Source organism: Pseudomonas sp. Z4-20 (genome assembly GCF_051131955.1).
In the GTDB taxonomy this organism is placed as follows: domain Bacteria; phylum Pseudomonadota; class Gammaproteobacteria; order Pseudomonadales; family Pseudomonadaceae; genus Aquipseudomonas; species Aquipseudomonas marvdashtae.
Map to the genome: position 1 here is coordinate 504,019 of NZ_CP071641.1, position 57,262 is coordinate 561,280.

A 57,262-nucleotide genomic window follows, 5' to 3' on the forward strand; every position below is an offset into this window, starting at 1 on the left:
ATCTGCGACATTCTCGACAACCTCGGCGACGCCGATGTCGAGGCCAATGTCGCGCAGCAAGTGGCGGCCCTGTGCGCGGACTTCCCGGTTTATCGCTGAGTCGGTTTTGGAGTAATCACTATGCAACGCTATTCGGGCTTCGGCCTCTTCAAACACTCTCTCAGCCATCACGAGAACTGGCAGCGGATGTGGCGCACGCCGACTCCGAAAAAGGTCTACGACGTGGTCATCGTCGGCGGTGGCGGGCATGGCCTGGCGACCGCCTACTACCTGGCCAAGGAACACGGTATCACCAACGTGGCCGTGGTCGAGAAGGGCTGGCTGGGTGGCGGTAACACCGCACGCAACACCACCATCGTGCGCTCCAACTACCTGTGGGACGAATCGGCCCACCTGTACGAACACGCGATGAAACTCTGGGAAGGCCTGTCCCAGGACCTGAACTACAACGTGATGTTTTCCCAGCGTGGCGTCTACAACCTGTGCCACACCCTGCAGGACATCCGTGATTCCGAGCGTCGCGTCAGCGCCAACCGCCTCAATGGCGTGGACGGCGAGCTGCTCAACGCCAAGCAAGTGGCCGACGAGATCCCGTACCTGGATTGCTCGAAAAATACCCGCTACCCGGTGATGGGCGCGACCGTCCAGCGTCGCGGCGGCGTGGCCCGTCACGATGCCGTGGCCTGGGGCTTTGCCCGGGCGGCGGACGCCTTGGGCGTGGATCTGATCCAGCAGACCGAAGTCATCGGTTTCCGCAAGGAAAACGGCGTGTGCATCGGCGTGGAAACCAACAAAGGCTTCATCGGTGCCAAGCGCGTCGGCGTCGTCACCGCCGGTAACTCCGGGCACATGGCCAAGCTCGCGGGCTTCCGCCTGCCGATCGAATCCCACCCGCTGCAAGCGTTGGTGTCCGAGCCGATCAAGCCCATCATCGACAGCGTGATCATGTCCAACGCCGTGCACGGCTACATCAGCCAGTCCGACAAGGGCGACCTGGTGATCGGCGCCGGTATCGACGGCTACAACGGCTACGGCCAGCGTGGCTCGTACCCGGTGATCGAGCACACCGTCCAGGCCATCGTCGAGATGTTCCCGGTGTTGTCCCGCGTACGCATGAACCGTCAGTGGGGCGGCATCGTCGACACCACGCCGGACGCCTGCCCGATCATCTCCAAGACCCCGGTGCCGAACATGTTCTTCAACTGCGGTTGGGGCACCGGCGGCTTCAAGGCCACCCCGGGTTCGGGCAACGTCTTCGCTGCAAGCCTGGCCAAGGGTGAAATGCACCCGCTGGCCGCGCCGTTTTCCATCGACCGTTTCCACAACGGCGCACTGATCGACGAACACGGCGCTGCTGCCGTCGCCCACTAACAGGAGAAATCCCTATGTTGCACATCTTCTGTCCTCACTGCGGCGAACTGCGCTCCGAAGAGGAATTCCATGCATCTGGCCAGGCGCACATCCCGCGTCCGCTGGATCCGAACGCCTGCACCGATGAGGAGTGGGGCGACTACATGTTCTTCCGTGACAACCCACGCGGGTTGCACCATGAGCTGTGGGACCACGTCGCCGGTTGCCGCCAGTACTTCAACGTGACCCGCGACACCGTGACCTACGAGATTCTCGAAACCTACAAGATCGGCCAAAAGCCGCAGTTCACCGACAAGGCTGACAGTCCGAAAGCGGCTGCACAGGCTCTGGGAGAGAAGGTATGAGCCAGATCAATCGCCTGTCCAACGGCGGACGGATCGACCGCAACAAAGCGCTGAGCTTCACTTTCAACGGCCAGACCTACAAAGGCTTCGAGGGCGATTCCCTGGCCGCCGCGCTGCTGGCCAACGGTGTCGACATCATCGGTCGCAGCTTCAAGTATTCCCGGCCGCGCGGTATTTATGCCGCCGGCGCGGAAGAGCCGAACGCGGTGCTGCAGATCGGTGCCACCGAAGCCACGCAGATTCCGAACGTGCGCGCCACGCAACAGGCGCTGTACCAGGGTTTGGTCGCCACCAGCACCAACGGCTGGCCGAACGTGAACAACGACATGATGGGGATTCTCGGCAAGGTCGGCGGCAAGCTGATGCCGCCGGGCTTCTACTACAAAACCTTCATGTACCCGCAATCGTTCTGGATGACTTACGAGAAGTACATCCGCAAGGCCGCAGGGCTGGGTCGCTCACCGACCGAGAACGATCCGGATACCTACGACTACATGAACCGTCACTGCGACGTGCTGATCGTCGGGGCCGGCCCTGCCGGCCTGGCCGCCGCGTTGGCCGCGGCTCGCAGCGGTGCACGCGTCATCCTGGCGGATGAGCAGGAAGAGTTCGGCGGCAGCCTGCTCGACTCCCGCGAAAGCCTGGACGGCAAGCCGGCGACCGAATGGGTCGCTGCCGTAGTGGCTGAACTGCAGTCGATGCCGGAAGTGGTGTTGCTGCCTCGTGCCACGGTGAACGGCTACCACGACCATAACTTCCTGACCATCCATGAGCGCCTCACCGACCACCTCGGCGACCGCGCACCGATCGGCCAGGTCCGCCAGCGCATCAACCGCGTTCGCGCCAAGCGCGTGGTGCTGGCGACTGGTGCTTGCGAGCGCCCGCTGGTCTACGGCAACAACGACGTGCCGGGCAACATGCTGGCCGGTGCGGTGTCCACCTACGTGCGTCGCTACGGCGTGGCACCGGGCAAGAAACTGCTGCTGAGCACCAACAACGACCACGCCTATCGCGTCGCCCTGGACTGGTTCGACGCCGGCCTGCAAGTGGTTGCCGTCGCCGACGCCCGCAGTAACCCGCGTGGTGCGCTGGTGGAAGAAGCCCGTGCCAAGGGCATCCGCATCCTCACCGGCAGCGCCGTGATCGAGGCCCGTGGCAGCAAGCGCGTCACCGGGGCACGTGTTGCCGCGATCGACGTTCGCGCCCACAAAGTCACCAGTCCAGGCGAATGGCTGGACTGCGACCTGGTGGCCAGTTCCGGCGGCTACAGTCCGGTGGTCCACCTGGCTTCGCACCTGGGCGGCAAGCCGATCTGGCGTGAAGACATCCTCGGTTTCGTGCCGGGCGAAGCACCGCAAAAGCGCGTGTGCGTCGGTGGTGTGAACGGCGTCTACAGCCTCGGGGATAGCTTGGCCGACGGTTTTGAAGGCGGCGTGCGCGCGGCCAGCGAAGCCGGCTTCAAGGCCGTGGAGGGCGTGTTGCCAAAGGCCCTGAGCCGTCACGAAGAGCCGACCCTGGCGCTGTTCCAGGTGCCTCACGAAAAATCCACTGCACGGGGGCCGAAGCAATTCGTCGACCTGCAGAACGACGTCACCGCCGCCGCCATCGAACTTGCCACCCGCGAAGGCTTCGAATCGGTTGAACACGTCAAGCGCTACACCGCACTGGGCTTCGGCACTGACCAGGGCAAGCTGGGCAACGTTAACGGCCTGGCCATCGCGGCCCGTTCGCTGAACGTAAGCATCCCGCAGATGGGCACCACCATGTTCCGTCCGAACTACACGCCCGTGACCTTCGGCGCGGTGGCGGGCCGGCACTGTGGGCACATCTTCGAGCCGGTGCGTTACACCGCGCTGCAGGCCTGGCATGTGAAAAACGGTGCCGAGTTTGAAGACGTCGGCCAGTGGAAGCGCCCTTGGTACTTCCCGAAGAACGGCGAAGACCTGCATGCCGCGGTCAAGCGCGAATGCAAGGCCGTGCGTGACAGCGTCGGCCTGCTCGACGCCTCGACCCTGGGCAAGATCGACATCCAGGGCCCGGATGCCCGCGAGTTCCTCAACCGCGTCTACACCAACGCCTGGACCAAGCTCGACGTGGGCAAGGCCCGCTACGGCCTGATGTGCAAGGAAGACGGCATGGTCTTCGACGACGGCGTAACGGCCTGTCTGGCGGACAACCACTTCCTCATGACCACCACCACCGGCGGCGCGGCACGCGTGCTGCAATGGCTGGAGATCTATCACCAGACCGAATGGCCGGACCTGAAGGTGTACTTCACCTCGGTCACCGACCACTGGGCGACCATGACCCTGTCGGGGCCCAACAGCCGCAAGCTGCTGGGCGACGTCACCGACATCGACCTGGACAAGGACGCATTCCCGTTCATGACCTGGAAGGAAGGCCTGGTGGGCGGCGTGCCGGCACGGGTGTTCCGGATCTCGTTCACCGGTGAACTGTCGTACGAAATCAACGTGCAGGCCGACTACGCCATGGGCGTGCTCGAGCAGATCGCCGAGGCCGGGAAGAAGTACAACCTGACCCCGTACGGCACCGAGACCATGCACGTACTGCGGGCCGAGAAGGGCTTCATCATCGTCGGTCAGGACACGGACAGCTCAATGACCCCGGACGACCTGAACATGGGCTGGTGTGTCGGCCGGACCAAACCGTTCTCGTGGATCGGCTGGCGCGGCATGAATCGCGAAGATTGCGTGCGTGAAGAGCGCAAGCAATTGGTAGGCCTCAAGCCGATCGACCCGAATGTCTGGCTGCCGGAAGGCGCGCAACTGGTGTTCAACACCAAGCAGGCGATCCCGATGACCATGGTGGGCCACGTGACCTCCAGCTATGCCCACAACTCCCTGGGTTATTCATTTGCCATGGGTGTGGTCAAGGGCGGCCTCAAGCGGATGGGCGAGCGGGTGTTCGCGCCATTGGCCGATGGCCGGGTGATCGAGGCAGAGATCGTTTCTTCGGTGTTCTTCGATCCGAAGGGCGATCGGCAGAATATTTGATACCTGACCGTTCCCACGCAGAGCGTGGGGACGATCAATCTACGAGACAGGTGCTCCATATGACCGCAGTCAACGTGTACCAACAACGCCCAACCACCGGGGCCAAGGCCGAGTCGTCGCTGCACCATGCCGACCTCGCAAGCCTGGTGGGCAAAGGCCGCAAGAACGCCGGTGTGACCGTGCGCGAGAAAAAACTCCTCGGCCACCTGACTATTCGTGGCGACGGCCACGACCCGGCGTTCGCCGCTGGTGTGCATAAAGCCCTGGGCCTGGAATTGCCAGGTGCGCTGGCCGTCATCGTCAAGGGTGAAACCAGCCTGCAATGGCTGGGCCCGGATGAGTGGCTGCTGGTGGTGCCGAGCGGTGAGGAATTCGCCGCCGAGAAGAACCTGCGTGAAGCCCTCGGCGACCTGCACATCCAGATCGTCAACGTCAGCGGCGGCCAGCAGATCCTCGAACTGTCCGGCCCGAACGTGCGCGACGTGCTGATGAAATCCACCAGCTACGATGTACACCCAAGCAACTTCCCGGTGGGCAAGGCCGTGGGCACGGTGTTCGCCAAGTCGCAACTGGTGATTCGCCACACCGCCGAAGACACCTGGGAACTGGTGATCCGCCGCAGCTTCTCCGATTACTGGTGGCTGTGGTTGCAGGATGCGGCGGCTGAGTATGGGTTGAGCGTGCAGGCTTGATTCTTGGCCTTGGAATGCTGTTGTGGCGAGGGAGCTTGCTCCCGCTGGGGCGCGTAGCGGCCCTCGCTTTTTGGCGGTTGCTACGCAACCGAGCGGGAGCAAGCTCCCTCGCCACGGGTTTTGTGTCGCTTCGTTAAATTCGAACAGGAGTCACCGCAATGAGCCGCGCCCCGGATACATGGATCTTGACTGCCGATTGCCCCAGCGTGCTCGGCACGGTGGACGCGGTGACCCGCTTTCTGTTCGAGCAGGGCTGCTATGTCACCGAACACCATTCCTTCGACGACCGGCTCTCGGCGCGTTTCTTCATTCGCGTGGAGTTTCGCCAGCCTGACGGTTTCGACGAGCAGAGCTTTCGTGCGGGATTAGCGGAGCGGGCGCAAGCCTTCGGCATGGTCTTCGAACTGACGCCGCCCAACTACCGGCCCAAAGTGGTGATCATGGTCTCCAAGGCCGATCACTGCCTCAACGACTTGCTCTACCGCCAGCGCATCGGCCAGTTGTCCATGGATGTGGTAGCCGTGGTATCCAACCATCCCGACCTCAAGCCGCTGGCCGACTGGCACCAGATTCCCTACTACCATTTCCCCTTGGACCCGAACGACAAGCCCTCCCAGGAGCGACAGGTGTGGCAGGTGATCGAAGACACCGGCGCCGAGCTGGTGATCCTTGCCCGCTACATGCAAGTGCTGTCGCCGGAGCTGTGCCGCAAGCTCGACGGCAAGGCGATCAACATTCATCACTCGTTGCTGCCGGGCTTCAAGGGCGCGAAGCCGTATCACCAGGCCTACAACAAAGGCGTGAAACTGGTGGGCGCTACGGCGCACTACATCAACAACGACCTGGACGAAGGTCCGATCATCGCCCAGGGCGTCGAAGTGGTGGACCACAGTCATTATCCCGAAGACCTGATCGCCAAGGGCCGGGACATCGAAGGGCTGACGTTGGCCCGGGCCGTGGGGTATCACATCGAGCGAAGAGTGTTCCTGAACGCCAATAGGACGGTGGTGCTTTAGCTTCAAGCTACAAGCTTCAAGCCGCAAGAAAAGGCGGTATGCGTGCTTCTTGCGGCTTGTAGCTTGTCGCTTGAAGCTAAATTCACTTTCTTTACAACAACAAATACAGAGGTGACTGACATGTCTGGTAATCGTGGTGTCGTGTATCTCGGCAACGGCAAGGTCGAAGTACAGAAAATCGACTATCCAAAAATGCAGGACCCGCGCGGCAGGAAGATCGAGCACGGCGTCATCCTGCGCGTGGTCTCCACCAACATCTGCGGCTCCGATCAACACATGGTGCGCGGTCGTACCACTGCCCAGACCGGCCTGGTCCTGGGCCACGAGATCACCGGTGAAGTGATCGAGAAGGGCAGCGACGTCGAGAACCTGAAAATCGGTGACCTGGTGTCGGTGCCGTTCAACGTGGCTTGCGGACGCTGCCGTTCCTGCAAGGAGCAACACACTGGTGTCTGCCTGACCGTCAACCCGGCCCGTGCCGGCGGTGCCTACGGTTACGTGGACATGGGCGACTGGACCGGCGGCCAGGCCGAATACGTGCTGGTGCCGTACGCCGATTTCAACTTGCTGAAACTGCCGGACCGCGACAAGGCCATGGAGAAAATCCGTGACCTGACCTGCCTGTCCGATATCCTGCCGACCGGCTACCACGGCGCCGTCACCGCCGGTGTTGGCCCTGGCAGCTCGGTCTACATCGCCGGTGCCGGCCCGGTTGGCCTGGCGGCCGCCGCTTCCGCGCGCCTGTTGGGCGCGGCGGTGGTGATCATCGGCGACGTCAACCCGGTTCGCCTGGCTCACGCCAAGGCCCAGGGTTTCGAAATTGCCGACCTGTCCACCGACACGCCGTTGCACGAACAGATCGCCGCATTGCTGGGCGAGCCGGAAGTGGACTGCGCCGTCGATGCGGTAGGCTTCGAAGCCCGCGGCCACGGCCACGACGGCGTCAAGCACGAAGCCCCGGCTACCGTGCTCAACTCGTTGATGGGCGTGGTCCGCGTCGCCGGCAAGATCGGCATCCCCGGCCTCTACGTCACCGAAGACCCGGGCGCTGTCGATGCAGCGGCCAAGATGGGCAGCCTGAGCATCCGCTTCGGCCTGGGCTGGGCCAAATCCCACAGCTTCCACACCGGCCAGACCCCGGTGATGAAGTACAACCGCCAACTGATGCAGGCGATCATGTGGGACCGTATCAACATTGCTGAAATCGTTGGCGTGCAAGTGATCAGCCTGGATGACGCGCCGAAGGGCTATGGCGAGTTCGATGCGGGCGTGCCGAAGAAGTTTGTGATTGACCCGCACAAATTGTTCAGTGCGGCGTAAGCAGTAGAAGGGCAAGACGGGGAAAGGGCGACTTCGGTCGCCTTTTTCCGCTGTGCTTGTTCCCTAGCTCCGATCTCGTGAACATGGAAGGGGTTTTTATTCCGGCATCACTCTCGAGGCTTGCATGCCTTTGTCCCCCTTCTCGGCTTCAAACGAAACGGTCTGCTTCTGTTTCAACGTTTTATAACCCTCGCCATCTATCGCCGAGTAATGAACGAACAACTCATCGCTTCCTTTGCCGCAAGTGATGAGGCCATAGCCCTTCGCATCGTTGAACCACTTCACGGTTCCTTTGACTCGGTCGCTCATTTTTTATTCTTCCTGCTTGCCCGAATGAAGAAAGGCACAGGGACTGTGGTTCGCCCAGAGCCTTGTTTTCGTTGTCACGGCTGAGCTTAGGGACCGTATGAACAGTTGCCTACTGTCAACGTTGACAGTAGGCAATACCGAGAGGAAATAACGGTTTGCGCGTTGATAGTCGGATGACTGGCGCCGCAGTCATGCGGCTACTGCTGGGCAGTTGCGGTCCCGACCCGTTCGCAGAACTCAGGGTAGAAACCTTTGGCGCTAGGGCCTTGGCAATAGGCTTGCGCCTGGACCAGGGCGTCACCGCTGGATTTCAGGCTGCGGGGCATGCCGGCAAAGGTTTCGTAGCCGCCTTGTTGAGTCTTGATGGCGTCAAACCCCGGCATGTCATAGACCAGTTCCACATCATCATCGGCAAGGATCCGCGCCTTGACCGTCACTTGCGTGTACTGCTTGCCCCCCGGCGCATTGTTGAGCGCCGCCAGGCCGTGGCCGACAACCCGCAGCATGTGTGCAACCCAGGGCTCGCAGTCATCCGCGCAAGCGCCCGGACGGTAAAGTACGGTCAGCGTATGCTGGTCCCGGGTCACGTCTGTCAGGGTCGGGTCGGAGCGTTTGATGCGGTGTTCGATGGTCAGCCAGGCCTTTTGCTCTTCGCTGATGTTGTCCGCTAGCTCGGGGTTCAAGGGCCCACGCTGGCATTCGTTGACGCCCAGGACGATGAGCATGCCTGTCAGGATGACGGCAAGGGTGGCTCCGCCGATTTTTACGTTCATGGACAAACTCTGTTGGGAGACACGGCACTGTACGGTAAAGGAGTCTTGAAGGGCAGGGGCGAAAGGTTGGGCGCTCGATGAGTTACGCTACTCAAAGTTGACTTGGAAATAATCCGCGTTAATTAACTCGCAGCTATGGACGTCCGGGCTTTCACAGCGGTTGTTTGCCCATGGCGAGAATGACGGAACCTGCATCTGGATATCCTTCAGGATTAAATTTATCTCGCCGTATTTGCAGGTAAAGGTAGTACGTGCGATGAGTGGTTGATCGTCGTTTTCGTGGACGACGTACTCGGCTCCGTTGAATAACAATAAAGCAGGATTGACTACATTCACCAGGCTTTGGCTTTGCCAGTCGAGGTCGTTCGGTTCATCGACAAAGAAGACATCTTCTAATGCCTCAATATTTCGCTGTATATCGGCGACGGCAGGGCATGTTATTTGGTCGGCGTAAACTTGGCTGGTCATTCCAACTAATAATCCTGCGCCCAGCGCCCATTTATTTAACATCTACGCGCCTCCTGGCTCGGTCATGCTCGATATTTACAGCTCTGTCCGGGCCGGACCACTGTCGGAGTAGACAGTCCTTTATGTCAATTCTGAATTATGTGGGGATATTTATCGGTGCGCTGTTATAGCGAAGAATATTAAGCGGGAGAGCTGAAATTTCAGATATGGTTGTAGGGCGATTCTTAACTTGATGTGGGAATAGATATAAACGCCACGACGGAACAATCGCTATTTGCCTCAGTCCAACGCCGTGCTTTTGCGCCGCTTCTTACGAAGCGGCTTTTTCGCGGTGATCGAGGATGTCGCATGAAAGTTTCAAGCGGTTTTGTACTGTCCTGCCTGCTGTCATTGGCAGCCAGCCCGGCGTTCGCGCAGTTCAACCTGGGTGACGCGGCCAACGTCTTGTCCGCCATGCAAAGCGACGAGCAGGAGGGTGCCGTGGCCGCTGCGCCGAAAGCCGCCGGGTTGCTTAACACCTTGGGCTCGGAGCTGAAGATCACACCGGAACAGGCCGTGGGCGGCGCCGGGGCGATGTTGGGGCTGGCAAAGAATCGGCTCAGCGAGCCGCAGTTTTCCGAACTGAGCAAAAGCGTGCCGGGCCTGGATCAGATCGCCGGCAACAGCGCCATCGGCGGGCTCAACGGCCTGGGCGGTTTGCTCGGCGGCGGATCGGACAAGAGCGCCTTGCTCGACGGCCTGCTGGGTAACGTCAAGGACACCGGCGACCTGAACAATGCCTTCAGCGCGCTGGGCATGGACAGCGGCATGATTGGCCAATTTGCCCCGATCATCCTGCAATACCTCGGCCAACAGGGCGTGGCCAGCTCGCTGCTGCAAAACCTCGGCGGTATCTGGGGCACTGGCGCTGGTATCTGATCAGTTGCGTTCGTTGCGCAACGCGGCGATGCGCCGGTCCTTTTCGGCCCAGAGTTGGTTGACCCATTGCTGGACGAATTGGCGAAACACCGGGTCGTTTTCGTAGTCGCCCTGCCACAGCGCAGGATCCAGCTCGCGGGTCTGGATGTCGATGATGACCTTTGGCACGGCGCCGCTGATCAAATCCCAAAACCCAGGTATCCGCTGTTGCGGATACACCACCGTCACGTCCAGCACCGCGTCCAGTTGTTCGCCCATTGCCGCCAGCACGAACGCCACGCCACCGGCCTTGGGCTTGAGCAGGTGGGCGAAGGGCGACTGTTGCTGTTGGCTTTTGGCGGCCGTGAAGCGGGTGCCTTCGAGGTAGTTGACCACGGTGACCGGTTGGCGCTTGAACAGCTCACAGGCTTGCCGGGTGATTTCCAGGTCTTTGCCGGCCATCTCCGGGTTCTTTGCCAGGAACGCCTTGGTGTAGCGCTTCATGAACGGGTAATCCAACGCCCACCAGGCCAGTCCCAGGAACGGCACCCAGATCAGCTCCTTTTTCAGGAAGAACTTGAAGAACGGCGTGCGTCGGTTGAGGGCCTGGACCAGGGCAGGAATGTCCACCCACGACTGGTGATTGCTGATCACCAGGTAAGAAGTGTCGCCGCGCAAGCCTCCACCGCCGCGGATGTCCCATTGAGTGGCAATGCACAGGGCAAAGATCAGCTTGTCGATTTCGGCCCAGGTCTCGGCGATCCACATCACTGCCCACGAGGCATAGTCGCGAAAGCGTCCGGGCAGGATCAGCTTGAGCAATGCAAACACCATGAGCGGCCCGAACAGCACCAGGGTGTTGAGCAACAGCAACAGGATGACGAAACAGCCGGTGAGCAGGCGGCGCATAAATGACTCTTGCAAACGGTTGGGCGGGCCATGATAAGCAAGCTTCGGGCGGCAGGCCAAATTGGCTCGGACGCAAGTTTCACTTCGGCTTGGTTAGACTGGGCTGTCTCCCTCGCCCACAGGTGTGCGATCAACCGAACGAATTCGTCGGCCACGGTCTAAAATCCCACTCCCACAACGGAAGCTCTTACATGAAATCCATGCTAGCCCTGCTTTCCCTGGTGGCCCTTCCCGTGCTCGCCGCCGAGCCCACCCTGTACGGGCGCTACGAATACATCGCGCTACCGGAAATCGGCGGCGAAGTGCTCAAGGCCAAGATGGACACCGGTGCGTTGACCGCCTCGCTGTCGGCCAAGGACATCGAGACATTTACCCGGGATGGCGATGACTGGGTGCGGTTTCGCCTGGCGACCAAGGACGCGAGCAACAAAATCTACGAGCACAAGGTCGCGCGCATCAGCAAGATCAAGACCCGTTCCGAAGAGGACGAGGACGACGATGAAAAAATCGCACCCAGCAAACGTCCGGTGGTGGAACTGGAAATGTGCCTGGGCAACGTCAAGCGCACCGTCGAGGTCAATTTGACTGACCGCAGCAGCTTCAACTACCCGCTGCTGATCGGCGCCAAAGCCCTGCGCGAATTCAAAGCGGCGGTCAACCCGGCGCGGCGGTTTACCGCGGATAAACCCAACTGTTGATTTCCCCGATTGACGTGCTCCTGGGCTTGGGGCACCGTTCCGGCAACTTTACTGTCGGGCTCGGACGCCATGCCTCATATTCTGATTGTCGAAGACGAAGCTGCTATCGCCGATACGCTGGTGTTTGCCCTGCAGGGCGAGGGCTTCGACACCACTTGGTTGAGCCTTGGCGCAGCGGCCCTTGAGCACCAGAAAAACACCCCGGCGGACCTGATTATTCTCGACGTGGGCCTGCCGGATATTAGCGGTTTCGAGACGTGTAAAAATCTCAGACGTTTCAGCGACGTTCCGGTAATTTTTCTTACGGCTCGGGATGGCGAGATCGACCGGGTGGTGGGATTGGAGATCGGCGCCGATGATTACGTGGTCAAGCCCTTCAGTCCTCGTGAAGTGGCCGCCAGGGTCCGTGCCATCCTCAAGCGAGTGGCGCCAAGGCCTGTCGCGGAAACGGGTTCGGCATTGTTCCAGGTGGACAACGATCGAGTGCAAATCAGCTATCGCGGCAAACCGTTGAACCTCACTCGCCATGAGTTTCGCCTGTTGCACTGCCTGTTGGAGCAACCCGAACGGGTCTTCAGCCGCGAACAGTTGCTCGATGCCCTGGGCGTGGCCAGCGATGCCGGCTACGAGCGCAGTATCGACAGCCACATCAAGAGCCTGCGCGCCAAGTTGCGCCTGGTCCGGGCCGAGGCCGAGCCGATCCAGACCCACCGGGGCCTGGGCTACAGCTACAGCCCGGGACACAGCTGATGCCGCTGGGCATTCGGATTTTCCTGGCCTACGTGCTGTTTATCGGCTTGGCCGGTTACTTCGTACTCAACACGGTGATGGAGGAAATCCGCCCCGGCGTGCGCCAGTCAACCGAAGAGACGCTGGTGGACACGGCCAACCTGATGGCCGAGATCCTGCGGGACGACTTCAAGGCTGGGACGCTCAGCCAGAATCGCTGGCCGCAATTGCTCAAATCCTACGGTGAGCGCCAGCCGGCGGCGACGATCTGGGGGCTGCCAAAAAACCAGGTCAGCCATCGTATCTACGTCACTGATGCCGACGGCATTGTGGTGCTCGATTCTAGCGGTGTAGCGGTGGGCCAGGATTATTCACGCTGGAATGACGTCTACCTGACCCTGCGCGGCCACTACGGCGCCCGTTCGACGCGCAGTGATCCGGATGATCCGGCGTCCTCGGTGATGCACGTCGGGGCACCGATCCGCGACAACGGCCGGATCATCGGCGTGGTCACCGTCGCCAAGCCTAACAGTTCGCTGCAACCTTATATCGATCGCACGGAACGGCGTCTGCTGCTCTATGGCGCCGGGCTGATCGGCCTGGGCCTGTTGCTGGGCGCGGCGTTGTCGTGGTGGCTCAGCGCGGCACTTCGCCGTTTGACGAGCTACGCCCAGGCGGTCAGCCAAGGACGTCGGGTGGAGGTGCCGCATTATCGCGGCGGTGAGTTCGAGCAACTGGCGGGCGCCGTTGAACACATGCGCACCCAACTCGAAGGCAAGGCTTACGTCGAGCGTTATGTCCACACCTTGACCCACGAACTCAAGAGCCCGCTGGCCGCAATTCGCGGCGCCGCCGAGCTGCTCCAGAGCGACATGCCCGCGGCCCAGCACCAACGTTTTGTCAGCAATATCGACAGCGAAAGCGTGCGCATGCAGCAATTGATCGAACGCCTGCTGAACCTGGCCCAAGTCGAGCAGCGCCAGGGGCTAGAGGACATCGTCGAGGTGCCGTTGGCGGCGCTCGTGGATGAGCTGCTCGAAGCCCGCGGTGGCTGGATCGAAAACCGTCAGTTGCGCATAGAGCGGCACATAGCCGCCGACCTGACGCTGACTGGGGAAGCGTTCTTGTTGCGTCAGGCCTTGGGCAACTTGCTGGAAAATGCCTTGGACTTCACCCCGGTCGAAGGGCTGTTGCGCATCAGCGCCGAGCGCCTCGGCAAGCGCGTCGAGCTCCGGTTGTTCAATCAGGCCGAGCCGATTCCCGACTACGCGCTGCCGCGCCTGAGCGAACGGTTCTATTCCTTGCCGCGCCCAGGTACCGGTCGCAAGAGCACAGGGCTGGGCTTGAACTTCGTCGAGGAAGTGGTGCAGTTGCACGGTGGCGAATTCGCCATCGGCAATGTCGAGGGTGGAGTTGAGGTGGTGCTCCGTTTGCCCTGAACCCACAGGCTTCACGTTGATCAGGTGAATGCAGTCTCCACACAATTTCCACATTCCCCTCATAAACTTTCCACAAGGCGCCGCCAGACTCTCCCCAATTGAACAGGGAGAGCCCTACATGAACCGCAGTCTCGCCATAAAACTGGGCATGATCGCCCTATTGATTCTTTTGCTGATGATCCCGCTGTTGATGATCAACGGCCTGATTGACGAGCGTCAGGAGCTGCGTGATGGAGTGCTGCAGGACATCGCCCGCAGCTCCAGCCACAGCCAGCAGTTGATCGGGCCGATGATCGTGGTGCCGTTTCGCAAGGACGTGAAAGTCTGGAACACCAATGAGAAGACCGGCGTGCGGTTCCTGGAAACCGTCGAGCAAACGGGTGAGATGTATTTTCTGCCGGAGCAATTCGAACTCGACGGCCAGATCCGCACCGAAACCCGGGCCCGGGGTATCTACGAAGCGCGATTATTCCATGCCGACAATCGGATCGATGGGCGCTTCAAAGTGCCGGAACGCTATGGCATCGCCCCGAAGGATTTTGCCGACTATCGCTTCGACGAGCCGTACCTGAGTGTCGGGATCAGCGACATCCGCGGCATCGAGAATGCGTTGACCCTGACGCTGAACCAGCAGGCGGTGGACTTCCTTCCCGGCTCGCGGCTCGGCTGGCTAGGGCAGGGCGTCCATGTGCCGCTGCCGATGATCACCGCCCAGGGCAGCCCTGAGTTGACGTTCGGTTTCGACCTGCGCCTGCAAGGCACCGGCGAGTTGCAAATCCTGCCGGTGGGCAAGTCCACCAAGGTTCATCTAGCCGCCGACTGGCCGCACCCCAGCTTCATCGGCAACTATTTGCCGGTCAAACGCGAAATCAATGAGCAGGGTTTCAGCGCTGATTGGCAGACCTCGTTCTTCTCCACCAACCTCTTGGAAACACTGCAAGCCTGTGACCCAAGCGACGGCTGCGAGGCGTTCCGCAGCCGGGCCTTTGGCGTGAGTTTCGTCGACCCGGTGGATCAGTATCTGAAAAGCGACCGGGCGATCAAATATGCGCTGCTGTTCATCGCGCTTACCTTCGCCGGGTTCTTCCTCTTCGAAGTGCTCAAGAGCCTGGCGGTGCATCCTGTCCAGTACGCGTTGGTCGGTGTGGCGCTGGCATTCTTCTACCTGTTGCTGCTGTCGCTGTCGGAACACATCGGCTTCACCTTGGCGTACCTTGTATCGGCCAGTGCTTGCGTGGTGCTGATCGGGTTCTATGTCTGCCATGTGTTGCGCAGCGTGAGTCACGGCCTGGGTTTTTCGGCGGGCCTGGCGGGGTTGTACGGTTTGCTCTACGGCCTGCTGAGCGCTGAGGACTATGCGCTGTTGATGGGCTCGCTGCTGCTGTTCGGCCTGCTCGGGGTGTTCATGGTGCTGACGCGCAAGCTGGACTGGTACGGGGTCGGGGCGAAGCCCGCAGCTGCGATGAGCTTCGATCTGGGGGAGATGAAATGAGCCGGTCGTTGGGTTTGCGGGACGATCAGCGTGAGGGGATGAGGTTGGTGGCGCTGATTACCGGTTTGTTTGCGGCTCAACCGTGTTGGCCGGTTCACGAGCAATCCCGCTCCCACAAGCAACAGGCAAGACACGCGGGAAGGGGCTTGCTCGCAAAAAGGCCTGTAGAGCCGAGGCAGATTTAAACCTTGGGCACCGTTTCGATCATCGAAGGCCGCAAACTGACTTCGGCAAACCACTGCGCCAGCTGGGGATTGGCCTTGCGCCACTCAAGGTCCGGGTGGCGCAAGTCCAGGTAACCCACGGCGCACGCCACGCTGATGGAGGCGACGTCGAAATGGCTGGCCAGTTCGGCAATCGCTTCGGCTTCAAGGGTGGCCACGGCGCGGCGAATCTTGTCGCGTTGCGCGTCGAGCCATTCGTCCCAATGTTTTTCCGCGGGGCGCAGCGCGGTTTCGTAACGGATCATCACCGCTGCATCCATGATCCCGTCGGCCAGCGAGGCCAGGGTCAGGCGCCGCCAGCGGGCCGCGCCATCCCGGGGAATCAATGGGTTGCCGACGTGCTGGTGGTCGAGGTAGTCGAGGATGACGCGGCTGTCGTGGATCACGTTCCCGTTGGCCAGGCGCAAGGCCGGGATCTTGCTCAGCGGGTTGTCGCCGATCAGCGCTCGGTCGGGCTTGACCGGCGTGAGTTGGCTGAGCTGCAAGGCCACGCGGTCCTGCTGGCCGGTTTCGTGCAGCAGCACCAGGACCTTGCGGACGAAGGGCGAAGCAGGGTTATGGAACAGGGTCATGCTGGGGGTGGACATGCAGACATCCTCGGTTGACGGGCTAGGCGTAGCCTAGACAGTTAGGCAGCGGCTGGCGAGCGGCCAGTTGAGTCCCGCTGTGCTCGGCGAGTCATCCTCGTTTAATTAACCCCCAAGTCCCTAGAACGGTTGGGATTCCCAATCCAACCCAGCTCACCGCATCCCACGCCCCATCGCCTAGCAGCGCTGAAAACAGTCCTGCCGCGCTAAGCGCGCCGATCGCCACCGGGATACCAAACACTTTCCAGAAACTCGACTGCCGAGGCCTCACGGGGCAACCTCCGCGCCGACCGTTGCGCGCTTGGCGGCTTTACGCCGTACCAGCCACAGGTAAACACCACTGCCCAGGACGATAATCGTCAGCACGTCCAGGGTCGCCCAGAAAATCTGCATCGGCCGGCCGCCGTAGTCGCCGAAATGCAACGGCAGGGACAGGCTCATCACGTCCATGTACCACGGCCGCTCGGCCACGGCGGTAACGTCCAGGGTGGTCGCATCGATCAACACAGGCGTCAGCAGATGCGAGGTCAGGTGGGTGTCGCCCTTCATGAAGACGCTGTAATGGTGCTCGCTGGAAAACAGCGTGCCGGGGAAGGCGATGAAACTCGGCTCCATGCCCGGCGCGACGTCCTTGGCGATGTCCAGCAATCGGGTGGCTGGGGCCAATTGTGTCAGCGGTGGGGCGTTGCGATAGGGTTCGACCATGGCGCTGAGGCTGTCGTTGCGCCACGCGGCGATGATCAAGTCGGCGCAGGCTGCGATCACGCCGGTCACGCCGACAGTCAGCGCCCAGACCAGAGTGACCACGCCGATCAGGTTGTGCAGGTCTAGCCAGCGCAGGCGCGTGGATTTGTCCTGGCGCACCGTGGCGAACTTCAACCGCCGCATGAACGGCAGGTACAACACCACCCCGGAAATAATGGCGATCACAAACAAAAAGCCCATGAATGCCAGCAGCAATTTGCCCGGCAGCCCGGCGAACATATCCACGTGCAGGCGCAGCATGACCATCATGAAGCCGCCGTTCGCCGAGGGCATTTCCAGGGCTTCGCCGGTGCGCGCGTCGAGCATGAAGGTGTGGGAGGAGTTGGGTTCGGTGCCCGGCGTCGGCGCCATGATGGTAATGACGCCGTTGGGGTCGTCTTCGTCCCAGCCAAAATATTGGACCACTTCACCCGGACGATGAGCCTTGGCTTTTTCCACCAGTTGCGCAAGATCCAATGGCGGCGTGCCTGCTGGCATTTCCCGCAGCTCTGGCGCGTCACCCAGCAGATGCTCGATTTCATGATGGAAAATCAACGGCAGCCCGGTGATCGCCAGCATCAGCAGGAACACCGTGCAAATCAGGCTGCTCCAGGTGTGGACGAAGGACCAGCGGCGAATGGTTTTGCTTTTCATGATTGATCCGAATGCAAAAGGGTCATGCTGGTGCATGACCCTCTGAGGGTTTTGCAAATGCTAACTGTTTACCATTTGTAATTCACGCTCGCGACGACGTTGCGTTGGTCGCCGTAGTAGCAGTAGAAGCCGTCACAGGTCGACAAGTATTCCTTGTTGAAAATGTTCTTGGCATCCACCGCCACGGTGACGCCCTTGAGCGTGTGGTTCAAACGACCCAGGTCGTAGTGGGCCGAGGCGTCATAGACGGTGTAGGAACCGACGTGGCCCCAATCAGTGTTGGTGGTGTTGCCATAGGTGTCGCCGATATAACGCACACCGGCACCGACGCCGAAACCGCCCAGCGGTCCGTTGTGCCAGGTGTAGTCGGCCCAGGCGGTGGCCTGGTTGCGCGGTACCTGGGCCATGCGCTGGCCTTCTTCAGCCGCAGTGCCCTTGGTGATCTCGCTATCGTTGTAGGTGTAGGAACCGATCAGTTTCAAGTTGTCGGTAACGTCGCCGGAGGCTTCCAGTTCGAGACCGCGTACGCGGACCTCGCCCACTTGGCGAGTGATGTTGTTTTCGCTGACGGAGTTGTTTTGCTGAGTCAGGTCAAACACTGCGGCGGTCAATAGGGTTTTGGTGCCCGGTGGCTGGTATTTGATACCGAGTTCGTACTGTTCGCCTTCGGTTGGTTTGAACGAGTCAGTGCTGTTGACGGCTGAACCCGCCACAGCCTGGAACGACTGTGCGAAGGAAATGTACGGCGTCACGCCGTTATCGAAGACGTAGCTCAGCGCCGCGTTGCCGCTGAATTTCTTGTCGCGCTGGGTGTTCGTCGCGTCGTTCTGGTTGTGGAATACAGTGCTGGTGTGAATCCAGTCTTCACGACCACCGAGGGTCAGGCGCCAGTTGTCCAGAGCGATCTGGTCTTGGAGGTACAGGCCAGTCTGGTGAGTTTTTTGGTTGTAGTGGTACATGTCGAAATACTGGACGTTGGAGAAGTCCTGTCCATAAGTCGGGTTGTTGACGTTGCTGGTAGGCACACCACCAGACCCCCAGCGCCAGCGAGCGTTGCTATTGGAGCGCTGGTGGTCCAGGCCCAGCAGCAGCGTATGGCTCAAGGCTGCGGTCTGGAAGTCGGCCTGGAAGTTGTTATCCACGGCGTATTGGCTGATGTCTTCATCAACAATACTGGCGCTGCGTTTGACGGTGCCATCGGCGCTCACCGATTCGTCCGGGCCATCCGGGAAGAAAGCTCCACCGGCGGAGATACCCTGGAATTCCAGGTCGCTCTTGGTATAGCGCAGGTTCTGACGGAACTGCCAGGTATCGTTCAGGCGGTGCTCAAAGTTGTAGCCCAGCGCGGAGTAAGTACGGTCGTAGAATTCCCAATCCGGATCGCCCAGGTTCTTGTGATGGGAAATCTTGCCCGCTGGTGAAGCCAGCTTGGTGCCTTGCAGCGGCAGGAATTGACCGGTGATGCCGGTGTCGTCGCGGGTGTATTGCGACAAGAACGTCAGGCGGGTGTCGTCGTTGATGTTCCAGGTCAGGCTCGGGGCGATGTTGTAGCGCTTGTCCGGGATGTGGTCGACCTGGGAATTGCTGTCGCGCACGGTGCCGCTGAGTCGATACAGGAACTGGCCTTCGTCATCGACCTTGCCGGTGCTGTCGAAGTTGATCTGCTTGTGTTCGTAGCTTCCAGCCTGCAATTGGACTTCGTTGCTGCTCTCGGCTTGTGGGCGACGGCTGACCATATCGAGCATGCCGCCGGGTGGCGTCTGGCCGTAGACCGAAGAGGCCGGCCCGCGCAACACAGCGATGCGCTCAAGGTTCCAGGGCTCGATTTTCGTCGTGATGTAGTTGCCCTTGGGCAGCGGCAGGCCATCAAGGAACTGGGTGGGGACGAAGCCGCGCACCAGCAGCCAGTCGTTGCGCGAATCCGAACCGTAGCCGCTGCTTTGCACGCCGGCGGTATAGCGCAGGGCGTCGTTGAGGTTGAGCACGGAGCGCTCGTCCATCTGCTGACGCGTGATCACAGAGACCGAGCGCGGTAGCTCGACGATCGGCGTATCAGTCTTGGTGCCCGCTGCTGTGCGAGTGGCGACATAGCCTTCGGTCGGGCCCCAAGCGGTTTCGCTGACACCGGCGCCGATCACGCTGGTTTCCGGCAGCACCATGACGCCTTCGGGCACGGCCACCAGGCTGTAGGTGCCGGCGCTGCTTTGCTCCAATTGCAGGCCGGTGCCACGCAAGGCCTGCCGCAAGGCGCCGGTGGCGTCGAATTGGCCCTGGACCGGTGCCGAGGCTTTGCCCGACGCCAGGGACGGGTTCAGGCTCAGGGCGAGGCCGGCCTGGCTGGCGATCTGGTTCAGGGTGCTGGCCAGCGGCGCGGCGGGCAGGTTGTAGGCCCGAACGCCGGAGGCCTGCTCGGCGGCCAGCAACGGGCCGCTGGCCAACGGGGTGGCCAGAGCGATGGCGATAGCCAACAGGCTGGGGCGCAACAGGGTCTCAAGCGGGCGGGACATACGGCGGCTCCTGAATGGAAATATTTCTCAATTGCCTGTGTGCCGGATGAAAATCGAAAAGTGATAGGGTTGGATGAAAATTATTTAGATTCAGATTGCACGGGCTGGCGTCGCCGTCGCGAGGACAGGCCCAGGGGATCAACCTTTTACTTCAAGGCTTGGCTTCGGCTCGCGGTCCCACCACGACCCACCAGCGGGTGTGATGCTCGACCTGCACCGGCAATGTCGGTAGCAAAGCGGTCAGCGCCAGGTCGGTGTCATGCAGCGGGAAACTGCCGGTGATGCGCAGGTCCGCCACTTGCGGCTCAACGCCCAGATAGCCGCGTCGATAACGACCCAGTTCATGGACCAGGTCTTCGAGGCGGGCGTTGTCCACCACCAGCATGCCGCGTGTCCAGGCGTCGGCGCCGGGGGTCAGGGCCACTGTTGGCCCCAGGCCTTCCTTGAGCATCAGCACCTGTTGGCCTTCGTACAGGATCTGTTCTTCCTGGGCGCTCTGCGGATGCGCCGCCACGGCGGACTTCAATACGCTCAGGCGGGTGCCCTGGTCTTCGAGCTTGACCAAAAAACGCGTGCCCAACGCCCGCATGCTGCCCTCGCGAGTCTCGACGATGAACGGACGCGGATCGTTGTGACCGGTTTCCACGAGGATTTCGCCTTCCTGCAGGACGATGCGCCGCTGCTTGGCGTCGAAATGCACATCCAATGCACTGTGGGTGTTGAGGTTGATCAGCGTGCCGTCCGCCAGGCGCAACGTACGCTGCTCACCGGTGGCGGTGCGCTGGTCGGCCAGCCAATAATCGAGCGGCAAATAACGATCGCCGGCGAACAGCGCCAGCCCGATGACCGCGACGATGCTGGCCAGGCCGCTGCCAACCTTGCGCACCCGGCGCCGGATGCTCGCCTTCGATTGCAGCAGCGCGGCCCGCGCTGGACCACTGGCGATGCTGAAACGCTGGTCGAGCATGCCCAGTTGCTGCCAGGCGCGGGCATGTTCCTCATCGGCCGCGTGCCATTGGGCGAAGGCCTCCCGCTCCTGAGGACTGCCGCCGCCTGGATCCAGGGACAACTGCCAGGCGATGGCTGCGTCCAGCACCCGCGCGGAGACCGGTTTGCCATGGGCCGTGTTCATGTCGGCTCACCATAAAGGGCGATGTAGCACTGCTTCAGGCCTTGGGCCAGGTATTGGCGTACCCGTGGCACCGAAACCCCCAGGCGCTCGGCAATTTCGGCGTGGCTGAGGCCGTCGAGGCGGTTATAGAGGAAGGCTGCGCGGGCCTTGCTGGACAGTTTGCCGAGCAGGCGATCGATCTGCTTGAGGTCTTCGAGGATCAGTTGCTGTTCTTCCACCGACGGGTGCTCGGCCTCGGGGATCAGCATCAGTTCGGTCAGGTACGCCTGCTCCAGCGCCGCCCGACGAAAGTAATCAAACAGCAGGCCCTTGGCGACCGCTACCAGAAAAGCCCGGGGCTCGCGCGGTGCCGTCAGCTCGCCACGGCCCAGCAGGCGCACGAAGGTGTCCTGGCTCAAGTCCTCGGCACGCTGCGGGCAGGCCACGTTGCGCCGAAGCCACGCCAGTAACCAACCGCGATGGTCACGGTACAACGCACCAACCAAATCACTGTGGGAACTGGGGACTGACGACACGGAACATTCACCGACGCATTAAGTAACGAGAATTGTTCGCGATTGTGGCAGAGGCGGGGGAAAGAAAGCAATTGGCACTGGTCGGGAGTTGTAGCGATATGCCACTCCCGCGTGAACCCTGCGCTTCAGGGCTGCGGATTAAAGCGAGGGCGCCTGCTGCCGCCGTTTCCATTGTCCGAGGCGTTGTTGCAGATCGAGTGGGCTGTGGATCGCTTGTTGGCGGGCGCGACTGAACAGGATCAGGGCCAGTTCCGCAGTGGCCAAGGCGTCGGCGCTGGCGTTGTGACGGTCAAAGATTTGCAGTTTGAACCAGTCGATCCACTCGTCCAGTCCCCCTTGGCGGATATTCGCCTGAGGGCAAAGCATCGGCGCCATGTCGGCTACATCGACAAAGCGGTGCTGCAAGCGATAGCCCAGGTAGTCTTTCAGCGCGCGCCCGAGCATGTGGCAATCAAAAGGCGCGTGGAACGCCAGCAGCGGACTGTCGCCAACGAACTCCATGAAAGCCAGCAGGGCTTCGGCCGGATCGCTGCCGGCGGCGATGGCACTCGGCGCCAGGCCATGGATCAGTACGCTTGGCCCGAGCTTCTGCTTGTTGCATTGCAAGGTCCGCTCGAATTGCTGGCTGAAATCGATGGCGCCGTCTTCTATGACCACGGCGCCGATGGACAGTACATGGTCCTTGTTCAGGTTAAGGCCGGTGGTTTCCAGATCGACCACCACCCAACGCTGTTCACGCAGGCTGCGTTCAGTCAGTTGAGTGGGCGTGGGTAGGTCCCTGAGGCGCTGTTGCAAGGCCTCCGACAACGTCGGTTGGACCGGACGCAACCAGGAAAACAGGCTCACAACTGATACCTCAGCGTCAGGCTGCTTTGCAGGCGTTGAGCCTGGCGCAGGGATTCGCGCAGGATGCGCCGGTCCAGGTGATTGAGGCTGTCGGGATCGACCCGGTTGGAGTAGGGCTGGTTTTCCCGGGTTTGCAACTGGTGCTGTTGCATGCGCGTCTGTTGGATGAAGTGATAAGCCTCTTCATAGGCAGCGCCGTCGAGCGGCTCGATCACTTCCTTGACGACCAGTTGCCGCAAGCGCTCCAAGGTGTTGTTGGCCTCGATACCGTTGGCCAGCGCCAGCAACCTTGCACCGTCGACAAAGGGTGTCAGGCCTTGCACCTTCAAGTCGAGGGTGGCTTTTTCGCCGTTCTTGCGGCTGAGCACAAAGTCCCTGAAACGCCCAACGGGCGGGCGATGGCGCAGGGCGTTTTCAGCCATCATGCGCTGGAACAAACGGTTGTCAGCCACCTGACCCAGGATCTGCTGGCGCAACTGCTCGCAGCCTTGCTCGTCTCCCCAGACCACTCGCAAGTCGAAATAAATACTTGAGCCCAGCAGGTTCTCCGGGGTCGCTTCACGGATAAATGCTGCGAAGCGTCGCGCCCATTCGGCGCGGGACAAGCACAGCTCGGGGTTGCCGGCCATGATGTTGCCTTTGCACAACGTGAAGCCGCACAGCGCCAGGCTCTGGTTGATCTGCTGGGCGATGGGCAACAGCAGGCCGCGGATCTGCGCCGCATGGGCCGCGTCCTGGGCTTCAAAGAGGATGCCGTTGTCCTGGTCGGTGTGCAGGGTCTGCTCGCGCCGGCCTTCGCTGCCGAAACACAGCCAACTGAACGGCACGCCCGGGTCGCCCTTTTCGGCCAGGGTCAGCTCGATGACGCGGCAGACGGTGTGGTCGTTGAGCAGGGTGATGATGTGGGTGATCTGGGTCGACGACGCGCCATGGGCCAACATGCGTTCCACCAGTTGACCGATCTCGCCGCGCAGGGTCACCAGGTTTTCCACCCTCGGGGCGTTGCGAATCGTCCGGGCCAGATGCACCAGGTCGACCCGCTGCAGGGAAAACAGGTCGCGCTCCGACACCACGCCGCACAAGCGCTGGTCCTTGACCAGGCAGACGTGCGCAATATGGCGCTCGGTCATGGCGATGGCCGCGTCGAAGGCACTGTGGTCCGGTGACAGGAAAAACGGCGCCTGGGTCATGCGCATTCCAATCGACTCGGAAAAATCCCCGATACCATCGGCCACGACCTGCCGCAGGTCGCGCAAGGTAAAAATACCCACAGGCGCTTTCTGCTCGTTCACCACCACGATGCTGCCGACCTGCTGATCGTGCATCAGCTTGACGGCTTCGCGCAGCGGCGTTTCGGGACTGCAACTGACCGGATGACGCATCGCCAGTTCGCCCAGGCGGGTATTGAGCGAATATTGCGTACCCAGGGTCTGCGCGGATTTTTGCTGTACTTGTTGGTTGACCAGGTCGAGCAAGCTGCTGACGCCGCGCAGGGCGAAGTCGCGAAACGGGGCGGACAAGGCGAACAGCTTGATGAAGGCCAATTTGTTCAGTTGCAGGCAGAAGGTATCCTCGCCCGCCCGGTGCTCGGTGCGGGTGGCTCGCTCACCCAGCAGCGCGGCGAGGGGGAAGCATTCGCCGGTGGTGATTTCAAAGGTCGTCTCGGTGCCGCCCTTGGCCGTGTGCGGGCGCTCGCCCACCACCCGACCTTGCTTGACGATATAGAAGTGTTCCACCGGACCGTCGGCCGGCTTGATGATGGTTTCGCCCGGCGCATAGAAACGCAGCAGGCATTGCTCCACCAGATAGGCCAGGTGGGCGTTTTCCATTTGGTTGAACGGTGGGAAGCGCTGAAGAAACTGCAGCGTCCCCTGGATGTTTTGCAACACCGCGGTTTTCCCTGCCTGGATGAAGGCGTCCGCTTTTTTCATAACGATTACGCAGCTTTTTCGAATTATTGTGGTCGGATCTGTGCCCCATGGTCGGCCCCTGAGCGTGCGGTTGCCCATTGGACGTAAGTCTAGGTCGCCGCAACGGGGCCGAAACTACGGAAAAATCCTACGCCCGGCCTCGGAAAATTCTTCCTGGAATGCTCTTGGAAAAAAATCCGACGAAGTGCACATTGAAGCGCCGCAGAACGATGTCTGACCACTGTGCCAGGGGATCGATTCAAAAACGTAGAGAGCATCATGTCCGACCACGATATTTTGAGTGACGCCGAGCGCGAGGCGCTGAGTGCCGTCATGCTGGAACCCGACCTGCCGCCGCAGCGAGTCTTGATCGTCGACGATGACAAGGACGCCCGCGAGTTGCTGTCGGAGATCCTGGCATTGGACGGGATTCACTGCATGACCGCCGCCAGTGGCGAAACGGCGCTCAAGATGCTGGAAACCAAGCCGTCGATCGGCCTGCTGATCACCGACCTGCGCATGGGCAATGTCGATGGTCTGGAGCTGGTGCGCCTGGTGCGCGAGTCCGAACGGGCAGCGCTGCCGATCATCATCGTGTCAGGCGATGCAGACGTGAAGGACGCCATCGAAGCCATGCACTTGAGCGTGGTGGACTTTCTGCTCAAGCCGATCGATACCGACAAGCTGCTGGGGTTGGTCAAGCATGAGTTGGGGATGGATCTCTAACCCATCCTCTTCAATGGTGCCGAAGTGCTTCTGTGGCGAGGGAGCTTGCTCCCGCTGGGCTGCGAAGCAGACCCTTTTTTCAGAGTTCGGAATATTCTTGACGTGGATTGCGGTCGCTGCGCAACCGAGCGGGAGCAAGCTCCCTCGCCACAAAGGCGGTCATGTATTGCAGAAGAAAAAGCCCTGATCGAGAGATCAGGGCTTTTTCTTGTGCCGCGTCTACCGCTCAATCACAGCCCATTGGCTGCCTTGAACTCGCGACGGCGACGGTGAAGCACCGGCTCGGTGTAGCCGTTAGGCTGCTTCGTGCCTTCGACCACCAGTTCAACCGCCGCCTGGAAGGCGATGTTGCTGTCGAAGTCCGGCGCCAGCGGCCGGTACAGCGGGTCGCTGGCGTTCTGGCGGTCGACCACTGGTGCCATGCGCTTGAGACTTTCCATCACCTGGTCTTGCGTGACGATGTCATGGCGCAGCCAGTTGGCGATGTGCTGGCTGGAGATACGCAGCGTCGCACGGTCTTCCATCAGGCCGATGTCGTTGATGTCCGGCACCTTGGAGCAGCCGACGCCCTGGTCGATCCAGCGCACCACGTAGCCGAGGATGCCCTGGGCGTTGTTGTCCAGTTCGTGCTTGATCTGCTCCGGCGTCCAGCTCGGGTTGACCGCCAGCGGGATGGCCAGGATGTCGTCCACCGAAGCGCGGGTGCGCTTGGCCAGTTCGGCCTGGCGGGCGAACACGTCGACCTTGTGGTAGTGCAGCGCGTGCAGGGCGGCGGCGGTCGGTGAGGGAACCCACGCGGTGTTGGCGCCAGCCAGCGGATGAGCGATTTTCTGTTCGAGCATCGCTGCCATCAGGTCCGGCATCGCCCACATGCCCTTGCCGATTTGTGCGCGACCTTGCAGGCCGGTGCTCAAGCCGATATCGACGTTCCAGTTTTCATAGGCGCCGATCCACTTCTCGGCTTTCATGTCAGCCTTGCGCACCATCGGGCCGGCTTCCATGGAGGTGTGGATTTCATCGCCGGTGCGGTCGAGGAAGCCGGTGTTGATGAACACCACGCGCTCGCTCGCCGCCTTGATGCAGGCCTTGAGGTTGACCGTGGTACGGCGCTCCTCGTCCATGATCCCGACTTTCAGGGTATTGCGCGGCAGGTTCAGCACGTCTTCGACGCGACCGAACAATTCGTTGGTGAACGCCGCTTCTTCCGGCCCGTGCATCTTCGGCTTGACGATGTACACCGAACCGGTGCGGCTGTTGCGGCGCGAGGTGTTGCCGTTGAGGCTGTGGATCGCTGCAAGACTGGTCACCAGGCCGTCGAGGATACCTTCCGGCACCTCGTTGCCGTCCCTGTCCAGGATCGCGTCGATGGTCATCAGGTGGCCGACGTTACGCACGAACAGCAGCGAACGGCCGTGCAGGGTCACGCCTGAGCCGTCGACGGCGGTGTAGACGCGGTCGGGGTTCATGGTCCGGGTAAACGTCTGGCCGCCCTTGGCGACTTCTTCCGACAGGTCGCCCTTCATCAGGCCGAGCCAGTTACGGTAGATCACTACCTTGTCATCTGCGTCGACGGCGGCGACCGAGTCTTCACAGTCCATGATGGTGGTCAGCGCGGCCTCCATCAGGATGTCCTTCACGCCGGCGGCGTCGGTTTGGCCGACTGGGGTGCTGGCATCGATCTGGATTTCGAAGTGCAGGCCGTTATGCTTCAGCAAAACTGCGGTGGGGGCCGAAGTCTCGCCTTGGAAACCGATCAGTTGGGCGTCATCGTGCAGGCCGCTGTTGCTGCCGCCCTTGAGGGTGATCACCAGTTTGCCGTCGACGATCTTGTACGCGGTGGAATCGACATGGGAGCCGGCCGCCAGCGGCGCGGCTTCGTCGAGGAAGGCGCGGGCGAAGGCGATGACTTTGTCGCCGCGCACCTTGTTGTAGCCTTTGCCTTTTTCCGCGCCGTCGGCTTCGCTGATGGCGTCGGTGCCATACAGCGCGTCATACAACGAACCCCAGCGGGCGTTCGAGGCGTTGAGGGCGAAGCGGGCATTCATCACCGGCACGACCAGTTGCGGACCGGCCATGCGCGCGATTTCATCGTCGACGTTTTGCGTCGTGGCCTGGAAATCCGCGGCTTCTGGCAGCAGGTAACCAATGTCTTGCAGGAACGCTTTGTAAGCCACGGCGTCATGGGCCTGGTCGGCACGAGCCTGGTGCCAGGCATCGATCTGTGCCTGGAAATCGTCGCGTTTGGCGAGTAGGGCTTTGTTCGTCGGAGCCAGGTCATGAATGACCTTGTCGGCGCCGGCCCAGAACGCGTCGGCGGTGAGGCCGGTTCCGGGAATGGCTTCGTTATTCACGAAGTCGAACAGGACTTTGGCGACCTGCAGGCCACCGACTTGAACGTGTTCAGTCATTGCTTGCCTCACTCTGCTCAGCTATTTCGCTTTTCAGCTCTTCGATTTTGATAATGAAGCCTCGGGACATTTAAACCACAAACCCCGGAACCAGTACATGCCATCGCTGGCGGCTGGGTGTTCAAGCCTTGCTGACGGGGCTTTTCAGGGATGCGACTGGCCTTAAGCAGACATTGGTACAACCGGTGTATCGCGGTTATGTAGTGCGCGCTGAGGAATACTACATGATCAATTGCGGTTGTGAAAATCAGACTAAGTGCGTCGTCCCGCGACCGATTAAAGCAGTACAGTCACGGCGCGGCACCGGATGTTCTCAAAAAACAGTCAGATTGTTCCAGATAAATCTTTCGAACTGTACACATTATCTGCTGAGAAGGCCCTGCCGGCCTAATCCGCAGCGCTGCCTATACTGTGTCATCCACCCCACAGAGGCTGTGCCATGGACCACCTTGTCATCACTGTTTTTGCACCGGACAAGCCGGGGCAGGTCGAGCGTATCGCTGAGTGCATTGCCGAGCACGGCGGTAACTGGCTGGAAAGCCGCATGTCGCACTTGGCCGGGCAGTTCGCCGGGATCCTGCGCCTCAGCGCTCCGGCCGAGTCTCATGAAGCACTGATCGAAGCCTTGCACGGACTATCGGCCCGCGGCATTCGGGTGCTGATCGCGGAAAATCCAATAGAAGAGTCCTGTACCTGGAAACCCATCGCCATGGAGCTGGTGGGCAACGATCGTCCCGGCATCGTGCGCGACATCACTCGCCTTCTGAGCGAGCAGGGCGTGAACGTCGAGCGACTGGTGACCCATGTTCGACCCGCACCGATGAGCAGCGAATTGCTGTTTCATGCCGAGGCGATTCTTGGCGTGCCTTTGACCTTGTCGCTGGATATGTTGCAGGAACGCTTGGAAACGCTGGCCGATGAGCTGATGGTCGAACTGAAACTGAGCGACGAAAGCTGATGCTGGTTATCCAAGGAAACGTTGCGCCTGCCTGTGGATAACCTGTAGAGACCCGCCGCCAGCCCAGGCCCGCCGGGCCTTAGCGGGTAATGGTCAAAAAATCGCCAATTTTCAAGGGCTTGTGCACAAACGGCGGGGATCACGTTGTGGATAACCTTGGGAAAGATAAACGCAGGCCACGCCAGACGTGGCCTGTAGACATTTGTGCAATTTATGATCAGTTGCGCCGGCGCATACTCATCACTGCGTCCACGCTGTACACCGCCAGGCCGGCCCAGATGAACAGGAACGCGACCAGGGTGCTGGAGGACAAATGTTCATCGAAAAACAGCACCGCGAGCAGCAGCACTAGCGTCGGCGCGATGTACTGCAAGAAGCCCAGCGTGGTGTAGGGCAAGTGTCGTGCCGCTGCGTTGAAGCACACCAACGGTACGAGCGTCACCGGGCCGGCCGCCACCAGCCACCAGGCTTCGGAAGTCGTCCAGAACACCGCTTGGGCGCTGGTGGCTGCTGGATTGAGCAACAGCCAGGCGACAGCAATCGGTACGAGCATCCAGGTTTCCACCACCAGCCCAGGCAATGCCTTCACCGGCGCCTGCTTGCGGATCAACCCGTAGAAGCCAAAGGTCAACGCCAGCATCAGCGACACCCACGGCAGGCTGCCCACCTGCCAGACCTGCTGTGCTACGCCGAGCGCTGCCAACCCGACCGCCACCCATTGCATGCGCCGCAAGCGCTCGCCGAGGATCAGCATGCCCAGCAGCACGTTGACCAGCGGGTTGATGTAATAGCCCAGGCTGGCTTCGAGCATCCGCCCGTTGTTCACCGCCCAGACATAGGTCAGCCAGTTGGCGGCAATCAGCGTGCCACTCAGGGCAAGGATCGCCAGGCGACGCGGATTGTCGCGCAATTCACGCCACCAGCCCGGGTGTTTCCAGACCATCAACAAGACCGCGCCGAACAGGGCGGACCAGAGCACTCGATGGATGATGATTTCCACCGAGGGCACGTTAGCGATGGCTTTGAAGTAAATCGGGAACAGGCCCCAGATAATGTAGGCGCTCAGGCCCAGGATATACCCGCGACGTGGGTTGGCGGCTTGCATGCAGAGTCCTTGCTTAGGCAGCTAACAAAAGCATGATTGTAAGGAGATTTATCTGATAACGCTGCTGGCCTTTTCGAGCGATGGACGTCAGAACAACTTCAGCGGCTCTTCGTTGAGTGCCGCCAGTTGTTCGCGCAAGGCCAGCACCTGATCGCCCCAATAACGCTCGCTGCCGAACCAAGGGAAGCTGCGGGGAAACGCCGGGTCGTCCCAGCGGCGCGCCAGCCAGGCGCTGTAGTGCATCAGGCGCAGGGCGCGCAGGGGTTCGATCAGGGCCAGTTCGCGAGGGTCGAAGTCGTGGAACTCCCGGTAGCCGTCCATCAGTTCCGACAGCTGCCCCAGGCACTCCTGACGGTCCCCGGCGAGCATCATCCACAGGTCCTGTACCGCCGGGCCCATGCGGCAGTCGTCCAGGTCGACGATGTGGAACACCTCGTCGCGACACATCATGTTGCCCGGGTGGCAGTCGCCGTGCATGCGGATGTTCTGGTGGGGCGTAGCGGCGTAGACATCTTCGACACGCTTGAGCAGATCCCTGGCCACTGACTCGTAGGCCGGCAGCAGGCTGCGGGGGACGAAACCGCTTTGCAGCACAGTCGCCAATGAGTCATGACCGAAGTTTTTCACGCCCAGGGCTTCTCGATGCTCGAACGGACGAGTCGCCCCGATCGCATGCAGACGGCCGAGCAACTGGCCCAGGCGATAGAGCTGGTCAAGGTTGCCCGGCTCCGGCGCACGGCCGCCGCGACGGGGAAACAGGGTGAAACGAAACCCGGCGTGTTCGTGCAGGCTTTCGCCGTTGTGGATCAGCGGCGCCACCACCGGCACTTCGCAGTCGGCCAGCTCGAAAGTGAACCGGTGTTCTTCCAGGATCGCTTCGTTGGTCCAGCGCTGCGGGCGATAGAACTTGGCGATCAGTGGCTCGGCGTCTTCGATGCCGACCTGATACACGCGGTTTTCGTAGCTATTGAGGGCCAACACGCGGGCGTCGCTGAGGAAGCCAATGCTCTCGACGGCATCGAGGACGAGGTCGGGCGTGAGGGTTTCAAACGGATGGGACATGCTGACTCCTGCGCAGCGGCAGGGCTGCCGCGTCCGACCCAGCATCTTAGCGTAAAGCAGTCCCGATTGATCGGTGGGCGTTAAATCGCTCTTCGCAGCGAGGGAGCGAGCTCCCTCGCCGCGAAGTGTCAGGCGCCGATGACTCCGCCATCTTCCCGGGTAATGATCATTACCGAAGACCGCGGCTTGCCATTAGGCAAGTGCTCGGGGAATGTCGAACCACCGTTTTCGCCAGGGTGCTGGATCCCGACGAACATCGTCTTGTAGTCCGGCGCGAAGCTGATGCCGGTCACTTCGCAACCCACGGGGCCGACCATGAAGCGGCGGATTTCGCCGCTGTCCGGGTCAGCGCAGAGCATCTGGTTGTTGCCCATGCCAGCGAAGTCCCCAGCGTTGCTGGAATCGCCGTCAGTCTGGATCCAAAGCCGTCCGGCCTTGTCGAAGCCCAGGCCGTCGGGGCTGTTGAACATGTTCTGGGCGTTGACGTTGGACGAGCCGGCTTTTGGCGTGCCGGCGTGTACCGTCGGGTTGCCGGCGACCACGAACAGATCCCAGTCAAAAGAGTTGGACGCATGATCGTCGCGCTCGGTGCGCCAGCGCAGGATCTGTCCGTAGACGTTCTTGGCCCGAGGGTTCGGCCCATCCACCGGTTGGCCGTCTTCGCCGCGCTTGGCGTTGTTGGTCAGGGTGCAATAGACCTGGCCGTCTTTCGGGCTGACCACGATCCACTCCGGACGGTCCATGCGAGTCGCGCCGACGGCACTGGCGGCCAAGCGCGCATGGATCAGCACGTGCGCCTGATCGGGGAAACCTTTGCCGGCGTCGAGGCCATTCTTGCCGTGGGTCAATTCGATCCACTGGCCCTTGCCTTTCGGATGGTCCGGATTGCCGTCGCCGGCATCGAAGCGCGCCACGTACAAGGTGCCGTGGTCCAACAGGTCGCGGTTGGCCTTGGCGTTGCCGTGGTCGATGCGCTGGCGGCTGATGAATTTGTAGATGAATTCACCACGCTCGTCATCGCCCATGTACACCACGGCGCGACCGTCGTGAGTCTGCGCCAGGGCAGCGTTTTCGTGCTTGAAGCGGCCCAGGGCGGTGCGTTTCACCGGGGTGGACTTTGGATCGAACGGGTCGATTTCCACCACCCAGCCGTGGCGATTGAGTTCGTTGGGGTTCTTCGCCAGGTCAAAACGCGGGTCATGCAGGTGCCAGTTGATTTCGCGACTGGTGAGGGTGGCGCCATAGCGTTTTTGCGCGTCGTCGAATTTCAGGTCGGCGTCGCTGCTACCGAAGCAGTCGGTGAAGTTTTCTTCACAGGTCAGGTAAGTGCCCCATGGCGTCATGCCGTTGGCGCAGTTCTGGAAAGTCCCCAGCGCGTTCTTGCCGCTCTTGTCGGCGCTCGTTTTCAGCAGGTCGTGGCCGGCTGCCGGGCCGCCCAGGCGAATCGGCGTGTTGCCGTGGATCCTGCGGTTGTAGCGTGAGTCCTGGACGAACTGCCACTGGCCTCGACGACGCTGGATCTCGATCACCGACACGCCTTCGCTGGCCTGGGCCTTGTGGACTTCTTCGCTCGACTGCGGCTGGCCGCCGTGGGGGAAAAGGTAGCGGTAGTTGGTGTATTCGTTGTTGATTGCCATCAGCGCCCGGTTGTTGTCGCCGGGAAATGGAAAGAGGCTCATGCCGTCGTTGTTGTCGCCAAATTGCATTTCCTGGGCGCGGGCGGTGCCGTTGCCGCTTGGGTCGAATGCCGGCGCATTTTTTTGCAGCGGCTGGCCCCAGCTGATCAGCACCGAAGCCTTGTAGCCTGACGGCAGTGTGATGGTGTCGGTGGTTGCGGCAGCGATGCTGTCGAAGCCCAGCATGCTTTTGTTGCCTTCGCTCACGGCGGCGGCCATGACGCTGCGACTCAGCAGGTTGCCGCCCAGGAACATCGCCGCGCCGCACAGGGCGCCGGCGCCGATGAAGCGACGACGGCTCATGCCGACGATTTTTTCCAGGTCGGTGGATTGGTTTTCTTCTAATAGGCTCATCGGGAGGCTCCCTGCTGGTTTTGGCAGTCACCTTAAAGCGGGCACATGAAGCTTTTGTTTCAGGGCACTAAAGCGGTGTGCCAAGCAGCACGTTTGACGGCGAAAACCGCACCTGAACCGGGGAGCCGGCGGCCAGGTTTCGCTCGCTTAACTGGAGCGGGGCGGCCAGGGCGCATAGCGTCTGTCCGTTGGGCAAGCCAATGCGCACTTCGCTGGGGCCGTCTTCGGCGGCGGCGATGTGCTCGATTACGCCTGGCAAACTGTTGATCTGCGGATGGCCTGGCTGATCGGCGGGATAAAGCTCCAGCCAGCCGGCCTTGATCAATGCAACCACTTCGGCGCCGATCTCCAACTCCAGGCGCAGCGTACTGTCACGGGTGATCTGCGCTTCGATGAGCAACCCTCGCGCCAGTTCCAGGCGTATCCGGTCGTTGTGCCCGTGGGCCTCGATGCGTACGACTTTGCCGTGCAGTTGGTTGCGGGCGCTGGTGCGCAACATCAGACGGCTGAGCAGACCCAGGTCGCCCGCGTCTTCGCTGGCTTCCAGCAGTTGCGCCTGCAACGCTTGCAGGCGCTGGTAAAGGCGCAGCACGCGCCGGCCCTCTTCGGACAATTTCGCGCCGCCGCCGCCCTTGCCACCGACGCTGCGTTCGACCAACAGCTGATCCGCAAGGTTGTTCAGCTCATCGATCGCATCCCATGCTGCCTTGTAGCTCAGCCCGGCGCTTTTCGCGGCCCGGGTGATCGAGCCCTGTTCGGCAATGTGCTGCAACAGGGCGATGCGTTGTGGCCGGCGGGCGATGTGCTGGGTCAGAAGCGTGGGCAATGACATGACGGAAACTGTGCGCAGGGGGCGATGTGCCGACGTTGGCTCCTCGGCCGCCGCGCGTCAAGCCGGGTCGCCGGGTTTCGGTGTTCGCGCCAGGCAGTAGACATCGACCCGTGCGGCACCGGCATCGAGCAGCAGGCGCGCCAATGTCTCAGCCGTGGCGCCAGTGGTGAGTACATCGTCCACCAGCGCCAGGTGCCGATTCTTGAATAACGCGTCGGGCATCAACGCGAAGGCCTGGCGCAGATTCCGACGCCTGGCCCGGGCGTCCAGGGCTTGTTGCGCGGGCGTGTCCTGAACGCGCAGCAGCAGGTTCTCTTCGCAAGGGATCTGCAGCGGCCCGCTGAGCCAACGGGCCAACAGCGTCGCCTGATTGAAACCCCGCTGGCGCAAACGTCGGGTTGCCAGCGGCACCGGCACCAGCGCATCGGGACGCTCCAGCCCTTCGTCGAAATGGTGCTGCAGTGATTGCGTGAGCAATTCGCCGAGCAACCGGCCCAGCGGCCACTTCGCCTGATGCTTGAAGCGGGTGATCAGGCTGTCCACCGGAAAATCGTAGGCCCACGGCGCCAGGACGCGCTCGTAGGCAGGGGCGCGTGTGGCGCATTGTGCGCAACGCAGCCCGGTCGTGGGCAGCGCAAGGGCACATACGCTGCATTGGCCGCCGAGCCAGGGCAGCTCGCTTTCGCAAGGGGTGCAGATCGGCTGTGGCGTATCGGTGCTCTCGCCACACAGCAGGCAGGATTGTTTGTTTTTTAACCAGATGTAAACCGGTCCTTTGGCTCGTGGTTGACAGTGCATGACTCTTCCTTAAATATGCCGAACATCCGTGTCGCGCCTGTGGGTATTCCATGCCCCAGGTGCCAGCCAAGCATAATCAAGGAAATGCCCATGAGCGCCAGCACCACTGCCAACCTGCGTCATGACTGGTCTTTGGCCGAAGTCAAAGCACTCTTCGTCCAGCCGTTCAATGACCTGCTATTCCAGGCGCAGACCGTGCACCGCGCGCACTTCGACGCCAACCGCGTCCAGGTTTCCACGCTGCTGTCGATCAAGACGGGTGCTTGCCCGGAAGATTGCAAATATTGTCCGCAGTCCGGCCACTACAACACCGGGCTGGAAAAAGAGAAGCTGCTGGAGGTGCAGAAGGTCCTCGAGGAGGCCGCGCGCGCCAAGGCCATCGGTTCGACCCGGTTCTGCATGGGCGCCGCTTGGAAGCACCCCTCCGCCAAGGACATGCCTTACGTATTGGAGATGGTCAAAGGCGTGAAAGCCATGGGCCTGGAAACCTGCATGACCCTTGGTCGCCTCGACCAGGAGCAGACCGAAGCGCTGGCCCAGGCCGGCCTGGATTACTACAACCACAACCTCGACACCTCGCCTGAGTTCTACAGCAGCATCATCACCACCCGCACCTACAGCGAGCGTCTGCAGACCCTGGCCTACGTGCGTGACTCGGGGATGAAGATCTGCTCCGGCGGGATCCTGGGCATGGGCGAGTCTCTGGATGACCGCGCCAATCTGTTGATCCAGTTGGCGAACCTGCCGGAGCATCCGGAGTCGGTGCCGATCAACATGCTGGTGAAAGTCGCCGGCACGCCGCTTGAGAACGCCGAAGACATCGATCCGTTCGATTTCATCCGCATGCTCGCCGTAGCGCGGATCCTGATGCCCCAGTCCCATGTACGGCTGTCCGCTGGTCGTGAAGCGATGAACGAGCAGATGCAGGCACTGGCGTTTTTTGCTGGCGCCAACTCGATTTTCTACGGTGACAAGTTGCTGACCACCGCCAATCCGCAGGCGGACAAGGACATGCAGTTGTTCGCGCGCCTGGGCATCCAGCCCGAAGCCCGCGAAGAACACGCCGACGAAGTGCACCAGGCCGCTATCGAGCAGGCGCTGGTGGAGCAGAAGAGCAGCGAGCAGTTCTACAACGCAGCGGTTTGAGTGGATGCATAACCCAGTGGGAGCAAGCCGCTCCCATTGGGATCTTTCCAGCCTTTGAATAACGGTTCACCCGAGGCCTGCATGCCCTTCGATCTCGCCGCACGCCTGGCTGCCCGTCGTGCCGAAAATCTTTATCGCCAGCGCCCGCTGCTCGAAAGTCCCCAGGGGCCGGAAGTGGTGGTGGACGGCCAATCGTTGCTGGCGTTCTGCAATAACGATTACCTCGGCCTGGCCAATCACCCCCAGGTCATCGAAGCCTGGCGCGCCGGGGCGTCTCGTTGGGGCGTGGGCGGTGGCGCCTCGCACCTGGTGGTTGGCCACAGCGGACCGCATCACGCTTTGGAGGAGGCCCTGGCCGACTTGACCGGGCGGCCGAGGGCGCTGTTGTTCACCACCGGATACATGGCCAATCTTGGCGCCGTGACCGCATTGGTCGGGCAGGGCGATACGGTGCTGGAAGATCGTCTTAACCACGCTTCGTTGCTTGACGCCGGGCTGTTGTCCGGAGCCCGTTTCAACCGTTATCTGCACAACGATGCCCAAAGCCTGGCTAACCGTCTGGAAAAGGCCGTCGGCAATACGCTGGTAGTTACCGATGGCGTGTTCAGCATGGACGGCGACATCGCCGATCTGCCGGCCCTGGCCCGCGAAGCCAGGGCCAAAGGGGCGTGGCTGATGGTCGATGATGCGCACGGTTTCGGCACGCTAGGCGCCACCGGCGGCGGTGTCGTCGAACATTTCGGCTTGAGCCAGGACGACGTGCCGGTGCTGGTCGGCACGCTGGGCAAGGCGTTCGGCACCGCTGGTGCCTTTGTAGCCGGTAGCGAGGAACTGATCGAAAGCCTGATCCAGTTCGCACGGCCTTATATCTACACCACCAGCCAGCCGCCGGCATTGGCCTGCGCCACCCTCAAGAGTCTTGAATTGCTGCGCAGCGAACGTTGGCGGCGCGAGCACTTGCAAGTGCTGATCCGCCAGTTCCGCCTGGGTGCCGAGCAGATCGGCCTGCAATTGATGGACAGCTTCACGCCGATCCAGCCCATTCTGATCGGTGATGCGGGGCGGGCTATGCGCTTGTCGAAAATGCTGCGAGAGCGTGGGCTGATGGTCACGGCGATCCGCCCACCGACCGTGCCGGCCGGCAGCGCCCGTTTACGGGTAACCCTGACCGCTGCCCACAGCGAAGCCCAGGTGCAACTATTGTTAGAGGCACTGGCCGAGTGTGTTGCCCGGCTGGGACCGGAGCCAAGTGATGCGTGATCGACTGATTTTGTTGCCTGGCTGGGGGCTGGGCATTTCGCCGCTCGAACCTCTTGCGGCGGCGCTACGAGGGCTCGACGAGCACTTGCAGGTGGAAATCGAGCCCTTGCCTGCACTGGCATCGAGCGACCTCGATGAATGGCTCGATGAGCTGGATGCCACCTTGCCCCAGGATGCCTGGCTGGGCGGCTGGTCCCTGGGCGGTATGTTGGCATCGGAACTGGCGGCGCGCCGGGGCGAGCGCTGCTGCGGCCTGTTGACCCTGGCGAGCAATGCTTCTTTCGTGGCCCACGAACAATGGCCGAGCGCGATGGCCGGCGAGACCTTCGATGGATTTCTTGCCGGATGTGCCGCCGACCCGCGCCAGACGCTCAAGCGCTTCAGCTTGCTGTGTGCCCAAGGGTGCAGCGACCCGCGTGGGTTGTCGCGGTTGTTGCTCGCCGGTGCACCGACCACGTCGCCCGATGGCTTGATGGCCGGGCTCGAACTGCTGGCGCAACTCGACACCCGCGTTGCGTTGCAGGGCTTTCGCGGCCCGCAATTGCATCTGTTTGCCGGGCTCGACGCCTTGGTGCCGGCCGAAGCGGCCGGTGATTTGCTGGCGTTACTGCCGGATGTCGAAATCGGTCTGATTGAACAGGCCGGTCACGGATTCCTTCTGGATGATCCCCACGGCGTGGCGGGGGCGATCCAGGCTTTTTTGCATGAGTTCGGTGATGACTGATTTGGCTGCTGTGAAACTCCCCGGTGCCTTACCGGATAAACGTCAGGTGGCGGCCTCGTTTTCCCGAGCGGCGGCCAGCTATGACAGCGTCGCGCAATTGCAGCGTGATGTGGGCTGGCAATTACTCGGGTGTTTGCCGTCGTCATTCAAACCGGGGCGCTGGATGGATCTGGGGTGCGGCACGGGTTATTTCACCCGGGCGCTGGGCGCGCGCTTCGGCGTGGCGACCGGCTTGGCGCTGGATATCGCCGAGGGCATGCTCAACCATGCTCGCCCCCAAGGCGGTGCGGCGCATTTCATCGCCGGCGACGCTGAGCGCTTGCCTTTGCAATCGGCGAGCTGCGAGCTGGTTTTCTCCAGCCTTGCGGTGCAATGGTGCGCCGATTTCGCCTCGGTGTTGAGCGAGGCCCATCGCGTCCTGAAACCGGGCGGAATGTTCGCTTTCACAAGTCTGTGTGTCGGCACACTGTACGAGCTGCGCGACAGCTGGCGGCAGGTGGATGGCCTGGTGCACGTCAACCGTTTCCGTCCATTCGAGACTTATCAGCAGCTGTGCGCGGCCAGCGGACTGAAGGTCGTCAGTCTTGAAAATCAGCCTCATGTATTGCATTACCCGGACGTGCGCGGCCTGACCCACGAGTTGAAAGCTTTGGGTGCGCATAATCTGAACCCTGGCCGCCCCGGTGGGCTGACGGGCAGGGCGAGGATCCTGGCGCTCATTGAAGCCTATGAACAGTTCCGTCAGGCCCAGGGTTTGCCGGCGACGTACCAAGTGGTCTACGCAGTTCTGGAGAAACCGCTATGAGCCAGGCTTATTTCATCACCGGCACCGACACCGACGTCGGCAAGACCACCGTTGCGGCGGGCCTGCTGCACGCTGCCCGGCAGGCCGGCATGAGCACGGCCGCGGGCAAACCCGTGGCCTCTGGCTGCGAAGTAACGCCCAAGGGCCTGCGCAACGCCGACGCGTTGGCGTTGCTGGCCGAGTGCTCGGTGCCGCTGACTTATGCACAAGTCAATCCGGTGGCACTGGAGCCAGCGATCGCGCCGCACCTGGCCGCCCGTGAAGCGGGCGTGGCGTTGACGGTGCAGTCGCTGCTCGGCCCGATGCGCGAGGTGCTGGCGCTGGACGCCGATTTCACCTTGATCGAAGGCGCGGGCGGTTGGCGTGTGCCGCTGTCTGGTCAGGACAATCTTTCCGACCTGGCCATAGCGCTGGGCCTGCCGGTCATTCTGGTGGTGGGCGTGCGGCTGGGTTGCATCAGCCACGCGTTGTTGACCGCCGAGGCGATCGCCCGTGACGGCCTGCAGCTGGCTGGTTGGGTGGCCAATATCATCGATCCGGCCACCTCGCGCCTGGAAGAGAACCTGGCGACCCTGGCCGAGCGACTTCCGGCGCCGTGCCTGGGCCGGGTGGCGCGAATTCAAAGCGTGACGGCCGAAGCGGTGGCCGCACACCTGCAACTGGATCTGCTGGACTGACACCGCGCCAAGGTTTTGCCTATGACGAGGCACAGTGCCATTAGTGTTTTTGTCGGGCCTTTTGCCGGTGCATCTGATTCAATGCCGATGTCGACCCTTCAAAAAGACGAGTCCTGCCATGGAAATCTCAGGAAACACCGCGTTCTATGCCGGTCTGAGCACGATTCAGACAGGACAGAACCGCGTCGATCTGGCGTCTGGCCAGATTGCCAACAATACGATTGAACGCTCGGTCACCAGTCAATCGTCCGAGCTTCAGGTGGATCGCCTACGTTCGGTGGATCGCAGCCAGCAATCGGATCTGGCCAGCAACATGGTCGATCTGGCCCAGGGCAAGTTCCAAGTGCAATTGGGTGTGAACGTTGCGAAGGCTTCCGACGAAATGCTCGGAACGTTGATTGATACATTCGCCTGATCCGTTCTTCCTGCTTTGCCAAAGCGCCGCGATTATTCGCGGCGTTTTCGTCTGTAACCCCCTCTTCCTCAACTAATCTTTCCCCTGCGTGTTCCGGGCCTGCTTCCTGGCGACGGATTCTGTCGCCTGCCGTTGCGGCGAGACGATGACGAACGGCAAAAGATCGACGCTTGACAAGCTTTGGGCGTAAACGTATGTTTCAAACAACTGTTTGACCGCTACAACAAATCCACGCGGTCGCTCATCCCCGGTTACATCAGCAGAGGTTTATTGCTATGCCTGACTACAAGGCCCCCTTGCGTGATATTCGCTTCGTTCGTGACGAACTGCTCGGCTACGAAGCGCATTATCAGAGCCTTCCGGCTTGCCAGGACGCAACTCCGGACATGGTTGACGCCATTCTCGAAGAAGGCGCCAAGTTTTGTGAGCAGGTGCTGGCTCCGCTGAACCGCGTGGGTGACCTCGAAGGTTGCACCTGGAGCGAGTCCGGCGTGAAAACCCCGACCGGTTTCAAGGAAGCCTACAAGCAGTTCGTCGAAGGCGGCTGGCCAAGCCTGGCCCACGACGTCGAACATGGCGGCCAAGGCCTGCCGGAATCCCTGGGCTTGGCGGTCAGCGAAATGGTCGGCGAAGCCAACTGGTCGTGGGGCATGTACCCGGGCCTGTCCCATGGCGCGATGAACACGATTTCCGAGCACGGTACGCCTGAGCAGCAAGAGGCTTACCTGACCAAGCTGGTGTCCGGCGAATGGACCGGCACCATGTGCCTGACCGAACCCCACTGCGGCACCGACCTGGGCATGTTGCGCACCAAGGCCGAGCCTCAGGCCGACGGTTCCTACAAAGTCAGCGGCACCAAGATCTTTATCTCGGCCGGTGAACACGACATGGCCGACAACATTGTCCATATCGTTCTCGCACGCCTGCCGGATGCTCCGGCTGGCACCAAGGGGATTTCGCTGTTCATCGTTCCCAAATTCCTGCCGAACGCCGACGGTTCCATCGGTCAGCGCAACGCCGTGAGCTGCGGCTCGCTGGAACACAAGATGGGCATCCACGGCAACGCCACTTGCGTGATGAACTTCGACGCGGCCACCGGTTACCTGATCGGCCCGGCGAACAAAGGCCTGAACTGCATGTTCACCTTCATGAACACTGCACGCCTGGGCACCGCACTGCAAGGCCTGGCCCACGCCGAGATCGGCTTCCAGGGCGGCCTGAAATACGCTCGTGACCGCCTGCAAATGCGCTCCCTGACTGGCCCGAAAGCGCCGGACAAGGCTGCGGACCCGATCATCGTGCACCCTGACGTGCGTCGCATGCTGCTGACCATGAAGGCCTTCGCTGAAGGTAACCGGGCGATGGTGTACTTCACCGCCAAGCAGGTGGACATCGTCAAATACGGCGTGGATGAAGAAGAGAAGAAGAAGGCCGATGCGCTGCTGGCGTTCATGACGCCGATCGCCAAGGCGTTCATGACTGAAGTCGGCTTCGAAGCGGCCAACCACGGCGTGCAAATTTATGGCGGCCACGGCTTTATCGCCGAGTGGGGCATGGAGCAGAACGTGCGCGACAGCCGTATCTCGATGCTGTACGAAGGCACCACCGGCATCCAGGCCCTCGACCTGCTGGGCCGTAAAGTATTGATGACCCAAGGCGAAGCACTCAAGGGCTTCACCAAGATCGTCCACAAGTTCTGCCAGGGCAACGAAGGCAACGAAGCCGTCAAGGAATTCGTCGAGCCGTTGGCTGCCTTGAACAAGGAATGGGCCGAGCTGACCATGAAAGTCGGTATGGCCGCCATGAAGGATCGCGAAGAAGTCGGTGCTGCCTCGGTGGACTACTTAATGTATTCCGGTTACGCCTGCCTGGCCTATTTCTGGGCCGACATGGCGCGCCTGGCGGCGGAGAAACTCGCAGCCGGCACCACTGAAGAAGCCTTCTATACCGCCAAGCTGCAGACCGCGCGCTTCTACTTCCAGCGCATCCTGCCGCGTACCCGCACCCACGTTGCGACCATGCTGTCAGGCGCCAATAACCTGATGGACATGAAGGAAGAGGATTTCGCGCTGGGTTACTAACGCCTACGCGAATTTCAGAAGCCGCTGCTCTTTCGGGAGCTGCGGCTTTTTTGTGCACGCTTGCTCAAGGATCTACGCAGACCCTGAAACATATTCATCCAACAGTGCCCTAAGAAAACTCCCGCCTCTGCCGTTACAGCGATGGCAGTGTGATATCTGTCCACATCCCGCGTGCCTTAATGCTCCAGTTGCAGGCACAATGCCATCTTTGATCAGCCGGGTCGGAGCTTTACCCTTGCCGCGTTTTTCCGCAATGCGTGTCAGCCATTTCCTACCGTCGACAGTGCTATTGCTGGCGGGGCTGGCGGCTGCCTACGTCAAGGACCTCAACGTTTTCTTCACCTCCCTGTTCAACGTCCTTCCCACGTTGGTGCTGCTATTGGGGGGTGCGTACTGCGCGGTTTACCGACGTCAGCGTGAACTGTTTCTGATGGCAACGGTGTACATCGCCTATTTCCTGCTGGACACCCAGACCGATTTCTACCGCGATAACGGCAAGGTCCGCGAAGACGCGGCTGTGGTGTTCCATCTTGTCTGCCTGTTGCTACCGCTGTTGTTCGGGCTGTTCGCGGCGTGGCAGGAGCGTACTCACTTGTTCCAAGACATGGTGGCGCGTTTTGCGGTGCTACTGGCATTTGGTGGCGTGGCCTTGGCCTTGGAGCAGAGTTTCCCCCAAGCCTTGCTGCTGTGGCTCTCGGAGATCCGCTGGCCAGCGTTGCACGGCGCCTGGATGAGCCTGATCCAGCTGTCCTACCCGGTGTTCGCCGCTGCGTTCGTGCTGCTGGCCTGGCAATACTGGCGCAACCCGCGTCCTTTGCACGCGGCGCAACTGGTGGGATTGCTGGGGCTGTTCTGGATGCTGCCGAAGACATTCATCTTGCCGTTCACCCTGAACATCATGTGCAGCCAAGTGATGCTGATGATCGCCGCCGCGGTTGCCCATGAGGCGTATCAAATGGCGTTCCGCGACGAGCTCACCGGCCTGCCGGGCCGTCGGGCACTGAACGAACGCATGCAGCGCCTGGGACGCAACTATGTGCTGGCGATGAGTGACGTGGACCACTTCAAGAAATTCAACGACACCCACGGCCATGACGTGGGTGATCAGGTGCTGCGCCTGGTCGCCAGCAAATTGTCGAGGATCGGCGGTGGCGGTAGGGCGTATCGCTACGGCGGGGAAGAATTTGCCCTGGTGTTCGCAGGCAAGACCATCGATGAGTGCATGCCCCATCTGGAAGTCATCCGCCAGTCCATCGAGACGTATGCCATTCAGCTGCGCAACCCCGACAACCGTCCCCATGACGATCTACAGGGTCGCCAACGCCGCTCCGGCACCGGCGCTTCCAGCGTATCGGTGACGGTCAGCATCGGCGTCGCGGAACGCGTCGAACAGCGCACGCCCGAAGAAGTGCTCAAATCAGCCGACCAAGCGCTCTATAACGCCAAGGGAGCGGGGCGTAACTGTGTGATTGCCTTCGGGCAGAACCGGCGCGGCGCGGTGCGCATGGAGGCTGCCGCGGGTTGAGTGATGACGGCGCATTCAGCGTCTGGACTGTGATTGTGGGCCTTGATCGCCGGCAGTAGGTTGAAACGATCTGCTACCGGAGAAAACCACCATGCCCGAGTACAAAGCCCCCCTGCGCGACATGCGCTTTCTGATCGATCACGTCTTCGATTTCCATGGCCGCTACGCCGAGCTGGGCGCCAGCGATGCCAGCCCGGACATGGTCAGCGCGATCCTCGACGAAGGTGCCCGCTTCTGCGAGAACGTGCTGGCGCCGCTCAATCGTTCCGGTGACGAAGAGGGCTGCCATTTCGACAACGGCGTAGTCACCACGCCTACAGGTTTCAAGCAGGCTTTCGTACAGTATGTGGAGGGCGGCTGGCATGGCCTGGCGGCGGATCCAGCCTTCGGCGGTCAAGGCCTGCCCAGTTCCCTGGGCCTGGTCATCAGCGAAATGATCGGTTCAAGCAATACGTCTTGGGGCATGTACCCCGGCCTGACCCACGGCGCCATGTCTGCCATCCACGCCCATGGCACCAAGGAGCAGAAGCAGACCTACCTCAACAAGCTCACCGCCGGCCAGTGGACCGGCACCATGTGCCTGACCGAAGCTCATTGCGGCACCGACCTGGGAATCATCAAGACCCGCGCCGTGCCCCAGGCGGACGGCAGCTATGCGGTGACCGGCAGCAAGATATTCATCAGCGCCGGCGAGCACGACATGAGCGATAACATCATCCATCTGGTGCTCGCCAAGTTGCCGGATGCCCCCGCCGGGACCAAAGGCATCTCGTTGTTCATCGTTCCCAAGTTCCTGCCCGACGCCACGGGCGAAGCCGGGGAGCGCAATGGTGTTTCCTGCGGATCGATCGAACACAAGATGGGCATCAAGGCTTCGGCCACTTGCGTGCTGAACTTCGATGGGGCCAAGGGTTTCCTGATCGGCGAGCCGAACAAAGGCCTTAACTGCATGTTCACCATGATGAATCATGCTCGCCTCGGCACTGGCATGCAGGGCCTGTGCCTGGGTGAGGCGAGTTTCCAGGGTGCGATCAAATACGCCAACGATCGGCTGCAGATGCGTTCATTGACCGGCCCCAAGGCGCCGGAAAAAGCCGCCGATCCGATCATCGTCCATCCCGATGTGCGTCGGATGCTGCTGACTATGAAGGCCTTCAACGAAGGCAACCGGGCGCTGACGTATTTCACTGCGCAACTACTCGACACCGCGCACCTGAGCAACGACGAAAGCGCCCGCCAGGAAGCCGAAGACCTGCTGGCATTCCTCACGCCGATCTGCAAAGCCTTCATGACCGACACTGGCCTGGAGGTGACTAACCATGGCATGCAGGTCTTCGGTGGCCACGGCTTCATCCGCGAATGGGGCATGGAGCAACTGGTACGCGATTGCCGCATCGCGCCGATCTATGAAGGCACCAATGGCATCCAGGCCTTGGACCTGCTGGGGCGCAAGGTCTTGGGCAGCCAAGGCAAGTTGCTGCGCGGCTTTACTAGGATTGTCCATAAGTTCTGCGTGGCCAACGTCGCCCACCCGCAGCTCAAGGATTACATTGCCCAGCTCGACGGGCTCAACCAGCAATGGGGCGAGCTGACGACTCAGGTCGGCATGGCGGCCATGAAAAACCCGGATGAGGTAGGGGCCGCGTCGGTGGATTACCTGATGTACAGCGGTTACATCATCCTGGCTTACCTTTGGTTGCGCATGGCATTGGTGGCGCAATCGCAACTGGATGACGGCAGTGGGGACGCAGATTTCTGCCGGGCCAAGTTGGCGACCTGTGAGTTTTATTTCAAGCGTCTGCTGCCACGTACAGCCGCCCATCGGGCCGCTATCGAGGCAGGAAGCGATTGTCTGATGAATTTGCCGGCGGAGCTGTTTGCCTTTTAAGCTTGTGACTATAAGTAGTGAAGAAGTCACGGGTTGACCCTATGTGTCTCAAAAGTTGTTGAGGTACACTCCGGATCACTGCGAGAGCCGTTTTCCTACGAACCAATTGTTTAGATCCTGCGAGGTTTGCCATGGCTGACTACAAAGCGCCCCTGCGCGATATGCGCTTCGTCCTCAATGAAGTGTTCGAGGTCGCGAAACTCTGGGCTCAACTGCCGGCGTTGGCCGAAACCGTAGACGCTGAAACTGTCGAAGCGATTCTGGAAGAAGCCGGCAAGGTCACCAGCAAAAGCATCGCTCCCCTCAGCCGCGCGGCTGACGAAGAGGGTTGCCATTGGGCCGACGGTGCCGTCACGACGCCGGCAGGTTTCCCACAGGCTTATAAGACTTACGCTGAAGGCGGTTGGGTCGGTGTCGGTGGTGATCCCGCGTATGGCGGCATGGGGATGCCCAAGGCTGTTTCGGCCCAGGTCGAGGAAATGGTCAACTCCGCCAGCCTCTCCTTCGGGCTGTATCCGATGCTGACAGCCGGGGCCTGCCTATCGATCAACGCCCATGCCAGCGACGAATTGAAGGCGGCGTACCTGCCGAACATGTACGCGGGTATCTGGGCCGGCTCCATGTGCCTGACCGAGCCGCATGCCGGCACGGACCTGGGGATCATTCGCACCAAGGCTGAGCCCCAGGCCGATGGTTCCTACAAAGTCAGCGGCACGAAGATTTTCATCACCGGCGGCGAACACGACCTCACCGAGAACATCATTCACCTGGTGCTGGCAAAACTGCCGGACGCACCGGCAGGGCCGAAAGGCATCTCGCTGTTGCTGGTGCCCAAATTCATGGTCAATGCCGACGGCAGCCTGGGCGCGCGCAACGCGGCCAACTGTGGTTCGATCGAACACAAGATGGGCATCCAGGCGTCGGCCACCTGCGTGATGAACTTCGATGAAGCGGTGGGTTATCTGGTTGGCGAACCGAACAAAGGCCTCGCGGCGATGTTCACCATGATGAACTACGAGCGTCTGGGCGTTGGCATCCAGGGCTTGGCCACCGGCGAGCGCTCGTATCAGAACGCCATCGAATACGCCCGTGATCGACTGCAAAGCCGTTCGCCAACCGGCGCGCAGAACAAGGACAAGGTCGCCGACCCGATCATCGTCCACCCTGACGTGCGCCGCATGTTGCTCACCATGAAAGCCTCGAACGAAGGCGGTCGCGCATTCTCCACCTACGTGGCGATGCAACTGGACACCGCCAAGTTCAGCGAAGACCCGGGCACCCGCAAACGCGCCGAAGACCTGGTCGCCCTGCTGACGCCAGTGGCGAAGGCCTTTTTGACCGACCTCGGGCTGGAAACCACGGTCCATGGCCAGCAGATTTTCGGCGGCCACGGTTACATTCGTGAATGGGGCCAGGAACAACTGGTGCGCGATGTTCGCATCACCCAGATCTACGAAGGCACCAACGGTATCCAGGCGCTGGATCTGGTTGGGCGCAAGATCGTCGGCACCGGCGGGGCGTTCTTTCGATTGTTCGCGGATGAAATCCGCCAGTTCACCGCTACCGCGAGCAAAGACCTGGCGGAGTTTACCCAGCCATTGAACGATGCCGTCGGCACTCTGGACGAGTTGACCGAGTGGTTGCTGGACCGGGCGAAAAACAACCCTAATGAGATTGGCGCGGCTTCGGTGGAGTACCTGCAAGCCTTCGGTTACACCGCCTATGCCTACATGTGGGCCTTGATGGCAAGAGCCGCCATGGGCAAGGAAGGCCAGGATGACTTCTACGCGAGCAAACTGGGCACGGCGCGATTCTACTTCGCCCGCTTGCTGCCGCGTATTCATTCCCTGAGCGCCTCGGTGAAGGCCGGCAGCGAGTCGTTGTTCCTGCTGGAACCCGGTCAATTCTAAAATGTGACGTCATGTAAGCAAATGCTTACATGACGTGCTGGCGATTTCCCTCTACCGGCCGATTGGATCCAGGGCTAATCTAGCTTCCATGGACGTAGCGCAGGACGCGCAAGTAACAACACGGACACGTAGGATTCTGCCAGGAAGGCGGAGTGAAATGGATGTCAGGGAAACAGTCTGCAAAGCCCCGCTTCGGCGGGGTTTTCTTTTGTCCGCGTTTTTTGTCTTGTCCAAAGGCCCGTTCGGGCCGTCTCTGTGTCGACTCTCACTGAACCCTGACGAGTGGTCAGGTGTCCATGGGCTATATGGCAACGTGGCCATCGCCCATCAGGAGTTATTCATGGATTTCGTTCGCATCATCATCGCCATTCTGCTGCCACCGCTGGGTGTCTTCCTGCAAGTCGGGTTTGGCGGGGCATTCTGGCTGAATATTCTGCTGACTCTGTTGGGGTATATCCCCGGCATCGTGCATGCGGTGTACATCATCGCCAAGCGCTGAAGCTTTCCAAGGGAAGGACTTACTCTGTGGCGAGGGAGCTTGCTCCCGTCGCAAACGCTTGGGGCCGCTACGCCCGAGGCGTCGGACCGGCCCAGCGGGAGCAAGCTCCCTCGCCACAAAAGCTCGTCATTTCATAAGCCAGCGTCGATCACCTTGCGATAAAACAACCACTCCTGCTCCAGCGCATGCGCCTGGTTCGCAGCCTTGCGAAAGCCGTGACGCTCATCGGCGTAATAGTGCGCCTCGACGGCGACACCGTTGTCCTCCAATGCCTTGACCATGTCCCGGGTCTGCTGTGGCACGACCACCGCGTCCAATTCGCCTTGGAAAAATATCACCGGGGCGCGAATGCTTTCAGCGTGCAGCAGCGGAGTCCGGGCCCGGTAGCGTTCGACGTCCTGTTGCGGGTCGCCGATCAACCAATCCAGGTAGTCTCCCTCGAATTTATGGGTGGCATGGGCCAGGGCAATGGGGTCGCTGACGCCATAGAGGCTGGCGCCGGCACGGAATACATCACGGAATGCAAGGGCGCACAGCGTCGTATACCCACCGGCGCTGCCACCGCGAATGAACGCGCAACGCCCATCGATCAGACCCTGCTCGTTCAAGTACGCAACGACCGCGCAAGCATCCTCGACGTCCGCCACGCCCCAGTCCAGATGCAGTGCCTGTCGATAGGCGCGTCCGTAGCCGCTGCTGCCGCGGTAATTGAGGTCGGCAACGGCAAAGCCGCGATGGGTCCAGTACTGGATGCGCGGATCGAACATCGGGTAGCAAGCTGAAGTTGGCCCGCCGTGGATAAACACCACAAAGGGCGGTTTTTCTTCGGCGTTCATGGCCGGATAAAAGAATCCGTGGGCTTCACTTGTGACAGAAGGGTAGCGCAGGGTTTGAGGGCGACTGATCTGCTCGGTGGGCAATGGCGCGATGCCGCCCGCCAATACCACTGCTTCACGGCTTTGCCGTTCGATGGCGATGATTGCCGATGGGCTGATCGGCGAGGCGGCAACGGCATAAACGAATTGCTCATCGAGCGCCAGGCTGCGGAAGCGGCTGTAACTGCCGGTGAGATCTTCGAGCACGCTGTCGCTGCGCAGGCCCAGCCGCCCAAAGCCGGCTTCGGTCCAGCTTGCCAGGTAAGTGGTTTCATCTACAGGCAACCAGGTACAACCGCCTAATTGCCAAGGTGCGGGGCCGTGATCGGCGTCGACGGCGGGCAGCGGCTCGAGAACGCCGGCACGTTCAACCCAGGGCTGCCAGTACCCGCCGCGGTCGGTCAGACAATAGAGGCGACTGGAAGCATCGAAGCGCGGCTGTTGAATCGACTCTTCGTCCTTTTCACCCGCCACGCAACGCGGCTTTTCCCAACCTGTGGCGTTGCGCTCGGCAAGCATCAGCCGCGTCACCGTCCAGGGCTGGTGTGGGCGACTCCACTCGATCCAGGCGAGTCGCTGGCCATCGGGGCTCTGCGTCGGCGCGGCATAGAAATCAGCACCGGCTGCCAGCACGCGCCGCTGTCGGTCCACCAGCCCGATCGAGACCAACCGATGCTGATTGGCCTGTTCTTCCACCGCCAGCACCTGCCCGGCGGCGAAGCGCAAATCCCCATATCGACAGTCGCCCTGGGTCAGAGCCAACGGCGGCCCTCCCGCCAGCGCCTGGTGGTACACCTGTTGGTCCGCCTCGTTGACAAACAGCACGCCGTCATCGCTCAGGCAGAATGATCCGCCGCCGTATTCGTAGACCCGACTGCGTGCGCTGAAGCCGTCCGGGGTCAGGCAGCGGGCCTTGGCGTCTTGCCACTGCCAGATCCGGCAAGCGCCGTCTTCGGGACGGTATTCATTCCAGAACAGGCCCTGAGGCCCCAATTGCAGTTCGGCAAAGTCGACGCCCGCCGCGACGGCTTGGGCGGCGCTGAAGGGCTCAGCCCTTAATGATGAGGCGCGAGTTTCGTTCATTGCGAAAGGCCAGTTGCTCGATGGTTTGAGTGGCGTGCTCGGCGTCTTCGCGAGCCTGGAGGATCATCCCGTGATGCGCGGATTTGCTGCACACCGGATCGGCATTGCTGGCGTCGCCCGTGAGCATGAACGCCTGGCAGCGACACCCTCCGAAGTCCTTCTCCTTTTCATCGCAGGAGCGGCAGGGCTCGGGCATCCAGTCATAACCGCGGAAACGGTTGAAGCCGAACGAGTCGTACCAGATGTGCTGCATGCTGTGGTCGCGCACATTGGGAAACTGCACCGGCATCTGCCGGGCGCCGTGGCATGGCAATGCCGTGCCGTCCGGCGTGACGGTCAGGAAAATACTGCCCCAGCCGTTCATGCAGGCCTTGGGGCGTTCTTCATAATAGTCCGGGGTTACGAAGATCAACTTGCACGGATTGCCCTCGGCTTCCAGCTTGGCGCGGTATTGGTTGGTGATACGTTCGGCCCGCACCAATTGTTCACGAGTAGGCAGCAGGCCGACGCGGTTGAGGTGTGCCCAGCCATAGAACTGGCAGGTGGCGAGTTCGACGAAGTCGGCTTCCAAGGCGATGCAGAGCTCGATGATGCGGTCGATCTTGTCGATGTTGTGCCGATGGGTGACGAAATTCAGCACCATCGGGTAGCCGTGGGCTTTCACCGCCCGAGCCATTTCCAGTTTCTGCGCGAAGGCTTTCTTCGAGCCGGCCAGGAGGTTGTTCACCTGCTCGTCGCTGGCCTGGAAGCTGATCTGGATGTGATCCAGCCCGGCCTTCTTGAAGTCGCTGATCTTCTGCTCGGTCAAACCGATGCCGGAGGTGATCAGGTTGGTGTAGAAACCCAGCTTGCGCGCCTCGCCGATCAGCTCGGCCAAGTCCTGGCGCACCAGCGGCTCGCCACCGGAAAAACCTAACTGCGCGGCGCCCATTTCCCGGGCTTCGCGAAACACCTTGAACCACTGCTCGGTGCTCAGCTCCTTGCCTTGCTCGGCAAAGTCCAGCGGGTTGGAGCAGTACGGGCATTGCAGCGGGCAACGATAGGTCAGCTCGGCCAGCAGCCACAGCGGCAGGCCGACGTCTGGCTTGGGCGGCAGGCCGGTGATGTCAGGCAAGTTCGATCCAGTGCTCTGCACGGGCGACCTCCATGAACTGCTCGATGTCGTCATCGAGTTCCGGCACGCCGGGGAACTGCGTCGCCAACTCGCCGATGATCGCTGCGACATCCCGCTCGCCATCGATCAAGCCGCCGATCAGCGCCGCGCTGTCATTGAGCTTGATCATGCCTTCAGGATAGAGCAACACATAGCCTTTCTGGGCCGGTTCATACTGGAAACGATAGCCTGGGCGCCAGCGAGGGGTTTTGCTGCGATCGAAACTCATAAGGTAATCCCTTTGTGCCAGACGCGCTGCCCGGTCACGCTGTGATAGGGCGGGCGATTCAATTCGTAGGCCATGCTCATCGCGTCAAGCATGCTCCAGAGGATGTCCAGTTTGAACTGGAGAATCTCCAGCATGCGCTCCTGACCCGCACGAGTGGTGTAGTGCTGCAAGGTAATGGCCAAGCCATGTTCGACGTCACGCCGGGCCTGACCCAGGCGGGTGCGGAAATACTCGTAGCCGGTCGGGTCGATCCAGGCGTAATGCTGCGGCCAGCTGTCCAGGCGCGACTGATGGATCTGTGGGGCGAACAGTTCGGTCAAGGAACTGCTGGCGGCTTCTTGCCAAGAGGCGCGGCGGGCGAAGTTGACGTAGGCGTCCACCGCGAAACGTACGCCCGGCAGCACCAATTCCTGGGAGCGCAGTTGATCGGGGTCCAGGCCCACCGCCTGGCCCAGCCGCAGCCAGGCTTCGATACCACCGTCTTCGCCGGGCGCGCCGTCATGGTCGAGCAGGCGCTGGATCCACTCGCGGCGGATTTCCCGATCCGGGCAGTTGGCCAGGATCGCGGCGTCCTTGAGCGGAATGTTTACCTGATAGTAAAAGCGGTTCGCGACCCAGCCCTGGATCTGTTCGCGAGTGGCGCGGCCTTCATACATCGTCACGTGATACGGGTGATGGATGTGGTAATACGCGCCCTTGGCACGCAGGGCGGCTTCAAATTCTGCAGTGGTCAATGGTGTGTCAGTCATTTCGGACGCTCCTACAGTTCGATGCTCATACCGTCGTAAGCGACCTCGACATTGCGTCGCACCAACTCGGCCCGCTCGGGGGAGTCTTCATCAAGGATCGGGTTGGTGTTGTTGATGTGGATCAGCACCTTGCGCTGCTTCGGCAAATGCTCCAGCACTTCAAGCATGCCGCCGGGGCCGTTCTGTGCCAAGTGGCCCATTTCCCGACCGGTGCGGGTGCCGACGCCACGGCGCTGCATCTCATCGTCGTCCCACATCGTGCCGTCCACCAACAGGCAGTCGCTGCCGGCCATGATCTCCAGCAGCGGGGCGTCGACTTTTCCAAGGCCCGGGGCATAGAACAATTTGCCGCCTGTGCGCAGGTCTTCAACGATCAGCCCGATGTTGTCGCCAGGGTGCGGGTCGAAGCGATGCGGGGAATAGGGCGGTGCGGCGCTGCGCAGCGGCAGCGGGGTAAAACGCAGGTTCGGGCAGGCCGGGACGGTGAAGCTCTGGTCCAGTTCGATGCGGTTCCAGCTCAATCCGCCGTTCCAGTGGGTCAGCATATTGAACAATGGAAAACCGCTGCTCAGGTCTTCATGGACCATGTCGGTGCACCAGACCTGGTGCGGGCAGCCCTCGCGCAGGCTGAGCAGGCCAGTGGTGTGGTCGATCTGGCTGTCCATCAGGATGATCGCGCCAATGCCGGTGTCGCGCAGGGCCCGGCCAGGTTGCATCGGGGCAAAGCCCTGGAGCTGGGCGCGGATGTCCGGGGAGGCGTTGCACAATACCCAGCTCACACCGTCATCGGAAATCGCGATGGACGACTGGGTGCGCGCCTGGGCCCGCAGGCTGCCGTTGCGAAAACCCGCGCAATTGGCGCAGTTGCAGTTCCACTGGGGGAAACCGCCGCCGGCGGCGGAACCTAGAATCTGGACGAACATGGCCGCTCCATCTGCAAACCGAAATAAAAACGCCCCGGATGACCGAGGCGTTGTGTTGCGTACTGATCGCCTGCTGTCATCAACGGCTGGCGAAGTACATGGTGACTTCGAAGCCGATACGCAGATCGATATAGGCGGGTTTGGACCAGGACATGGGAATACTCCTTTGGTTGGGATGCTTGGGTTAGTTAGGACGGTTGGGACCTATACATATAGTCCATCTCCGACAGGAGATGTTCAGATGCCTAAACACCTATGTTACTAAATCTGACAAATTCGTTCGCCGCGATTCTTTGAGAAAGCTCGTTGCACGGGCTGCAATGATCACCGCGCCGCTTGCCAAGGGGCTCCCGGAGACGGCTCGTTGCTGAGGCAATAACGCCCTCCTTGCGCGTTGATCAAGCGGTGGGCCGCGTTTATCAATGGCTCGCGTTCCATCTGCACGATGGCATCGGCCAGCAGTTGCAGATAGTCCGAAGAACGTCCGGCCAATTTGCCTTGCCAGAGCAACTCCGCCGCTTGTGCACAGGGCAGCACGGCGCTATCGAGCTGACGGGCCAGCGCTTGCTGTTGGCTGGCCAAGCTTGAATCATCGAGCTGTTCGATCAGCGCCGGCAACTCGCCCAGGAATCGCTCCATGTGAGCAATCAGCTGCGCTGCCGAGGCGCTGGGGGATTGGGCACCGAACAATAAGCCCGTCTGGCCGTTGATTTGCTTCAAGCCACTGAACACGGCATAGCCCAGTTGCAACTCAACTCGCAGGCGCTGGTAAAAAGGCGTCTGACAGAGCTGGGCCAGCAACCGCCACGCGGCCTCGTCAGACAAGTCCTGGGTCGGTGTGGGACAAAACAGCAAAACGGCGTGTTCGTCGCCCTGGGTCTCAAGCCTGTTCCAGACGCAGCCGTGGGATTGCACCAAGGCTGGCGTGTCGTCCTCACTGGCGATGCCTGGAACCCGGGCCAGCGCAGGGCCCATCGCGGTCTGGGTAGCGGCCGAGAGACCGATGGCCAAGCCATCCCAATGGGCGCTCGCCCAGACACCTTGATCGCTGTCGGGCCGTGGTAACGCCGGGTTTTGGGCATTCGGCCGACAATGATTGGGCAACGCCTTCAACAAGTGCCGAATCGGTATCAAGGGTGTGTCGCTGTCGGGCTGGGCGGGGGGCAGCGGTTGTCCAAGCTTCGTCAGGAGGTGCTCGAGTACCAGCGGCATCGGCGCCTGCAAGCCAACCATTTTCACCAGCCATTGATCGCCGCAAGGTTCAAGGACAAGGTCCACGCCGGCCTGCCGGGCGTCTTCGCGCAAGTCCGCCAGATGCTGATCGAGCCTGGACTGAAGAGCGAGCGGCGCCTGAGACGCCAAGCGCCAGCGCAAATACACCGCACTTTCACGGGTGTCATCCGCCAGCGCCTGGCTGAACTGCATGGGCGAGCGTTCCCGCCGGCCTCGGCTACGGTCCTGTGCAAACGTGCGCAATCCACGGTGGGCGCTGGTTTGGCCGCGTATCAAGCCGGCGGGGGGCGGCTCGCTGGCGGTTTGCAGGAACGGGTTGGGCGGCGGCAACTGCCATGGCCCGACGACGTTTTCCACCGGGTGCAATTGCGTGAGGATTGCCCTGAGCCGCATCAAGTCGTTTTCCGACAGGGGGCCGTCGCGTCCTTCGCTGTCCCCGCGAGCCAGTTGCAGGGCTGTTGCCGTCTGTTGACGACGTTGCAGCCGTGCGGTGAATTCCTTGCGCAACGGCGCCCAGTCATCGTGGGCGGCAACGAACCCCAGCCAATCGCGCAGCAATGGCTGGATATCGGCAGGTATCTGGCCGTTGTCGAGCTTGAGTTCGATGCGCAGCAATGCCTGGCCGGCAAATTCGTACAGCGGTGTGGCCTTGAGGCTGTCGGCCAGGCCGCGCTGGCGCAACAGCGCCAACAAGCTGCCCGGTTTATGGGTGTTCAGCCAATGGCACAGGAAGTCCAGGGCTTGGGGCGAGGCGACCGGCAGTTGCTCGAAGGCAAACAGCATGTCCCGACCGCCCGCACGAGCGCGTTGATAACTGGCCTCGGAGGTCTCCATGAGTGGCGGCGGCAATGGCCTGTCCACCGTTTTACCCGCAGGAACGCTTTCAGCAAACGTGGCGGCCAGCGTACGCAAGGCCTCGATGCCTTGCGGGCCGACCAGGCTCAAGGTCATTTGCCCGCTCTGATAGAAACGCCGATATAAACCGTGCAGTGCCGTTTGAAATTCAGGCTGTGACACCGCCAGGCTGTCGCGATTGCCCGCATGGAAGCCTCGCAGCGGGTGAGCGGCCGACAAGCCGTCATGCAGGGCAACCTGTCGCTGGGCCGCTGTGTCCTGGGACCAGGCAATGAATTCAGCGTGCAGTACTTCCCGCTCCCGCAACTGGCTCTCTTCGTCCAGGCGCGGATGACTGAGCATGTCCGACAGCCGCTCCAGCCCGCCGGCCAGGGCAGCGGGGGGGAGTTCAAGGAAAAAATCGGTGGTGCGTTCGCTGGTGCGTGCGTTGATTTGCCCGCCGTGGCCCTGCACGTAGGCCATCAGGTTCTGACCTGTGGGAAAGCGCTCTGTCCCTAGGAAGAAAAGATGCTCGAGAAAGTGCGCCAATCCCGGCCAGGCCTCAGGCGCATCGTGACCGCCGGCCGCCACGCGCAACACCGCTGCGCAGCGTTTGAGGCCGCAGGCATGACGCAATGTCACCTGCAGGCCGTGGGCCAGGGTTTCAGTGTGAGGATGGAGGGAATCGGCGGCCAGCATGAGCATTTCCAGGAAAAAGATCTGCTCATGCTAGCGGATTCGTTCGGGTCAGTGTTTATGCAAGTCGCCGTAAAGCGTTGGCTGACGGTCATGCAGATAGTTGTAGGCGGCGCGGGAGTCTTCCATCAGTTGGCGATCCAGCTCGCCCACGATCAAGGCCTCGTCCAGCCCCGCCAGGGCAGGGCGGCTGCCGTCCGGTGCGGCGATGCTGCTTTGGCCGCAATAGCGCAATTCGCCTTCATGGCCGCAATAATTGGCGTAGGCGACGAAGCATTGATTCTCGATAGCCCGCGCACGCACGGTGACGTCGGCGATGAAGTCGTAGGGCTGCATGTTGGCGGTCGGCACCAGGATCAACTCGGCGCCGGCCAAGGCCAGGCGCCGGGCATTTTCCGGGAATTCCAAGTCGTAGCAGATCAGGAAACCGAGCTTCCAGCCGTTGAGCTCCACGATTGGCAGCGCCGCGTCGCCGGCGCTGAACATCGTATGATCCAGGTCGCCGAACAGGTGGCTCTTGCGATAGTTCGCCAGGCGTTCGCCGTGGGCATCGATCAGTTGGACGGCGTTGTAGATCTGCCCGTCTGCGCTGCGTTCAGGATAGCCATAGAGAATCGCCAGGCCGGCCGCCTTGGCGATTCGACCAATCTGCTGCGCCCATTCGCCGTTGTAGACCTCCGCCAGTACATTCACCGCATCGACGCCGATGTTGTAGCCGGTCAGGAACATTTCCGGCAGCACCAATACATCGGCGCCCCTGGCTTCCAGCGCGACTTGGTGCAGGCGCTGCAGGTTGCCGGCCGGGTCCATCGGCAGTGGTGGGCATTGGTAAAGGGCTACGCGCATCGAAAACTCCTTTTATTCGGGCAGGGCGATGGGACCGATTTCGTCGAACACATCACCTGGACCCGGGTTCTCGGGGTGAGTTTCACCGCCGAAATGTTTCATGATTCCCCACACGGCATTGAGCGAGGTCTGCACCGCGCCTTCAACCCAGGCGGGTGTCCATGAGACGTCGTCGCCAGCGATAAAGATCCCTTTTTGTTCGGCCGGCATGTCGTCCTGCATGAAATGCGCGTACATGCGCTGGTTGTAACGGTAGTGGCCGGGCAGGGCGCCCTTGAATGCGCCAAGGAAATACGGATCGGCTTCCCAGGACACGGTAATGGGATCGCCAATGATCCGCGCCGCGATGTCCACCTTCGGATAGATTTTCTTGAGGGCATCGAGTGCCAGCCTCACGCGTTTCTCCACGGGATACGGGAGCATCTTCAGCGCATCGCTCATCCAGGAGTAGGACAGGCAAATCACCCCTGGCTTGTCGTCGCCGTTGTCGAACAGGTAAGTACCACGGGTCAGGCGGTCGGTGAGCGTCATGCTCATCAGGTCGCGGCCGGTTTCCGGATCCTTGTCCTTCCAGAATGGCCGGTCGACCATCACGAAAGTCTTTGACGCCTGCATATAGCGGGTGCGGTCCAGGGCCATCCACATTTTTTGCGAGAACAGCGCTTCCTCGCACTCGATCTGGGTGGTCAACAGCCAGGTCTGGCAAGTCACCAGCACGGCGGCATATTCACGCGTGTCGCCCCAGACGTCAGTCACGCTGAACCGACCGTTGTCGGCCCGTGCAATACGTTTCACGCCGCTACGAGGCGCGCCCAGGTGCAACGAATTCAGGCTGGTGCCTTGCGGCCAATACGCGCAGCGCTCCGGCACGTGTTTCCAGATCCCATGCGGTACCTGCTCCACCCCGCCAACCACTAGATGTTGATGGTCGTCGCAGTTGGTCATCACCACGCGGAAGATTTCGAGCATCGAGTTGGGGAAGTCCGAGTCCCAGCCGCCGGTGCCGAAACCGACCTGGCCGAACACTTCGCGGTGTTGGAACGAAAGCTTGGCGAAGGCCTTGGAGGTAGCGACGAAGTCGTAGAAGGTGCGGTCATCCCACAGTGGCACCAGAGTGTTCCACAGTTCCTTGAGGCGTGGCACGTCGCGGTCGCGGATCGCTTGCTGGATCTCGCCAAAGCGCGAGCCGGCCTCCAGCGCAT

Annotated in this window: 52 protein-coding genes (2 of these 52 running past the window's edge); 25 read left to right on the forward strand and 27 right to left on the reverse strand. The window is 61.3% G+C overall.

Features of this window, described 5'->3' with window-relative positions; translation table 11 throughout:
* The 7 genes from glyA to fdhA form a co-directional block, all read left to right on the forward strand.
* Window positions 1-99: the end of a serine hydroxymethyltransferase gene (gene glyA, locus J3P82_RS02425; RefSeq protein ID WP_434560464.1), read on the forward strand. The gene continues 1,155 nt to the left of window position 1, outside the view; the window shows 99 of its 1,254 coding nt (coding positions 1,156-1,254); its start codon lies off the left edge, out of view; it ends in the stop codon at window positions 97-99.
* A 21-nt stretch (window positions 100-120) separates the two neighbouring features.
* Window positions 121-1,371, forward strand: a complete 1,251-nt coding sequence (locus J3P82_RS02430) for a sarcosine oxidase subunit beta (protein ID WP_003177603.1) — start codon at window positions 121-123, stop codon at window positions 1,369-1,371.
* Between the two features lie 14 nt (window positions 1,372-1,385).
* The gene (locus tag J3P82_RS02435) at window positions 1,386-1,715 is read left to right on the forward strand and encodes a sarcosine oxidase subunit delta (protein WP_014340581.1); all 330 of its coding nucleotides are present in this window, start codon (window positions 1,386-1,388) and stop codon (window positions 1,713-1,715) included.
* Window positions 1,712-4,729, forward strand: coding sequence for a sarcosine oxidase subunit alpha (locus tag J3P82_RS02440; protein WP_434560466.1), 3,018 nt, complete (start codon window positions 1,712-1,714; stop codon window positions 4,727-4,729). The genes J3P82_RS02435 and J3P82_RS02440 overlap by 4 nt, the downstream gene beginning before the upstream one ends.
* Before the next feature lie 59 nt (window positions 4,730-4,788).
* Complete coding sequence (locus J3P82_RS02445) at window positions 4,789-5,421, forward strand: sarcosine oxidase subunit gamma (protein WP_305498315.1); 633 nt, start codon at window positions 4,789-4,791, stop codon at window positions 5,419-5,421.
* Between the two features lie 158 nt (window positions 5,422-5,579).
* Window positions 5,580-6,437, forward strand: a complete 858-nt coding sequence (gene purU, locus J3P82_RS02450; RefSeq protein ID WP_134926133.1) for a formyltetrahydrofolate deformylase — start codon at window positions 5,580-5,582, stop codon at window positions 6,435-6,437.
* 120 nt (window positions 6,438-6,557) lie between these two features.
* Window positions 6,558-7,757 (forward strand): formaldehyde dehydrogenase, glutathione-independent, encoded by a 1,200-nt coding sequence (gene fdhA / locus J3P82_RS02455; protein WP_434560468.1) that lies wholly within the window; start codon window positions 6,558-6,560, stop codon window positions 7,755-7,757.
* A gap of 96 nt (window positions 7,758-7,853) precedes the next feature.
* Here the strand turns inward: fdhA and J3P82_RS02460 are convergent, their stop codons facing one another.
* From J3P82_RS02460 to J3P82_RS02470, 3 genes are all read right to left on the reverse strand, one after another.
* On the reverse strand, window positions 7,854-8,066 hold the full coding sequence (locus J3P82_RS02460; protein WP_434560470.1) for a cold-shock protein: 213 nt from the start codon (window positions 8,064-8,066) through the stop codon (window positions 7,854-7,856).
* A gap of 197 nt (window positions 8,067-8,263) precedes the next feature.
* A complete protein-coding gene (locus J3P82_RS02465) occupies window positions 8,264-8,839 on the reverse strand; it encodes a hypothetical protein (protein ID WP_434560472.1) in 576 nt (191 codons plus the stop codon).
* An 87-nt stretch (window positions 8,840-8,926) separates the two neighbouring features.
* Window positions 8,927-9,349, reverse strand: a complete 423-nt coding sequence (locus J3P82_RS02470; protein ID WP_434560474.1) for a DUF3757 domain-containing protein — start codon at window positions 9,347-9,349, stop codon at window positions 8,927-8,929.
* A 306-nt stretch (window positions 9,350-9,655) separates the two neighbouring features.
* Here J3P82_RS02470 and J3P82_RS02475 point away from each other — a divergent pair, with 306 nt between their 5' ends.
* Window positions 9,656-10,225 (forward strand): DUF2780 domain-containing protein, encoded by a 570-nt coding sequence (locus J3P82_RS02475; RefSeq protein WP_434560476.1) that lies wholly within the window; start codon window positions 9,656-9,658, stop codon window positions 10,223-10,225.
* Here the strand turns inward: J3P82_RS02475 and J3P82_RS02480 are convergent, their stop codons facing one another.
* Window positions 10,226-11,113, reverse strand: coding sequence for an acyltransferase (locus J3P82_RS02480; protein ID WP_434560478.1), 888 nt, complete (start codon window positions 11,111-11,113; stop codon window positions 10,226-10,228).
* A gap of 191 nt (window positions 11,114-11,304) precedes the next feature.
* On the opposite strand from J3P82_RS02480, the gene J3P82_RS02485 reads away from it, so the two are divergent.
* The 4 genes from J3P82_RS02485 (at window position 11,305) to creD (ending at window position 15,471) form a co-directional block, all read left to right on the forward strand.
* Window positions 11,305-11,811 (forward strand): ATP-dependent zinc protease family protein, encoded by a 507-nt coding sequence (locus tag J3P82_RS02485; RefSeq protein WP_186612881.1) that lies wholly within the window; start codon window positions 11,305-11,307, stop codon window positions 11,809-11,811.
* Between the two features lie 69 nt (window positions 11,812-11,880).
* The gene (creB, locus tag J3P82_RS02490; RefSeq protein WP_434560480.1) at window positions 11,881-12,561 is read left to right on the forward strand and encodes a two-component system response regulator CreB; all 681 of its coding nucleotides are present in this window, start codon (window positions 11,881-11,883) and stop codon (window positions 12,559-12,561) included.
* Window positions 12,561-13,979: a two-component system sensor histidine kinase CreC gene (gene creC, locus J3P82_RS02495; protein WP_434560482.1), complete on the forward strand. Its 1,419-nt coding sequence runs from the start codon at window positions 12,561-12,563 to the stop codon at window positions 13,977-13,979. The genes creB and creC overlap by 1 nt, the downstream gene beginning before the upstream one ends.
* 118 nt (window positions 13,980-14,097) lie before the next feature.
* The gene (gene creD, locus J3P82_RS02500; RefSeq protein WP_434560484.1) at window positions 14,098-15,471 is read left to right on the forward strand and encodes a cell envelope integrity protein CreD; all 1,374 of its coding nucleotides are present in this window, start codon (window positions 14,098-14,100) and stop codon (window positions 15,469-15,471) included.
* 181 nt (window positions 15,472-15,652) lie between these two features.
* Here the strand turns inward: creD and J3P82_RS02505 are convergent, their stop codons facing one another.
* The 8 genes from J3P82_RS02505 to J3P82_RS02540 form a co-directional block, all read right to left on the reverse strand.
* Complete coding sequence (locus J3P82_RS02505; protein ID WP_434560486.1) at window positions 15,653-16,282, reverse strand: glutathione S-transferase; 630 nt, start codon at window positions 16,280-16,282, stop codon at window positions 15,653-15,655.
* 91 nt (window positions 16,283-16,373) lie between these two features.
* On the reverse strand, window positions 16,374-16,553 hold the full coding sequence (locus tag J3P82_RS02510) for a hypothetical protein (protein ID WP_434560488.1): 180 nt from the start codon (window positions 16,551-16,553) through the stop codon (window positions 16,374-16,376).
* The gene (locus J3P82_RS02515) at window positions 16,550-17,680 is read right to left on the reverse strand and encodes a PepSY-associated TM helix domain-containing protein (RefSeq protein WP_434560490.1); all 1,131 of its coding nucleotides are present in this window, start codon (window positions 17,678-17,680) and stop codon (window positions 16,550-16,552) included. Before J3P82_RS02515 ends, J3P82_RS02510 begins: the two co-directional genes overlap by 4 nt.
* Before the next feature lie 68 nt (window positions 17,681-17,748).
* A complete protein-coding gene (locus J3P82_RS02520) occupies window positions 17,749-20,187 on the reverse strand; it encodes a TonB-dependent siderophore receptor (RefSeq protein WP_434560492.1) in 2,439 nt (812 codons plus the stop codon).
* A 151-nt stretch (window positions 20,188-20,338) separates the two neighbouring features.
* A complete protein-coding gene (locus J3P82_RS02525) occupies window positions 20,339-21,319 on the reverse strand; it encodes a FecR domain-containing protein (RefSeq protein ID WP_434560494.1) in 981 nt (326 codons plus the stop codon).
* Window positions 21,316-21,834, reverse strand: a complete 519-nt coding sequence (locus J3P82_RS02530) for an RNA polymerase sigma factor (RefSeq protein WP_434560496.1) — start codon at window positions 21,832-21,834, stop codon at window positions 21,316-21,318. Before J3P82_RS02530 ends, J3P82_RS02525 begins: the two co-directional genes overlap by 4 nt.
* Window positions 21,835-21,972: 138 nt before the next feature.
* A complete protein-coding gene (locus J3P82_RS02535; RefSeq protein WP_434560498.1) occupies window positions 21,973-22,680 on the reverse strand; it encodes a 3'-5' exonuclease in 708 nt (235 codons plus the stop codon).
* A complete protein-coding gene (locus tag J3P82_RS02540) occupies window positions 22,677-24,611 on the reverse strand; it encodes a putative nucleotidyltransferase substrate binding domain-containing protein (protein ID WP_434560500.1) in 1,935 nt (644 codons plus the stop codon). The genes J3P82_RS02535 and J3P82_RS02540 overlap by 4 nt, the downstream gene beginning before the upstream one ends.
* A 258-nt stretch (window positions 24,612-24,869) precedes the next feature.
* Between J3P82_RS02540 and J3P82_RS02545 the strand changes: the two genes are divergently transcribed.
* Window positions 24,870-25,316, forward strand: a complete 447-nt coding sequence (locus J3P82_RS02545; RefSeq protein ID WP_060740319.1) for a response regulator — start codon at window positions 24,870-24,872, stop codon at window positions 25,314-25,316.
* 230 nt (window positions 25,317-25,546) lie between these two features.
* Here J3P82_RS02545 and J3P82_RS02550 read toward each other — a convergent pair whose 3' ends face one another.
* Window positions 25,547-27,724, reverse strand: a complete 2,178-nt coding sequence (locus J3P82_RS02550; protein WP_434560502.1) for a malate synthase G — start codon at window positions 27,722-27,724, stop codon at window positions 25,547-25,549.
* 439 nt (window positions 27,725-28,163) lie between these two features.
* Between J3P82_RS02550 and J3P82_RS02555 the strand changes: the two genes are divergently transcribed.
* On the forward strand, window positions 28,164-28,682 hold the full coding sequence (locus J3P82_RS02555) for a glycine cleavage system protein R (protein ID WP_434560504.1): 519 nt from the start codon (window positions 28,164-28,166) through the stop codon (window positions 28,680-28,682).
* A 217-nt stretch (window positions 28,683-28,899) separates the two neighbouring features.
* Here J3P82_RS02555 and rarD read toward each other — a convergent pair whose 3' ends face one another.
* The 5 genes from rarD to J3P82_RS02580 all read right to left on the reverse strand — a co-directional run bounded on the left by rarD (window position 28,900) and on the right by J3P82_RS02580 (window position 34,509).
* Window positions 28,900-29,787, reverse strand: coding sequence for an EamA family transporter RarD (rarD, locus tag J3P82_RS02560; protein ID WP_434560506.1), 888 nt, complete (start codon window positions 29,785-29,787; stop codon window positions 28,900-28,902).
* Window positions 29,788-29,874: 87 nt separating this feature from the next.
* Window positions 29,875-30,849 carry a serine/threonine protein kinase gene (locus J3P82_RS02565; protein ID WP_186612855.1) on the reverse strand — a complete coding sequence of 325 codons (975 nt, stop codon included), beginning with the start codon at window positions 30,847-30,849 and terminating at the stop codon, window positions 29,875-29,877.
* A 128-nt stretch (window positions 30,850-30,977) separates the two neighbouring features.
* Window positions 30,978-32,879, reverse strand: coding sequence for a PhoX family protein (locus tag J3P82_RS02570; protein ID WP_434560508.1), 1,902 nt, complete (start codon window positions 32,877-32,879; stop codon window positions 30,978-30,980).
* A 67-nt stretch (window positions 32,880-32,946) separates the two neighbouring features.
* Window positions 32,947-33,711: a TOBE domain-containing protein gene (locus tag J3P82_RS02575; protein ID WP_434560510.1), complete on the reverse strand. Its 765-nt coding sequence runs from the start codon at window positions 33,709-33,711 to the stop codon at window positions 32,947-32,949.
* A gap of 57 nt (window positions 33,712-33,768) precedes the next feature.
* A complete protein-coding gene (locus tag J3P82_RS02580) occupies window positions 33,769-34,509 on the reverse strand; it encodes a ComF family protein (RefSeq protein ID WP_434560512.1) in 741 nt (246 codons plus the stop codon).
* Between the two features lie 90 nt (window positions 34,510-34,599).
* Here J3P82_RS02580 and bioB point away from each other — a divergent pair, with 90 nt between their 5' ends.
* From bioB to J3P82_RS02635, 11 genes are all read left to right on the forward strand, one after another.
* Window positions 34,600-35,655, forward strand: coding sequence for a biotin synthase BioB (gene bioB, locus J3P82_RS02585; protein WP_434560514.1), 1,056 nt, complete (start codon window positions 34,600-34,602; stop codon window positions 35,653-35,655).
* Between the two features lie 81 nt (window positions 35,656-35,736).
* On the forward strand, window positions 35,737-36,915 hold the full coding sequence (gene bioF / locus J3P82_RS02590; protein WP_434560516.1) for an 8-amino-7-oxononanoate synthase: 1,179 nt from the start codon (window positions 35,737-35,739) through the stop codon (window positions 36,913-36,915).
* Window positions 36,908-37,639 (forward strand): alpha/beta fold hydrolase, encoded by a 732-nt coding sequence (locus tag J3P82_RS02595; RefSeq protein WP_434560518.1) that lies wholly within the window; start codon window positions 36,908-36,910, stop codon window positions 37,637-37,639. The genes bioF and J3P82_RS02595 overlap by 8 nt, the downstream gene beginning before the upstream one ends.
* Entirely contained in the window at window positions 37,632-38,444 is an 813-nt protein-coding gene (gene bioC, locus J3P82_RS02600; RefSeq protein ID WP_434560520.1) for a malonyl-ACP O-methyltransferase BioC, read from the forward strand. Before J3P82_RS02595 ends, bioC begins: the two co-directional genes overlap by 8 nt.
* On the forward strand, window positions 38,441-39,121 hold the full coding sequence (gene bioD, locus J3P82_RS02605; RefSeq protein ID WP_434560522.1) for a dethiobiotin synthase: 681 nt from the start codon (window positions 38,441-38,443) through the stop codon (window positions 39,119-39,121). Before bioC ends, bioD begins: the two co-directional genes overlap by 4 nt.
* Window positions 39,122-39,239: 118 nt before the next feature.
* On the forward strand, window positions 39,240-39,536 hold the full coding sequence (locus J3P82_RS02610) for a pyrroloquinoline quinone biosynthesis protein PqqE (RefSeq protein ID WP_434560524.1): 297 nt from the start codon (window positions 39,240-39,242) through the stop codon (window positions 39,534-39,536).
* 275 nt (window positions 39,537-39,811) lie between these two features.
* The gene (locus J3P82_RS02615; RefSeq protein WP_434560526.1) at window positions 39,812-41,617 is read left to right on the forward strand and encodes a phenylacyl-CoA dehydrogenase; all 1,806 of its coding nucleotides are present in this window, start codon (window positions 39,812-39,814) and stop codon (window positions 41,615-41,617) included.
* 235 nt (window positions 41,618-41,852) lie between these two features.
* Window positions 41,853-43,142 (forward strand): diguanylate cyclase, encoded by a 1,290-nt coding sequence (locus tag J3P82_RS02620; protein WP_434560528.1) that lies wholly within the window; start codon window positions 41,853-41,855, stop codon window positions 43,140-43,142.
* 91 nt (window positions 43,143-43,233) lie between these two features.
* On the forward strand, window positions 43,234-45,030 hold the full coding sequence (locus J3P82_RS02625) for an acyl-CoA dehydrogenase C-terminal domain-containing protein (RefSeq protein ID WP_434560530.1): 1,797 nt from the start codon (window positions 43,234-43,236) through the stop codon (window positions 45,028-45,030).
* Window positions 45,031-45,161: 131 nt separating this feature from the next.
* Window positions 45,162-46,940, forward strand: coding sequence for an acyl-CoA dehydrogenase C-terminal domain-containing protein (locus tag J3P82_RS02630; RefSeq protein WP_434560532.1), 1,779 nt, complete (start codon window positions 45,162-45,164; stop codon window positions 46,938-46,940).
* 340 nt (window positions 46,941-47,280) lie between these two features.
* Window positions 47,281-47,439, forward strand: a complete 159-nt coding sequence (locus tag J3P82_RS02635) for a YqaE/Pmp3 family membrane protein (protein WP_186614268.1) — start codon at window positions 47,281-47,283, stop codon at window positions 47,437-47,439.
* A 131-nt stretch (window positions 47,440-47,570) separates the two neighbouring features.
* On the opposite strand, the gene J3P82_RS02640 is transcribed toward J3P82_RS02635, so the two are convergent.
* The 9 genes from J3P82_RS02640 to J3P82_RS02680 form a co-directional block, all read right to left on the reverse strand.
* Window positions 47,571-49,397 carry a prolyl oligopeptidase family serine peptidase gene (locus J3P82_RS02640; protein ID WP_434560534.1) on the reverse strand — a complete coding sequence of 609 codons (1,827 nt, stop codon included), beginning with the start codon at window positions 49,395-49,397 and terminating at the stop codon, window positions 47,571-47,573.
* Window positions 49,363-50,532: a pyrroloquinoline quinone biosynthesis protein PqqE gene (pqqE, locus tag J3P82_RS02645; protein WP_434560536.1), complete on the reverse strand. Its 1,170-nt coding sequence runs from the start codon at window positions 50,530-50,532 to the stop codon at window positions 49,363-49,365. Before pqqE ends, J3P82_RS02640 begins: the two co-directional genes overlap by 35 nt.
* Complete coding sequence (gene pqqD, locus J3P82_RS02650) at window positions 50,504-50,779, reverse strand: pyrroloquinoline quinone biosynthesis peptide chaperone PqqD (protein ID WP_434560538.1); 276 nt, start codon at window positions 50,777-50,779, stop codon at window positions 50,504-50,506. The genes pqqE and pqqD overlap by 29 nt, the downstream gene beginning before the upstream one ends.
* Window positions 50,776-51,528 (reverse strand): pyrroloquinoline-quinone synthase PqqC, encoded by a 753-nt coding sequence (gene pqqC, locus J3P82_RS02655; RefSeq protein WP_434560540.1) that lies wholly within the window; start codon window positions 51,526-51,528, stop codon window positions 50,776-50,778. Before pqqC ends, pqqD begins: the two co-directional genes overlap by 4 nt.
* An 11-nt stretch (window positions 51,529-51,539) precedes the next feature.
* On the reverse strand, window positions 51,540-52,451 hold the full coding sequence (gene pqqB / locus J3P82_RS02660; RefSeq protein ID WP_434560542.1) for a pyrroloquinoline quinone biosynthesis protein PqqB: 912 nt from the start codon (window positions 52,449-52,451) through the stop codon (window positions 51,540-51,542).
* A 79-nt stretch (window positions 52,452-52,530) separates the two neighbouring features.
* Entirely contained in the window at window positions 52,531-52,605 is a 75-nt protein-coding gene (gene pqqA, locus J3P82_RS02665) for a pyrroloquinoline quinone precursor peptide PqqA (protein WP_003177660.1), read from the reverse strand.
* 170 nt (window positions 52,606-52,775) lie between these two features.
* Complete coding sequence (pqqF, locus tag J3P82_RS02670) at window positions 52,776-55,217, reverse strand: pyrroloquinoline quinone biosynthesis protein PqqF (RefSeq protein ID WP_434560544.1); 2,442 nt, start codon at window positions 55,215-55,217, stop codon at window positions 52,776-52,778.
* A gap of 48 nt (window positions 55,218-55,265) precedes the next feature.
* Window positions 55,266-56,060 (reverse strand): carbon-nitrogen hydrolase family protein, encoded by a 795-nt coding sequence (locus J3P82_RS02675; RefSeq protein WP_434560546.1) that lies wholly within the window; start codon window positions 56,058-56,060, stop codon window positions 55,266-55,268.
* Window positions 56,061-56,072: 12 nt separating this feature from the next.
* Window positions 56,073-57,262, reverse strand: partial view of a flavin monoamine oxidase family protein gene (locus J3P82_RS02680; RefSeq protein ID WP_434560548.1) — the 3' portion only. It continues 493 nt past the right edge of the window; the window shows 1,190 of its 1,683 coding nt (coding positions 494-1,683); its start codon lies off the right edge, out of view; it ends in the stop codon at window positions 56,073-56,075.

Excerpts from the sequence above, each read along its gene's own strand:
- pqqC (WP_434560540.1), bottom strand. The coding sequence starts at position 51,528 with ATGACTGACACACCATTGACCACTGCAGAATTTGAAGCCGCCCTGCGT.
- J3P82_RS02515 (WP_434560490.1), bottom strand. The coding sequence starts at position 17,680 with ATGAAAAGCAAAACCATTCGCCGCTGGTCCTTCGTCCACACCTGGAGC.
- J3P82_RS02505 (WP_434560486.1), bottom strand. The coding sequence starts at position 16,282 with ATGTCCACCCCCAGCATGACCCTGTTCCATAACCCTGCTTCGCCCTTC.
- J3P82_RS02570 (WP_434560508.1), bottom strand. The coding sequence starts at position 32,879 with ATGAGCCTATTAGAAGAAAACCAATCCACCGACCTGGAAAAAATCGTC.
- J3P82_RS02525 (WP_434560494.1), bottom strand. The coding sequence starts at position 21,319 with ATGAACACGGCCCATGGCAAACCGGTCTCCGCGCGGGTGCTGGACGCA.
- J3P82_RS02640 (WP_434560534.1), bottom strand. The coding sequence starts at position 49,397 with ATGAACGAAACTCGCGCCTCATCATTAAGGGCTGAGCCCTTCAGCGCC.
- creC (WP_434560482.1), top strand. The coding sequence starts at position 12,561 with ATGCCGCTGGGCATTCGGATTTTCCTGGCCTACGTGCTGTTTATCGGC.
- J3P82_RS02550 (WP_434560502.1), bottom strand. The coding sequence starts at position 27,724 with ATGACTGAACACGTTCAAGTCGGTGGCCTGCAGGTCGCCAAAGTCCTG.
- J3P82_RS02540 (WP_434560500.1), bottom strand. The coding sequence starts at position 24,611 with ATGAAAAAAGCGGACGCCTTCATCCAGGCAGGGAAAACCGCGGTGTTG.
- bioB (WP_434560514.1), top strand. The coding sequence starts at position 34,600 with ATGAGCGCCAGCACCACTGCCAACCTGCGTCATGACTGGTCTTTGGCC.
- J3P82_RS02460 (WP_434560470.1), bottom strand. The coding sequence starts at position 8,066 with ATGAGCGACCGAGTCAAAGGAACCGTGAAGTGGTTCAACGATGCGAAG.
- J3P82_RS02545 (WP_060740319.1), top strand. The coding sequence starts at position 24,870 with ATGTCCGACCACGATATTTTGAGTGACGCCGAGCGCGAGGCGCTGAGT.
- J3P82_RS02615 (WP_434560526.1), top strand. The coding sequence starts at position 39,812 with ATGCCTGACTACAAGGCCCCCTTGCGTGATATTCGCTTCGTTCGTGAC.
- J3P82_RS02445 (WP_305498315.1), top strand. The coding sequence starts at position 4,789 with ATGACCGCAGTCAACGTGTACCAACAACGCCCAACCACCGGGGCCAAG.
- J3P82_RS02485 (WP_186612881.1), top strand. The coding sequence starts at position 11,305 with ATGAAATCCATGCTAGCCCTGCTTTCCCTGGTGGCCCTTCCCGTGCTC.
- pqqD (WP_434560538.1), bottom strand. The coding sequence starts at position 50,779 with ATGAGTTTCGATCGCAGCAAAACCCCTCGCTGGCGCCCAGGCTATCGT.
- bioF (WP_434560516.1), top strand. The coding sequence starts at position 35,737 with ATGCCCTTCGATCTCGCCGCACGCCTGGCTGCCCGTCGTGCCGAAAAT.
- creD (WP_434560484.1), top strand. The coding sequence starts at position 14,098 with ATGAACCGCAGTCTCGCCATAAAACTGGGCATGATCGCCCTATTGATT.
- J3P82_RS02610 (WP_434560524.1), top strand. The coding sequence starts at position 39,240 with ATGGAAATCTCAGGAAACACCGCGTTCTATGCCGGTCTGAGCACGATT.
- J3P82_RS02580 (WP_434560512.1), bottom strand. The coding sequence starts at position 34,509 with ATGCACTGTCAACCACGAGCCAAAGGACCGGTTTACATCTGGTTAAAA.
- pqqB (WP_434560542.1), bottom strand. The coding sequence starts at position 52,451 with ATGTTCGTCCAGATTCTAGGTTCCGCCGCCGGCGGCGGTTTCCCCCAG.
- J3P82_RS02435 (WP_014340581.1), top strand. The coding sequence starts at position 1,386 with ATGTTGCACATCTTCTGTCCTCACTGCGGCGAACTGCGCTCCGAAGAG.
- J3P82_RS02555 (WP_434560504.1), top strand. The coding sequence starts at position 28,164 with ATGGACCACCTTGTCATCACTGTTTTTGCACCGGACAAGCCGGGGCAG.
- J3P82_RS02480 (WP_434560478.1), bottom strand. The coding sequence starts at position 11,113 with ATGCGCCGCCTGCTCACCGGCTGTTTCGTCATCCTGTTGCTGTTGCTC.
- bioD (WP_434560522.1), top strand. The coding sequence starts at position 38,441 with ATGAGCCAGGCTTATTTCATCACCGGCACCGACACCGACGTCGGCAAG.
- pqqF (WP_434560544.1), bottom strand. The coding sequence starts at position 55,217 with ATGCTGGCCGCCGATTCCCTCCATCCTCACACTGAAACCCTGGCCCAC.
- bioC (WP_434560520.1), top strand. The coding sequence starts at position 37,632 with ATGACTGATTTGGCTGCTGTGAAACTCCCCGGTGCCTTACCGGATAAA.
- rarD (WP_434560506.1), bottom strand. The coding sequence starts at position 29,787 with ATGCAAGCCGCCAACCCACGTCGCGGGTATATCCTGGGCCTGAGCGCC.
- J3P82_RS02565 (WP_186612855.1), bottom strand. The coding sequence starts at position 30,849 with ATGTCCCATCCGTTTGAAACCCTCACGCCCGACCTCGTCCTCGATGCC.
- J3P82_RS02595 (WP_434560518.1), top strand. The coding sequence starts at position 36,908 with ATGCGTGATCGACTGATTTTGTTGCCTGGCTGGGGGCTGGGCATTTCG.
- J3P82_RS02635 (WP_186614268.1), top strand. The coding sequence starts at position 47,281 with ATGGATTTCGTTCGCATCATCATCGCCATTCTGCTGCCACCGCTGGGT.
- purU (WP_134926133.1), top strand. The coding sequence starts at position 5,580 with ATGAGCCGCGCCCCGGATACATGGATCTTGACTGCCGATTGCCCCAGC.
- J3P82_RS02520 (WP_434560492.1), bottom strand. The coding sequence starts at position 20,187 with ATGTCCCGCCCGCTTGAGACCCTGTTGCGCCCCAGCCTGTTGGCTATC.
- J3P82_RS02675 (WP_434560546.1), bottom strand. The coding sequence starts at position 56,060 with ATGCGCGTAGCCCTTTACCAATGCCCACCACTGCCGATGGACCCGGCC.
- creB (WP_434560480.1), top strand. The coding sequence starts at position 11,881 with ATGCCTCATATTCTGATTGTCGAAGACGAAGCTGCTATCGCCGATACG.
- J3P82_RS02575 (WP_434560510.1), bottom strand. The coding sequence starts at position 33,711 with ATGTCATTGCCCACGCTTCTGACCCAGCACATCGCCCGCCGGCCACAA.
- J3P82_RS02440 (WP_434560466.1), top strand. The coding sequence starts at position 1,712 with ATGAGCCAGATCAATCGCCTGTCCAACGGCGGACGGATCGACCGCAAC.
- J3P82_RS02630 (WP_434560532.1), top strand. The coding sequence starts at position 45,162 with ATGGCTGACTACAAAGCGCCCCTGCGCGATATGCGCTTCGTCCTCAAT.
- J3P82_RS02430 (WP_003177603.1), top strand. The coding sequence starts at position 121 with ATGCAACGCTATTCGGGCTTCGGCCTCTTCAAACACTCTCTCAGCCAT.
- J3P82_RS02625 (WP_434560530.1), top strand. The coding sequence starts at position 43,234 with ATGCCCGAGTACAAAGCCCCCCTGCGCGACATGCGCTTTCTGATCGAT.
- J3P82_RS02475 (WP_434560476.1), top strand. The coding sequence starts at position 9,656 with ATGAAAGTTTCAAGCGGTTTTGTACTGTCCTGCCTGCTGTCATTGGCA.
- fdhA (WP_434560468.1), top strand. The coding sequence starts at position 6,558 with ATGTCTGGTAATCGTGGTGTCGTGTATCTCGGCAACGGCAAGGTCGAA.
- J3P82_RS02470 (WP_434560474.1), bottom strand. The coding sequence starts at position 9,349 with ATGTTAAATAAATGGGCGCTGGGCGCAGGATTATTAGTTGGAATGACC.
- J3P82_RS02465 (WP_434560472.1), bottom strand. The coding sequence starts at position 8,839 with ATGAACGTAAAAATCGGCGGAGCCACCCTTGCCGTCATCCTGACAGGC.